The 54,832-nt window shown below is 71.1% G+C and carries 54 protein-coding genes and 1 tRNA gene (1 of these 55 cut by a window edge); 14 read left to right on the forward strand and 41 right to left on the reverse strand.

The annotated features are described in order from the left end of the window. Positions 1–321 precede the first annotated feature (321 nt). The gene (locus FHG10_RS10145) at positions 322–1,020 is read right to left on the reverse strand and encodes a demethylmenaquinone methyltransferase (RefSeq protein WP_152353229.1); all 699 of its coding nucleotides are present in this window, start codon (positions 1,018–1,020) and stop codon (positions 322–324) included. A gap of 181 nt (positions 1,021–1,201) precedes the next feature. Between FHG10_RS10145 and serC the strand changes: the two genes are divergently transcribed. Beyond that, positions 1,202–2,338 (forward strand): phosphoserine transaminase, encoded by a 1,137-nt coding sequence (gene serC / locus FHG10_RS10150; RefSeq protein WP_152353230.1) that lies wholly within the window; start codon positions 1,202–1,204, stop codon positions 2,336–2,338. Positions 2,339–2,446: 108 nt separating this feature from the next. Here serC and FHG10_RS10155 read toward each other — a convergent pair whose 3' ends face one another. From FHG10_RS10155 to FHG10_RS10225, 15 genes are all read right to left on the reverse strand, one after another. Next, complete coding sequence (locus FHG10_RS10155; protein WP_193636262.1) at positions 2,447–2,911, reverse strand: MarR family winged helix-turn-helix transcriptional regulator; 465 nt, start codon at positions 2,909–2,911, stop codon at positions 2,447–2,449. Next, a complete protein-coding gene (locus FHG10_RS10160) occupies positions 2,908–4,401 on the reverse strand; it encodes an NCS2 family permease (protein WP_152353231.1) in 1,494 nt (497 codons plus the stop codon). Before FHG10_RS10160 ends, FHG10_RS10155 begins: the two co-directional genes overlap by 4 nt. A gap of 136 nt (positions 4,402–4,537) precedes the next feature. After that, on the reverse strand, positions 4,538–5,323 hold the full coding sequence (gene nagB / locus FHG10_RS10165; protein ID WP_152353232.1) for a glucosamine-6-phosphate deaminase: 786 nt from the start codon (positions 5,321–5,323) through the stop codon (positions 4,538–4,540). Positions 5,324–5,598: 275 nt separating this feature from the next. Next, positions 5,599–6,969, reverse strand: a complete 1,371-nt coding sequence (locus FHG10_RS10170; protein WP_152353233.1) for an NAD(P)/FAD-dependent oxidoreductase — start codon at positions 6,967–6,969, stop codon at positions 5,599–5,601. A gap of 133 nt (positions 6,970–7,102) precedes the next feature. Then, entirely contained in the window at positions 7,103–8,053 is a 951-nt protein-coding gene (locus FHG10_RS10175; protein WP_152353234.1) for a Ppx/GppA phosphatase family protein, read from the reverse strand. Next, on the reverse strand, positions 8,050–8,640 hold the full coding sequence (locus FHG10_RS10180) for a DUF501 domain-containing protein (protein WP_406565160.1): 591 nt from the start codon (positions 8,638–8,640) through the stop codon (positions 8,050–8,052). The genes FHG10_RS10175 and FHG10_RS10180 overlap by 4 nt, the downstream gene beginning before the upstream one ends. Continuing rightward, positions 8,637–9,344: an FtsB family cell division protein gene (locus tag FHG10_RS10185; RefSeq protein ID WP_152353235.1), complete on the reverse strand. Its 708-nt coding sequence runs from the start codon at positions 9,342–9,344 to the stop codon at positions 8,637–8,639. Before FHG10_RS10185 ends, FHG10_RS10180 begins: the two co-directional genes overlap by 4 nt. A 19-nt stretch (positions 9,345–9,363) precedes the next feature. Further along, a complete protein-coding gene (gene eno, locus FHG10_RS10190; protein WP_152353236.1) occupies positions 9,364–10,644 on the reverse strand; it encodes a phosphopyruvate hydratase in 1,281 nt (426 codons plus the stop codon). A 119-nt stretch (positions 10,645–10,763) separates the two neighbouring features. Further along, the gene (locus FHG10_RS10195) at positions 10,764–11,498 is read right to left on the reverse strand and encodes a MazG nucleotide pyrophosphohydrolase domain-containing protein (RefSeq protein WP_227488177.1); all 735 of its coding nucleotides are present in this window, start codon (positions 11,496–11,498) and stop codon (positions 10,764–10,766) included. Then, positions 11,495–15,082 carry a transcription-repair coupling factor gene (gene mfd / locus FHG10_RS10200; protein ID WP_152353237.1) on the reverse strand — a complete coding sequence of 1,196 codons (3,588 nt, stop codon included), beginning with the start codon at positions 15,080–15,082 and terminating at the stop codon, positions 11,495–11,497. Before mfd ends, FHG10_RS10195 begins: the two co-directional genes overlap by 4 nt. Beyond that, positions 15,079–15,684, reverse strand: a complete 606-nt coding sequence (gene pth / locus FHG10_RS10205; protein ID WP_152353238.1) for an aminoacyl-tRNA hydrolase — start codon at positions 15,682–15,684, stop codon at positions 15,079–15,081. The genes mfd and pth overlap by 4 nt, the downstream gene beginning before the upstream one ends. 120 nt (positions 15,685–15,804) lie before the next feature. Then, the gene (locus FHG10_RS10210; RefSeq protein ID WP_152353239.1) at positions 15,805–16,446 is read right to left on the reverse strand and encodes a 50S ribosomal protein L25/general stress protein Ctc; all 642 of its coding nucleotides are present in this window, start codon (positions 16,444–16,446) and stop codon (positions 15,805–15,807) included. A gap of 219 nt (positions 16,447–16,665) precedes the next feature. After that, positions 16,666–17,646, reverse strand: coding sequence for a ribose-phosphate diphosphokinase (locus tag FHG10_RS10215; protein WP_152353240.1), 981 nt, complete (start codon positions 17,644–17,646; stop codon positions 16,666–16,668). Further along, complete coding sequence (glmU, locus tag FHG10_RS10220; protein ID WP_152353241.1) at positions 17,646–19,127, reverse strand: bifunctional UDP-N-acetylglucosamine diphosphorylase/glucosamine-1-phosphate N-acetyltransferase GlmU; 1,482 nt, start codon at positions 19,125–19,127, stop codon at positions 17,646–17,648. Before glmU ends, FHG10_RS10215 begins: the two co-directional genes overlap by 1 nt. A 76-nt stretch (positions 19,128–19,203) precedes the next feature. Further along, positions 19,204–19,275 (reverse strand) — tRNA-Gln (locus FHG10_RS10225). Positions 19,276–19,358: 83 nt separating this feature from the next. Here FHG10_RS10225 and FHG10_RS10230 point away from each other — a divergent pair. The 3 genes from FHG10_RS10230 (at position 19,359) to FHG10_RS10240 (ending at position 22,651) form a co-directional block, all read left to right on the forward strand. After that, complete coding sequence (locus FHG10_RS10230) at positions 19,359–20,036, forward strand: TetR/AcrR family transcriptional regulator (RefSeq protein WP_406565161.1); 678 nt, start codon at positions 19,359–19,361, stop codon at positions 20,034–20,036. 92 nt (positions 20,037–20,128) lie between these two features. After that, positions 20,129–20,695 carry a MarR family winged helix-turn-helix transcriptional regulator gene (locus FHG10_RS10235; protein ID WP_152353242.1) on the forward strand — a complete coding sequence of 189 codons (567 nt, stop codon included), beginning with the start codon at positions 20,129–20,131 and terminating at the stop codon, positions 20,693–20,695. Between the two features lie 132 nt (positions 20,696–20,827). Then, complete coding sequence (locus FHG10_RS10240) at positions 20,828–22,651, forward strand: ABC-F family ATP-binding cassette domain-containing protein (RefSeq protein WP_152353243.1); 1,824 nt, start codon at positions 20,828–20,830, stop codon at positions 22,649–22,651. A gap of 96 nt (positions 22,652–22,747) precedes the next feature. Here the strand turns inward: FHG10_RS10240 and FHG10_RS10245 are convergent, their stop codons facing one another. From FHG10_RS10245 to FHG10_RS10255, 4 genes are read right to left on the reverse strand one after another with little or no spacing between them, the layout of a single operon-like run. After that, on the reverse strand, positions 22,748–23,503 hold the full coding sequence (locus FHG10_RS10245) for an ABC transporter permease (protein WP_152353244.1): 756 nt from the start codon (positions 23,501–23,503) through the stop codon (positions 22,748–22,750). Beyond that, positions 23,500–24,246: an ABC transporter ATP-binding protein gene (locus FHG10_RS10250; RefSeq protein WP_227488178.1), complete on the reverse strand. Its 747-nt coding sequence runs from the start codon at positions 24,244–24,246 to the stop codon at positions 23,500–23,502. Before FHG10_RS10250 ends, FHG10_RS10245 begins: the two co-directional genes overlap by 4 nt. Then, complete coding sequence (locus tag FHG10_RS18240; RefSeq protein ID WP_227488179.1) at positions 24,243–24,950, reverse strand: hypothetical protein; 708 nt, start codon at positions 24,948–24,950, stop codon at positions 24,243–24,245. The genes FHG10_RS10250 and FHG10_RS18240 overlap by 4 nt, the downstream gene beginning before the upstream one ends. Continuing rightward, positions 24,947–25,408 (reverse strand): hypothetical protein, encoded by a 462-nt coding sequence (locus FHG10_RS10255; protein WP_152353246.1) that lies wholly within the window; start codon positions 25,406–25,408, stop codon positions 24,947–24,949. Before FHG10_RS10255 ends, FHG10_RS18240 begins: the two co-directional genes overlap by 4 nt. A gap of 269 nt (positions 25,409–25,677) precedes the next feature. Between FHG10_RS10255 and FHG10_RS10260 the strand changes: the two genes are divergently transcribed. Next, positions 25,678–26,109 carry a TetR family transcriptional regulator C-terminal domain-containing protein gene (locus FHG10_RS10260; RefSeq protein WP_193636263.1) on the forward strand — a complete coding sequence of 144 codons (432 nt, stop codon included), beginning with the start codon at positions 25,678–25,680 and terminating at the stop codon, positions 26,107–26,109. Between the two features lie 292 nt (positions 26,110–26,401). Here FHG10_RS10260 and FHG10_RS10270 read toward each other — a convergent pair whose 3' ends face one another. The 5 genes from FHG10_RS10270 to FHG10_RS10290 form a co-directional block, all read right to left on the reverse strand. Continuing rightward, complete coding sequence (locus tag FHG10_RS10270; protein WP_152353249.1) at positions 26,402–27,295, reverse strand: PRD domain-containing protein; 894 nt, start codon at positions 27,293–27,295, stop codon at positions 26,402–26,404. A 196-nt stretch (positions 27,296–27,491) separates the two neighbouring features. Continuing rightward, positions 27,492–29,711 carry a glucose PTS transporter subunit IIA gene (locus FHG10_RS10275; protein WP_152353250.1) on the reverse strand — a complete coding sequence of 740 codons (2,220 nt, stop codon included), beginning with the start codon at positions 29,709–29,711 and terminating at the stop codon, positions 27,492–27,494. Between the two features lie 200 nt (positions 29,712–29,911). After that, positions 29,912–31,378 carry an amidophosphoribosyltransferase gene (gene purF, locus FHG10_RS10280; protein ID WP_152353251.1) on the reverse strand — a complete coding sequence of 489 codons (1,467 nt, stop codon included), beginning with the start codon at positions 31,376–31,378 and terminating at the stop codon, positions 29,912–29,914. 98 nt (positions 31,379–31,476) lie between these two features. Further along, complete coding sequence (rsmA, locus tag FHG10_RS10285) at positions 31,477–32,382, reverse strand: 16S rRNA (adenine(1518)-N(6)/adenine(1519)-N(6))-dimethyltransferase RsmA (protein ID WP_152353252.1); 906 nt, start codon at positions 32,380–32,382, stop codon at positions 31,477–31,479. Continuing rightward, a complete protein-coding gene (locus tag FHG10_RS10290; protein WP_152353253.1) occupies positions 32,379–33,359 on the reverse strand; it encodes a TatD family hydrolase in 981 nt (326 codons plus the stop codon). Before FHG10_RS10290 ends, rsmA begins: the two co-directional genes overlap by 4 nt. 245 nt (positions 33,360–33,604) lie before the next feature. On the opposite strand from FHG10_RS10290, the gene rpmF reads away from it, so the two are divergent. Beyond that, a complete protein-coding gene (gene rpmF, locus FHG10_RS10295; RefSeq protein ID WP_152353254.1) occupies positions 33,605–33,775 on the forward strand; it encodes a 50S ribosomal protein L32 in 171 nt (56 codons plus the stop codon). A gap of 108 nt (positions 33,776–33,883) precedes the next feature. Here rpmF and rsmI read toward each other — a convergent pair whose 3' ends face one another. Continuing rightward, the gene (gene rsmI / locus FHG10_RS10300) at positions 33,884–34,726 is read right to left on the reverse strand and encodes a 16S rRNA (cytidine(1402)-2'-O)-methyltransferase (RefSeq protein WP_152353255.1); all 843 of its coding nucleotides are present in this window, start codon (positions 34,724–34,726) and stop codon (positions 33,884–33,886) included. Positions 34,727–34,832: 106 nt separating this feature from the next. On the opposite strand from rsmI, the gene FHG10_RS10305 reads away from it, so the two are divergent. Both FHG10_RS10305 and malQ read left to right on the forward strand, forming a co-directional pair. Continuing rightward, the gene (locus FHG10_RS10305) at positions 34,833–36,518 is read left to right on the forward strand and encodes a dolichyl-phosphate-mannose--protein mannosyltransferase (RefSeq protein WP_227488180.1); all 1,686 of its coding nucleotides are present in this window, start codon (positions 34,833–34,835) and stop codon (positions 36,516–36,518) included. A 57-nt stretch (positions 36,519–36,575) separates the two neighbouring features. Further along, on the forward strand, positions 36,576–38,717 hold the full coding sequence (gene malQ, locus FHG10_RS10310) for a 4-alpha-glucanotransferase (RefSeq protein WP_152353256.1): 2,142 nt from the start codon (positions 36,576–36,578) through the stop codon (positions 38,715–38,717). A gap of 21 nt (positions 38,718–38,738) precedes the next feature. On the opposite strand, the gene FHG10_RS10315 is transcribed toward malQ, so the two are convergent. From FHG10_RS10315 to FHG10_RS10325, 3 genes are read right to left on the reverse strand one after another with little or no spacing between them, the layout of a single operon-like run. After that, positions 38,739–39,209 carry an S-ribosylhomocysteine lyase gene (locus FHG10_RS10315; protein ID WP_227488181.1) on the reverse strand — a complete coding sequence of 157 codons (471 nt, stop codon included), beginning with the start codon at positions 39,207–39,209 and terminating at the stop codon, positions 38,739–38,741. Between the two features lie 36 nt (positions 39,210–39,245). After that, positions 39,246–39,971: a LysR substrate-binding domain-containing protein gene (locus FHG10_RS10320; RefSeq protein WP_152353257.1), complete on the reverse strand. Its 726-nt coding sequence runs from the start codon at positions 39,969–39,971 to the stop codon at positions 39,246–39,248. 28 nt (positions 39,972–39,999) lie between these two features. Next, positions 40,000–40,605, reverse strand: coding sequence for a TetR/AcrR family transcriptional regulator (locus FHG10_RS10325; protein WP_227488182.1), 606 nt, complete (start codon positions 40,603–40,605; stop codon positions 40,000–40,002). Between the two features lie 155 nt (positions 40,606–40,760). On the opposite strand from FHG10_RS10325, the gene FHG10_RS10330 reads away from it, so the two are divergent. Together FHG10_RS10330 and FHG10_RS10335 are read left to right on the forward strand one after the other, a co-directional pair. Continuing rightward, positions 40,761–41,780 carry an aldo/keto reductase gene (locus FHG10_RS10330; protein ID WP_152353259.1) on the forward strand — a complete coding sequence of 340 codons (1,020 nt, stop codon included), beginning with the start codon at positions 40,761–40,763 and terminating at the stop codon, positions 41,778–41,780. 158 nt (positions 41,781–41,938) lie between these two features. Next, on the forward strand, positions 41,939–42,220 hold the full coding sequence (locus tag FHG10_RS10335; RefSeq protein WP_152353260.1) for a metal-sensitive transcriptional regulator: 282 nt from the start codon (positions 41,939–41,941) through the stop codon (positions 42,218–42,220). A 21-nt stretch (positions 42,221–42,241) separates the two neighbouring features. Here the strand turns inward: FHG10_RS10335 and FHG10_RS10340 are convergent, their stop codons facing one another. From FHG10_RS10340 to FHG10_RS10360, 5 genes are all read right to left on the reverse strand, one after another. Further along, positions 42,242–43,687: an LLM class flavin-dependent oxidoreductase gene (locus FHG10_RS10340; protein ID WP_152353261.1), complete on the reverse strand. Its 1,446-nt coding sequence runs from the start codon at positions 43,685–43,687 to the stop codon at positions 42,242–42,244. Next, positions 43,684–44,961 carry an acyl-CoA dehydrogenase family protein gene (locus FHG10_RS10345; protein ID WP_152353262.1) on the reverse strand — a complete coding sequence of 426 codons (1,278 nt, stop codon included), beginning with the start codon at positions 44,959–44,961 and terminating at the stop codon, positions 43,684–43,686. Before FHG10_RS10345 ends, FHG10_RS10340 begins: the two co-directional genes overlap by 4 nt. Before the next feature lie 183 nt (positions 44,962–45,144). Further along, positions 45,145–45,510, reverse strand: a complete 366-nt coding sequence (locus FHG10_RS10350) for a VOC family protein (RefSeq protein WP_152353263.1) — start codon at positions 45,508–45,510, stop codon at positions 45,145–45,147. 65 nt (positions 45,511–45,575) lie between these two features. Further along, positions 45,576–46,295, reverse strand: a complete 720-nt coding sequence (locus tag FHG10_RS10355) for an SOS response-associated peptidase (protein WP_152353264.1) — start codon at positions 46,293–46,295, stop codon at positions 45,576–45,578. A 634-nt stretch (positions 46,296–46,929) separates the two neighbouring features. Beyond that, complete coding sequence (locus FHG10_RS10360) at positions 46,930–47,214, reverse strand: GlsB/YeaQ/YmgE family stress response membrane protein (RefSeq protein WP_152353265.1); 285 nt, start codon at positions 47,212–47,214, stop codon at positions 46,930–46,932. A gap of 965 nt (positions 47,215–48,179) precedes the next feature. On the opposite strand from FHG10_RS10360, the gene FHG10_RS10365 reads away from it, so the two are divergent. Then, a complete protein-coding gene (locus FHG10_RS10365; RefSeq protein WP_152353266.1) occupies positions 48,180–49,277 on the forward strand; it encodes a fatty acid desaturase family protein in 1,098 nt (365 codons plus the stop codon). An 88-nt stretch (positions 49,278–49,365) separates the two neighbouring features. Here FHG10_RS10365 and FHG10_RS10370 read toward each other — a convergent pair whose 3' ends face one another. After that, a complete protein-coding gene (locus FHG10_RS10370) occupies positions 49,366–49,617 on the reverse strand; it encodes a hypothetical protein (protein ID WP_152353267.1) in 252 nt (83 codons plus the stop codon). Positions 49,618–49,667: 50 nt separating this feature from the next. Continuing rightward, positions 49,668–49,868: a hypothetical protein gene (locus FHG10_RS10375; protein ID WP_152353268.1), complete on the reverse strand. Its 201-nt coding sequence runs from the start codon at positions 49,866–49,868 to the stop codon at positions 49,668–49,670. Between the two features lie 67 nt (positions 49,869–49,935). Here FHG10_RS10375 and FHG10_RS10380 point away from each other — a divergent pair, with 67 nt between their 5' ends. Both FHG10_RS10380 and FHG10_RS10385 read left to right on the forward strand, forming a co-directional pair. Beyond that, entirely contained in the window at positions 49,936–50,271 is a 336-nt protein-coding gene (locus tag FHG10_RS10380) for an ArsR/SmtB family transcription factor (protein WP_152353269.1), read from the forward strand. Then, positions 50,268–50,945, forward strand: a complete 678-nt coding sequence (locus FHG10_RS10385; RefSeq protein ID WP_152353270.1) for a cation transporter — start codon at positions 50,268–50,270, stop codon at positions 50,943–50,945. The genes FHG10_RS10380 and FHG10_RS10385 overlap by 4 nt, the downstream gene beginning before the upstream one ends. Position 50,946: 1 nt before the next feature. Here the strand turns inward: FHG10_RS10385 and FHG10_RS17940 are convergent, their stop codons facing one another. Next, positions 50,947–51,111, reverse strand: a complete 165-nt coding sequence (locus FHG10_RS17940; RefSeq protein WP_193636264.1) for a hypothetical protein — start codon at positions 51,109–51,111, stop codon at positions 50,947–50,949. Positions 51,112–51,430: 319 nt separating this feature from the next. On the opposite strand from FHG10_RS17940, the gene FHG10_RS10390 reads away from it, so the two are divergent. Beyond that, positions 51,431–52,666 carry a tyrosine-type recombinase/integrase gene (locus FHG10_RS10390; RefSeq protein WP_193636265.1) on the forward strand — a complete coding sequence of 412 codons (1,236 nt, stop codon included), beginning with the start codon at positions 51,431–51,433 and terminating at the stop codon, positions 52,664–52,666. A 47-nt stretch (positions 52,667–52,713) separates the two neighbouring features. Here the strand turns inward: FHG10_RS10390 and FHG10_RS10395 are convergent, their stop codons facing one another. From FHG10_RS10395 to FHG10_RS10410, 4 genes are all read right to left on the reverse strand, one after another. Continuing rightward, on the reverse strand, positions 52,714–53,454 hold the full coding sequence (locus FHG10_RS10395) for a hypothetical protein (protein ID WP_152353272.1): 741 nt from the start codon (positions 53,452–53,454) through the stop codon (positions 52,714–52,716). Positions 53,455–53,550: 96 nt separating this feature from the next. Beyond that, positions 53,551–53,934 (reverse strand): ImmA/IrrE family metallo-endopeptidase, encoded by a 384-nt coding sequence (locus FHG10_RS10400; protein ID WP_152353273.1) that lies wholly within the window; start codon positions 53,932–53,934, stop codon positions 53,551–53,553. Between the two features lie 30 nt (positions 53,935–53,964). Further along, a complete protein-coding gene (locus tag FHG10_RS10405) occupies positions 53,965–54,477 on the reverse strand; it encodes a hypothetical protein (protein ID WP_152353274.1) in 513 nt (170 codons plus the stop codon). After that, positions 54,474–54,832: the 3' portion of a hypothetical protein gene (locus FHG10_RS10410; protein ID WP_152353275.1), read on the reverse strand. It continues 262 nt past the right edge of the window; only the last 359 of its 621 coding nucleotides appear in the window; its start codon lies beyond the right edge, outside the window; its stop codon occupies positions 54,474–54,476. Before FHG10_RS10410 ends, FHG10_RS10405 begins: the two co-directional genes overlap by 4 nt.

The raw sequence follows: 54,832 nt of genomic DNA on the forward strand, positions 1-54,832 counted from the left end.
CTACCACCGAAACTGACTATTAGATTAACCGGAGCGCCCAACCCCATCCGAGAAACCCGAAACAGTGTTTCCGGTCCCCCGAACCTGTCGGCCGGGCACGAGGTAATAACTTACGCACCCCGAGCCCCCACGTCAACTCCACAGCCCCAGGTCAGAGCGTGTTCTGCACCACGTGCGTCTGGGTGGGCCCCGCTCCTCGACGCGGGAGATTCCCCTCTCACGCGGTCGGAGCCCTCGCGTCGTGCCTGTGTGTGTGTGGGCCACGAGCCTGCGGTGCCTGCCGGCGCATTGCCGTGCGCCCAGCGCTCTGAGGACCGAGTTTCAGGCGGACGGCACCAGGCCGCGGTGCAGGGCCACGATGCCGCCGGTGAGGTTGCGGAACTGGACCTGCTTCAGGCCCTCCTCGAGCATCCAGGTGCGCAGCTCCTCCTGGTCCGGCCAGTCGAGGATCGACTCCGAGAGGTAGTCGTACGCCTCCGGGCTCTGCGTCACCCGATGGGCGACCGCGGGGATCGCGCGCAGCAGGTACCTGCTGTAGACCGTGCGGAACACGGTGGAGGTGGGCGTCGAGAACTCGCAGATGACGACCCGCCCACCGGGCCGGACCACGCGCGCCATCTCGCCGATCGCGGTCCGGGGCCGCTGCACGTTGCGCAGACCGAAGGAGATGACTGCTGCGTCGAAGGAGTCATCGGCGAAGGGCAGCGCCTGTGCATCGGCGGCGACGAACGGGATGTGCGGCTGGCGCCGACGGCCCTCCTCCATCATGCCCAGGGAGAAGTCCGCGGCGACGGCGTCGGCGCCGGCGTCGACCAGCGCGGCCGTCGACGTGCCCGTGCCGGCGGCGATGTCCAGGACCTGCTGGCCGGGGGTGATGTCGAGCGAGTCCACCATCGCCCGGCGCCACGAGCGCACCTGACCCAGGGCGGCGAGGTCGTTCATGAGGTCGTACCTGCGCGCGATGCCGTCGAACATCCCGGCGACGTCGTAGGGGTTCTTGTCGAGATCCGCGCGGTTCATGCCTCCGATACTGCCAGAACTCGGGCCCTCGTCCGTCCCCTACGGGACCGTCCACACAGCGGAGCCGTGTCGCACGGAGTGGGGACCTCGTCGGACAATGGCATGGTCGGCGCCGACGCGGCGCTCTCCGGCGCCGCGGCCGCCGCGCCCTGTCCACCATCCTCACCTCTCAGGAGGCCCAGTGCCCGCGCTCGACCGCATCACCATCCCCGATGAGCTGCTCCCGACGGACGGGCGGTTCGGCTCCGGTCCCTCGCGGATCCGTCCCGAGCAGATGGCCGCTCTCTCGGCCGTCGGCTCGAGCGTCATGGGGACCTCCCACCGACAGGCGCCCGTCAAGGACCTCGTGCGCCGGGTCCGCGAGGGCCTCGCGGAACTCTTCTCCCTCCCCGAGGGGTACGAGGTCGTCCTGGGCAACGGCGGCTCGACCGCGTTCTGGGATGCGGCCGCCTTCGGTCTGATCCGCGAGCGCGCGCAACACCTGGTCCTCGGCGAATTCTCCTCGAAGTTCGCGGCGGAGATCGCTGGCGCGCCCCATCTCGCGGATCCCTCGGTGCTGCGCGCCGAGCCCGGGGCCGGCATCGCCCCCCGGGCGGATGACACGGTGGACGCCTACGCCTGGCCGCAGAACGAGACGTCGACCGGCGTGATGCTCCCCGTGGTCCGCCCCGAGGGAGCCGATGAGGACCAGCTGGTCCTCATCGACGCGACGAGCGCCGCAGGCGGGGTGGCCGTGGACCTCGCCCAGACCGATGCCTACTACTTCGCCCCGCAGAAGTCCTTCGCCTCCGACGGCGGGCTCTGGATCGCAGCCCTCTCCCCCGCCGCGATCGAGCGCGCCGAGCAGCTCGCCGACGGCGACCGCTGGATCCCCGAGTTCCTCTCGCTCACGGCCGCGATCAGCAACTCCCGCAAGAACCAGACGCTGAACACCCCGGCGATCGCGACCCTCGTGCTGCTCGCCGAGCAGATCGAGTGGATCCTCGCCCAGGGGGGCCTCGCCTGGGCCGACGCCCGCACCCGTGCCACCAGCGGCCTGCTGCAGGACTGGGCGGCCTCGCGCGAAGAGGTCACCCCCTTCGTCACGGACCCGTCGCTGCGCTCGCAGGTCGTGACGACGCTCGACCTGGCCGACGACGTCGACGCCGCGGGCATCGCCTCTCTGCTGCGCTCGCGCGGGATCGTGGACATCGAGCCGTACCGGAAGCTCGGCCGCAACCAGCTGCGGATCGCGACCTTCCCCGCGGTGCCGGAGTCCGATGTGCGCGCCCTGATCGCGGTCCTCGACCACGTCCTGGACGCCCTGCGGGAGGACTGAGCAGAAGGCCGGTCACGGGGACGGACCGGACCACCCGGGCCAAGGGCCTGGGCCGGATGGCCCCCGAGCCGTCGGCCCGGGCCCTTCCTTCGCACCGCTCCGGCGCGGCTACTCGCGGACGCTGTCGCGCGGAGCGTCCAGGAGGACGTCGCGCAGCATGCGGGCGGCTGTCTCCAGCTGCCCGAGCTGGGTGTCGTCGAGGCCGTCGACCCGCTCGCGCAGCCAGGCGCTGCGGGCCCGTCGGCCCTCCTCGACGATCGTCGCGCCCGCCTCGGTGAGGGCGAGCAGAACCTGTCTCCGGTCGCTCGGGTGCGGACGCCGGGCGACCCAGCCCGCCTCCTCGAGCCGGCCGATGATGCGGGTCATCACGGGCGGACTCACGCGCTCGAAGTCGGCGACGCGCCCCGGCGTCGCCTCGCCCTCCCGGTGGAGGTAGGCGAGGACGGAGAACTGGGCCACGGAGACCTGGTCGGAGGCGGCGCGCGAGCGCAGGCGCCGCGAGGACACCAGCAGCACGCGGTGGAGATCCGCGACGATGTCGTCGACGTGCGCCTCGCGAGCCGGGTCGCTCACGTCAGCAGGCTCTCGAGGGGGCCGCGCAGGAAGTAGAGCACGAACATGACGGCCACCACGTACATCAGCCAGTGGACCTCGCGGGCCTTGCCGCGCACGATCCGGATCACGACGAACATGAGGAACCCCGCGCCCATGCCCACCGTGATCGAGTACGTGAAGGGCATCAGCATGATGGTGAGGAAGGCGGGGATCGCCTTCTCGACGTCGGTGAAGTCGATCGAGGTCACCTGGGTCATCATGAGGAAGCCGACCATCACCAGCGCCGGGGTGGCCGCCTCGTAGGGCACCATCGCGACGAGCGGTGAGAGCAGGGTGCTGAGCAGGAACGCGAGGCCCGCGACGACTGCGGCCAGACCCGTGCGGGCGCCCTCGGCGACGCCCGATGCCGACTCGGCGTAGCTCGTGGCCGAGGAGACGCCGCCGACGCCGCCGGCGATCGCCGCGAGGGAGTCGACCACCAGGATGCGCTGGGAATGGGGGATGTCGCCGTCGTCGTCGAGCATGTCGCCCTCGGCGGCGACCGCGACCATGGTGCCCATGGTGTCGAAGAAGTCGGCCAGCAGCAGCGAGAACACGATCGTGGTCGCGCCCACGGCGCCGGCCGCGGTGATGCCGCCGATGGGGTCGACGGTGAACAGGGTCGAGAAGTCGGGCATCTGCAGGGGCGAGCCGCCGAGGCTCGGCACGTTCAGGCTCCAGCCGTGCGGGTTCGCGGCACCGCCGTCGGACCCGTCGGAGTATGCGCCCACGCCGACGACCTGCTCGATGACGATCGCGAGCACGGTGGCGGCGACGATCGCGATGAGGATGGCGCCGGGGATCCTGCGCACGTACAGCGCGAACATGAGGACCAGGCCCACGATGAAGACGAGGATCGGCCAGCCCGCCAGGGAGCCGTCCGCGCCCAGCTGGACCGGGGTGCCGTCGGCGGGGGTGATGAAGCGGGCGTTGAACAGGCCCACGAAGGCGATGAACAGGCCCAGGCCCACGCCGATCGCGGTCTTCATGAACGGCGGCACCGCGTTGAAGACGGCCCGGCGGAACCCGGTGAGCACGAGGATCAGCACGACGACGCCCTCGATCACCACGAGGCCCATCGCGCCGCCCCAGGTCATGCCCGGCAGCGGCGCGACCGAGTAGGCGATCACGGCGTTCAGGCCGAGGCCCGCGGCGAGAGCGAGGGGGAACTTCGCCCAGGCGCCCATGAGGATCGTGAGGAGGCCGGCGACGAGCGCCGTGCCGGCGGCGACCGCGGGCAGGTTGGGCTCGGTGCCGCCGCCCAGGTAGTGCCCGGTGGAGTCGGGGACCGTGCCGATGATCAGCGGGTTCAGCACCACGATGTAGCACATCGCGAAGAAGGTGACGATGCCGCCGCGCACCTCGCGGCCGATGCTGGAGCCCCGGGCGCTGATCCCGAAGAAGCGATCGAGGCCGGAGGGGGCGCCGGTGGGGGCGGGCGCGGTCGTGCCGGGGGGCGTCGTGTGCATGTCCAGATGCTATCGGCGCACGCGTGCGGGACGTTCCCCGGGCGGTTGCGCTGGACGCTCCGCGCGAGCCGGATCGGCGCTGAGGACGCCCGGCGGCGCGTGCGCTCGGCGGACAAGCGCCGAGCGCACGCGCTGCTCAGCTGTCCAGACGGTCCTTCTGCGACTGGATGAAGCGGTAGTAGTCGGCGTGCGTGAGATCACGCGCGGCCTCTTCGTCGACGACGACGGTGACCGCGGGGTGCATCTGCAGGATGCTCGCCGGGCAGGCGGCGCTCACGGGCCCCTCGACCATGTCCCGCACGGCCCGGGCCTTCCCCTCGCCGGTCGCGATGAGCACGATCCGGCGGGCCTCGCGGATGGTCTCGAGGCCCTGGGTGAGGACGTGGATCGGGACCTCGTCGGGGCTCGAGAAGAAGCGCGCATTGTCGCGCACGGTCTGCTCGGTGAGGGTCTTCACGCGGGTGCGGGAGCCGAAGGAGCTGCTGGGCTCGTTGAAGCCGATGTGGCCGTTGGCGCCGATGCCGAGGATCTGGATGTCCACACCGCCGGCCTCGCCGATCGAGGCGTCGTAGCGCACGGCCTCCGCACGCGGGTCGGGCGCCTCGCCGTCGGGCGAGAGCACGAGCTCATCGGGGATGTCCACGTGGCCGGTGAAGGTGTCGCGGATGAAGCGGTGGTAGCTCTGCTCGTGGTCGGCGCTGAGGCCGATGTACTCGTCGAGCAGGAAGGCGCGGGCGTGGGCGAAGCTCAGTCCCTGCTCGCGGTGGCGCGCGATCAGCTCGCGATAGGTCAGGACCGGGCTCGAGCCGGTCGCCAGGCCGAGCACGGCGCCGTCCTCGCCGCGCTCGTGCAGGACCTCCTCGAAGCGGTCGGCGACGAGGGCGGCCGCCTGCTCGGCGTCCTTCGCGATGATGATCTCCACGGGTCCTCCTGCAGTCCGCCGTCCGGCTCGGGCAGCACCCGACGGACGGCTCATCGATGATCGAGCATGACCGGTTCGAACGTCCGCCGCTCACGTACGGTCACATCATAGGGCACGCGGGACGGTCCGGAGCGCGCACGGCGGGGCCGCTGCGCGCGACCGATCATCGACCCGATGGTCCGGACAGCAGGACGCCGACGGGCCCCGGGGATGGTTCCCCGGGGCCCGTCGGCGTCCTGGCGCGTCAGCGCCTCGTGCGCATGGCGGTCAGCGCGTCACTTCTTCTTCGGACCGGCCGCGAGCTCGAAGGCGCCGCGGGGGTTGGTCGACTGCGGGATGCCGATGATGTCGCGGCGCGAGATCGCGGTGCTCACCCAGTCGGCGACGACGGCGGCCTTCCGGCCGATCGTCGGCATCGTGTACAGGTGGTAGGCGCGCGCTGCGGCCCAGGCCGGGAGGCCCTTGAGCTCGATGCGCTTGTCGCCGAGCAGCACGTAGCCCATGCCCTTGTACATGCCGAGGGTCGCCATGGTGCCCATGTTCTTGTGGTAGTAGTCCACGAGCGGGCGTCCCTGCACGGAGCGCGTGACGTTGTCCGCGATCCGCTTGCCCTGGCGCACGGCGTGCTGGGCGTTGGGCGGGCAGATCTTGTCCTCGCCGGAGGCCAGGTCCGGGACTGCCGCGCAGTCGCCGCCGGCGAACACGTCGTCCATCGCGCCGTCAGCGCCCTTGACGCGCAGGTCGGGGAGGCACTCGAGCTTGCCCATCTTCGGGCCGCGCTCGGAGAGCACGGGGATGTCGAAGGCCTCGGCCTCGCTCAGCAGCGGGTTCGGCTTCACGCCCGCGTTCCAGACGATCAGGTCGGTCTCGAACTCGTCGTCGTCGCTGGTCTTGATGACGTTGTTCTCGCAGGAGTTCACGAACGTCTCGAGCTTGACCTCGACGCCGCGCTCACGCAGCTGGTTGAGCGCGTAGGCGCGCTGCTCCTCGCTGACCTCGGGGAAGATGAAGGGCGCGGCGTCGATGAGCACGAAGCGCACGTCCGAGGAGTGCAGGTCGGGGTAGTAGCGCAGGGCGTCGCGGACCATGTCCTCGGCCTCCGCCACGGCCTCGCCGCCGGCGAAGCCGCCGCCGATGAAGGTGAAGGTGAGCAGGCGCTTGCGGGTGCGGGGATCCTTGGTCGACGCGGCCTCCGCGAGGTTCGCGAGGATGCGGTCGCGCACGGCCACGGCCTCCTCGACCCACTTGAAGCCGATCGCGTTCTCGGCGAGGCCGGGGATCGGCAGCAGGCGCGGCACGGAGCCCAGGCCCAGCACGAGGTAGTCGTAGGAGATCTCGAGGTCGTCGCCGTCCTCGGTCTCGACCGAGACGACCTTCTCGGAGCTCTTCACGCCGGTGACGGCACCGGTGACGACCTTGGTGCCCGAGAGCGCCTTGCGGAGCGGGGCCAGCGCGTTGCGCGGGTCGATCGAGCCGGAGCCCACCTCGGGGAGGAAGGGGGCGAAGGTCAGGTACGGGCGCGAGTCCACGACCGTGATCGCGATGTCGGAGCCGAGCGACTTGCGCAGCTCGCTGGCCGTGGTGAGCCCGACGGACCCGCCGCCGAGGATGAGGACATGGGGCTTTCCGCCGGTGATGGTGTTCATACCGACAGGATAGGGCCAAGCGGCTGTGCGAGGAAAAAACCTCCGCTCGGCAAGACATCGCCGCTTTCGGGGCGTTTCTGCGTCACTGCCCGCACGTTCGTGCAGGTCGCCGCTTTCCGCGCGGTGGTTCAGATCACAGCAGGGACAGCGCGATGCCGTCGAGGATGTCGTGCTCGGAGGAGCGCACCTCGAGGATCCCGGAGGCGTCCTGCACCCTGGCGAGCACGCGCTCCCAGATCAGCGCGCCGGCGCCGATCACGTCGATCCGTCCGGGATGGATGATCGGGCGGCGGCGGCGCTCGTCCGTGCTCATGGCGAGCACCTCGAGGCAGACCTCGCGCACGCGGGCGATGTCCAGGCGCGCGCCGTGGGTGGCATCGGGCGTGTAGACCTCGAGGCCCTGGGCGAGAGCGGTGAGCGTGGTGACTGTCCCGGCGACGCCGACGAGGGTGCGGGTGGGCGCCAGCGGCACGGTCTCCTCGGCGCGGTCGAGCAGGGAGTCGATGTCCGCGCGCGCGGCCTCGATCTCCGCGGTGCTCGGCGGGTCGGAGCGCAGGTGGCGCTCGGTGAGACGGACGGAGCCCATGTCCAGGCTGATCCGGTGCTCGGGCGCCTCGACGCCGGCGACGAGCTCGGTGGAGCCGCCCCCGATGTCCACGACCAGGCGCTGCCCCGGGACGAGTCCGTCGAGGGTGCTCACGGCTCCGCGGAAGGACAGCTCGGCCTCGGCATCCCCGGGGACGACCTCGGGAACGACCCCGAGGATCTCCCGGACGCCGTCGATGAACTCCTCGCGGTTGGCGGCGTCGCGCGTCGCGGAGGTGGCGACGAAGCGGATCCGCTCGGCGCCGTGCGCGGAGATCGCCGCGGCGTACTCGCGCGTCGCCGCGAGGGTGCGCTCGATCGCGGTGGGGTCGAAACGCCCGGTGCGGTCCACGCCGTAGCCCAGGCGCACGACCTCCATCCTGCGCTCGACGTCCACGAGCCCGCCGTCGGCCGAGCCGCGGACGATCAGAAGGCGGATCGAGTTCGTGCCGCAGTCGATCGCGGCGACGGGGGTCGCGGAGCTCTCGGCGGCGCTCATCGCTCGTCCTCCTCCTCGTCGGCCTGCTCGAAGCTCTCGCAGCGGCAGACGGAGATCTCGGTGTCGGGCGCGATCTCGGCGAGGACGAGGTCGGCCACGGGGTTGATCCCGGGCCCCTCGGCCAGTCCGTGGCCGATGATCGCGTGCAGGCACTTCACGCGGCCGGGCATGCCGCCCGCGCTGATGCCCTCGATCTCCTCGACGCTCCCGAGCTCGGCGCGGCGCTCGAGGTAGCGCTCGTGGGCGCGGCGATAGCCCGCGGCGAGCTCGGGATCCTCGCCGAGCTGCGCGGTGAGCTCGGTGAGGCGCCCCGCGGCCTCGAGGTGCGAGGCGGCCTGCACCATGCTGGGCAGGGTGAGATAGAACGAGGTCGGGAACGGCGTGCCGCCGGGGAGCCGGGGCAGGGTGCGCACCACGGCGGGGCGCCCGCAGGCGCAGCGGCGCGCGACAGAGTGGACGCCGCGCATCTCGCGGCCCACCTGGTCCCGCATCCGGGCGAGGTCGTCCTCGCTCGCGGGGGTCTCGTGCGGCAGCGGCGGAAGCGCGCCGGGGAACGGGGTGGGAACGGGTTGGGGAAGCGTGGTCACTCGTCGTCCTGGTCGCTGGGTGAGTCGGCGCCGCCGCCCGCGTCGGAGGCGCCGGATCCGTTGTTCCTGCCCGTGCCGGGGGCCTGCGGGTCGTCGGCCCTGCCGTCGGCCGGCGAGACCGACGTGGTGCCGGGGTCGGCGCGGCTCGCGCCCTCGACGCTGCTCCACAGGGTCGCGTACCAGGCGCCGGAGGAGGCCTCGGCCTGCTTCTGCTGCGCCTCCGTGAGCGGGACGTCGTTCCCCGAGGAGTCCATGAGCCGGTACTGCGTCTCCCCCGGCATCGCGTAGAGCAGGCGCTCGCGGGCCTGGGCGGCCACGTAGTTCGGGTCGTCCCAGCGGTCGACCTGCGTCTGGAGATCGGCGACCTCGTCCCGCTGGTCGGAGACCTGGTCCTGGAGGGAGGCGAGCTCCTGGCGCTGGGCGATGAAGGTGTTGAGCGTCGGCACGAGAGTGGCGAGGGCCACGACGATCACCGCGATGAGGATGAGCGCCCGACGCGTGATCGTGATGACCGGGCCGTCGGGCTCGTCGGCAGGATCCGTGCCGCGGGGCACGCTGCGCGGGCGGGAGGCGGAGGCGGGGCGCGAGGAGGCGCTGCCCGGTCGCCGATCGCCGGAGGCGCGGGCGCGGTCGCCGCGCCGGCCCCCGGACGCGGCGACCGGGCGTCCCGTGGATCGCGGGGCGCCCGGTCGTCGTGCAGTCATGCGCTCGAGAGTAGCGCGCTCAGGCGGAGAACCGCGGGAACGCCGAGGCGCCGGCGTAGGTCGCGGCCTCGCCCAGCTCCTCCTCGATGCGGATCAGCTGGTTGTACTTGTTCACGCGCTCGCCGCGGGCGGGGGCGCCGGACTTGATCTGGCCGCAGTTCACGGCGACCGCGAGGTCCGCGATCGTGGTGTCCTCGGTCTCGCCCGAGCGGTGCGACATCATGCAGCGGTAGCCGCTGCGGTGCGCGAGGTCGACCGCGTCGAGGGTCTCGGTGAGCGAGCCGATCTGGTTGACCTTGACCAGCAGCGCGTTGGCGGCACCGAGGTCGATGCCCTTGCCGAGCCGCTCAGGGTTGGTGACGAAGAGGTCGTCGCCCACGATCTGGACCTTGTCGCCCAGGGCGTCGGTGATGGCCTTCCAGCCGTCCCAGTCCTCCTCGTCCAGCGGGTCCTCGATGGAGACCAGCGGGTAGGCGTCCACGAGCTCGGTGTAGTAGTCGATGAGCTCCTGGCTGGACTTCTTGCCGCCCTCGAAGGCGTAGGAGCCGTCCTCGAAGAACTCGGAGGCGGCGACGTCGAGCGCGAGCGCCACGTCGGCGCCGGGGGCGTAGCCGGCGTTGCGGACCGCCTCGAGGATGAGATCGAGCGCCGCACGGTTGGACTCGAGGTTCGGCGCGAAGCCGCCCTCGTCGCCGAGGCCCGTGGCCAGTCCGCGCTCCTTGAGGACGGCCTTGAGCGCGTGGTACACCTCGGCGCCCATGCGGACGGCCTCCACGAAGCTGCTCGCACCGATCGGCGCGATCATGAACTCCTGGATGTCGACGTTGGAGTCCGCGTGGGACCCGCCGTTGAGGATGTTCATCATCGGGACGGGGAGCACGTGGGCGTTCGGGCCGCCGACGTACTGGTAGAGCGGGAGGGCCGAGGAGTCGGCGGCGGCGCGGGCGACCGCGAGGGAGACGCCGAGGATCGCGTTCGCGCCCAGGGTGCCCTTGTTGGCGGTGCCGTCGGCCTCGATCATGGCCTGGTCGATGGCGCGCTGCTCCTGCGCGTCCAGTCCCACGACCTCCGGGCCCAGGGAGTCGACGACGGCCTGGACGGCCTTGGTCACGCCCTTGCCGAGGTAGCGGCCCTTGTCGCCGTCGCGCAGCTCGACGGCCTCGAACTGGCCGGTGGAGGCGCCCGAGGGGACCTCGGCGCGGGCGAAGGTGCTGTCGTCCAGCAGCACCTCGACCTCGACGGTGGGGTTGCCCCGAGAATCGAGGATCTCGCGGGAGATGACGGCGTCGATGAGAGCCATGTGGGTTTCCTTCCTTCGGTGAGGTCAGGTCCGGCGCCGCACGGGCGGGCCGGTGTCGGGGCCAGTCTAGTCGTCGCGCAGGGGCGGACCCTGGGCCGCCCACGGCGGGCGCCGGCTCCTCAGCGCGGGAGCTCCCGCGTGCGCGTGAGAAGGGTGCGCAGCGCCGACTCGGGGTCGACGTCACGGGCCTCGGCACCGCGCACGACGGCCAGCAGCGCGAGCGCGATGTCCGCGCCCCACTCCTCGGCGTCGTCGGCCGCGGCGGCGGACTCCGCGGCCGCGGAGAGCTCTTCGAGCCGACCATCGGAGCGGGAGCGGTGGACGCTCTTGGCGGCGGCCTGGAGCGCGGGCAGCGCATGGGGGATGCCGTCGAACCAGGTATCGGGAAGGCGACCGGTCCGCAGAGCTGCGCGGTCCCCGTCCAGCTCCGCCCGCTCCTGCGCCTTCACGGCATGCCACTGGGCGATGATCTGCTCGACGTCGCCGCGGTCCCCGAGCGCGTCCCCGCGGTCCGCGCCGAAGACGTGCGGGTTGCGCCGCTCCATCTTCTCGACGAAGGCGCGGGCCACGTCGTCGACGTCCCAGGCGGGGTCCTCCTCCTGCCCGAGGCGCGCGTGGAAGAGGATCTGGAAGAGCAGGTCGCCGAGCTCGTCGGGCAGATGCCCCTCCCCCTCCTCGATCGCCTCGAGGACCTCGTGGGTCTCCTCGAGGAGGTAGCGGGCGAGCGAATGATGGGTCTGCAGGGCGCTCCAGGCGTCCCCGTCGGGGGCGCGCAGGGCCTCCATGACGGCGACGGCGCGCAGCAGCTCGGCCCCGCGCGGCGCCTGCGGGGTGTCGGGCCGCTCGGGGCTCACGCCGCGTCCTCCGCCTGCGCGGGCCGCAGCACGCCGAGCACCTTCCGGGCCCAGGCGAGCAGCTCATGGTCGCGCAGCTCCGTGCCGCCCACGCGGGAGGTCGTCGGCCGGGGGACGAGCACCTGGCGCACGGCGGGCTTGAGCATGGTGCCCGGGTACAGGCGCTTCATGCGCATGGCCACGGAGTCGGGCAGCTCGAGGTGGGCGAAGCGGATCATCTTGCCCTGCGCCTGCACCTCCTCGATGCCGGCGTCCCGGCACTCGAGGCGGAATCGGGCCACGTCCAGCAGCACCTCGACCGGGGCCGGCGGCGCGCCGTAGCGGTCCGCGAGCTCGGCGCGGACCTCCTCGATGGTCGCCGGATCGCTCGCACCGGAGAGCTTCGAGTAGGCCTCGAGGCGCAGGCGCTCGGAGGCGATGTAGTCGTGGGGCACATGGGCGTCCAGCGGCAGCTCGACCTTGACGTCCTTGGTGGGCGCGGTGGACTCGCCGCGGAAGGCCGCGACGGCCTCCCCCACCATCCGCACGTAGAGGTCGAAGCCGACGCCCGCGATGTGCCCGGACTGCTCGCCGCCCAGCAGGTTGCCGGCGCCGCGGATCTCGAGATCCTTCATGGCCACCTGCATGCCAGCGCCGAGGTCGGTGTTGGTGGCGAGCGTGGTCAGGCGGTCCGATGCGGTCTCGGTGAGCGGCTTCGAGCCGTCGTAGAGGAAGTAGGCGTAGGCGCGCTCGCTCGAGCGGCCCACGCGGCCGCGCAGCTGGTGCAGCTGGGAGAGGCCGAAGCGGTCGGCGTTCTCCACGATCAGCGTGTTGGCGTTGGCGATGTCCAGGCCGGTCTCGACGATCGTGGTGCACACGAGCACGTCGAACTCCTTCTCCCAGAAGTCGACGATCACCCGCTCGAGCTGGTTCTCGTTCATCTTGCCGTGGGCCACCTGGACGCGCGCGTCGGGCACGAGCTCGCGCAGCCGCTGGGCGGTGGCGTCGATGTCCTCGACGCGGTTGTGGATGAAGAAGACCTGGCCCTCCCGCAGCAGCTCGCGGCGGATCGCGGCGGTGATCTGCTTGTCGTCCTCCGCACCCACGTAGGTGAGCACGGGATGGCGCTCCTCGGGCGGGGTCGCGAGCGTGGACATCTCACGGATGCCGGTCACGGCCATCTCGAGGGTGCGCGGGATCGGCGTGGCGGACATGGACAGCACGTCCACGTTCGTGCGCATCGCCTTGAGGGTCTCCTTGTGCTCGACGCCGAAGCGCTGCTCCTCGTCGATGATCAGCAGGCCCAGGTCCTTGAATCGCACCTGTCCCGTGATCAGGCGGTGGGTGCCGATGACCACGTCGACGCTGCCGTCGCGCAGGCCCTCGATGGTGGCCTGCGAGTCGGCGTCGGACTGGAAGCGGGAGAGCCCGCGCACGGTGACGGGGAAGCCCGTGAAGCGCTCGGTGAAGGTGTCCAGGTGCTGCTGGGAGAGCAGGGTCGTGGGGGCGAGCACGGCGACCTGCTTGCCGTCCTGGACGGCCTTGAAGGCGGCGCGCACCGCGATCTCCGTCTTGCCGTAGCCGACGTCGCCGAGGATCAGGCGGTCCATCGGCACGGCCTTCTCCATGTCTCCCTTGACGTCGTCGATCGTGGAGAGCTGATCGGGGGTCTCGACGAACTCGAAGGAGTCCTCGAGCTCGCGCTGCCAGGGGGTGTCGGGGCCGAAGGAGTGGCCGGGGGCGCTCTGGCGCGCGGAGTACAGGCGCACGAGCTCGTCGGCGATCTCGCGGATCGCCTTGCGGGCCCGCGACTTGGTCTTCGCCCAGTCGGCGCCGCCCATGCGGTTGACCGTGGGGTCCTCGCCGCCGACGTACTTGGTGACCTGGTCGAGCTGATCGCTGGGGACGTAGAGCCGGTCCCCCGGCTGCCCCTTCTTCGAGGCCGCGTACTCGATGACGAGGTACTCGCGGGTGGTCGCCTTGGCGCCGGAGCCCACGGTGCGGCTGGTCATCTCGACGAAGCGGCCGACGCCGTGGTGGGCGTGGACGACGTGGTCGCCCGGCCGCAGCTGCAGGGGATCCACGACATTGCGGCGGCGCGAGGGGATGCGCCGCTCGCCCCCGGCGCGGCGCTGGCCCGTCTTGCCGGTGACATCGCGCTCGGAGATCACCATGAGCCGCAGCGACTCGTCGACGAGACCGTCGGCGAAGGGGCCGACCGTGACGATCGGCTCGCCCGGTGCGGGCGGCACGTCGAGCGGATGGACGTACCGCGCGGGCAGGCCCTGCTCCTGGAGCGACTCGGCGGCGTGGCGGGCACCGCCGCTGCCGGTCATGGTGACCACGATGCGCCAGCCCTCGGCGCGACGGGCGGTGAGGTCCTTCGCGATGTCCTCGCCGCGCCCGGAGTAGCCGGGGTGGTTCACGGCGCGCGCGGTGAGGTCGACGTCGGTCTCGAGGCCGAAGGGAGCCAGGGTGTGCCAGCGCTGGCCGCGGGAGCGGGCGTGCTCGCGCACGTCCGGGAGCGGCACGAAGCTCGCCTCGCCGACGTCGATGGGCAGGCCGCCGCCGGCGGCCGCGCTCGACCAGGCCGCGGCGAGGAACTCGTCGGTCGTGGAGACCAGCTCCGCCCCGCGGGCGCGCACGCGCTCGGGATCGATCACGAGGAAGCGGGAGTCCGCGGGGAGCACGTCGACGACCTGCTCCATCTCCCCCACCAGGACCGGGCTGAGGGACTCCATGCCGTCCACGGCGATGCCGGCGGCGATCCGCTCGAGCATGTCGCGCACGCCCGGGAGCTTCTCGGCCATGTCCCGCGCGCGCTCGCGCACGGTCTCGCTGAGCAGGATCTCGCGGCAGGGCGCGGCGTCCAGCCCGTGGGGCACGGACTCCAGGGAGCGCTGGTCGGCGATGGAGAAGTACCGGACCTCATCGACCTCGTCGCCGAAGAGGTCCACGCGCACGGGGTGGGGCTCGGTGGGCGGGAAGACGTCGAGGATCCCGCCGCGCACGGCGAACTCGCCGCGCTTCTCGACCATGTCGGTGCGCACGTAGGCGGCGTCGACGAGGTCCTGCTCGAGGCGCTCGAGCGAGTAGTCGTCACCCACGCGGGCGCGCACGGCGCGCAGGTCGCCGAGGCCCTTCGCGATCGGCTGCAGCAGGCTGCGCACCGGGAGCAGGAGCACGCTGACGCCCTGCTCGGTCTCGGGATGGGCGATGCGCCGCAGGGTCTGCAGGCGCCGGGCGACGGTGTCGGCGCGCGGGGACAGCCGCTCGTGCGGGAGGGTCTCCCAGGCGGGCAGCTCGGCCACGTGCGCGGTGCCGACCATCGCCTCGAGGGCGGCGCGCGCATCCTCGGCCGCACGGGTCGTGGCGGTGAGCACGACGAGGGGCGACTCGGGCGTGGCGCTGCGCGCGAGGTCGGCGACCGCGAAGGGCACCAGGGAGGTCGGGGCGACGGTCGCCGAGTCCTCGACGGGGACGTCGGATGCGGCCGGGTCGGGGGCGACGAGCTCGCGCAGACGCGTGAGGTCCTCACCGCTCGCGACGAGGTCGAGCAGCGGGGCGAGCGGGGCCGACGGAGCCGGCGGGGTCGAGGCGGTCATCGGGCCTCCCGGGAGTGGACGGTCTGCTGGGCGGCGGTGAGGCCCTCGAGGACGAGCAGCTCGAGCGCGTCGCCCGCCTCGTCGATCACGAGGTCGAGCTCCCTGCGCTCGGCGGGGCGGAAGGGCGCGAGCACGTGATCCGCGGTGTCCTGTCGTCCGGGCGGCCGGCCCACCCCGACGCGCACGCGCAGGTACTCCTTGGTGCCCAGCGCCTTGGTGATGTCCCGCAGCCCGTTGTGGCCGCCCTCTCCCCCGCCCCGTTTGAGGCGGAGGGTGCCGAAGGGCAGGTCGACCTCGTCGTGCACGACGATCACGTGCTCGGGATCGACGCCGTAGAAGGAGGCGAGGGCGGAGACGGGGCCGCCGGAGGTGTTCATGAACCCGGTGGACTTCGCGAGGATCGTGCGGGCGCCCGCCCCGGGCGGGCCCATCCGCCCCTCGATGACGACGGCGGGGGCGCGTCGCGCCGACTTGAAGCGACCGCCGGTCTGGGCGGCGACGTGGTCGAGCACCCTCTGGCCGATGTTGTGCCGGGTGGCCGCGTAGGAGGGGCCCGGGTTGCCGAGGCCGACGACGAGGAACGTCTCGTTCGCGGTGGTCATGGGGCATCCTCCAGGGGCGATGTGGGGCGGGGACCTGGGAGACGCTACCGGGGCGCCGCGCAGTGCGCGACGCCCCGGTGACGAGCTGTGAGCAAGCGATCGCAGGGCGACCGCGCGGGCTCACTCCTCCTTCTCGGACTCCTCCGAGGACTCCTCGGCGTCCTCCGAGGACTCCTCGCCCTCGGCGGTCTCCTCGCCCTCGGTCTCCTCCTCGGGCTCCTCCTCGACGCGCGGCAGCTGCACCGCGACGACGAGCAGCTCCGGATCGGTGATGAGCTCGGTGCCCTGGGGAAGGACGACGTCGCCGGCGAACAGCTGGTAGCCGTCCTCCTGCTCCTCGACGGAGATCTCGATGCTCTCGGGCACCGCGAGGGCATCCACGGAGAGCGTGAGCGACTGGGCGTCGACGACCGCGATCGCCGGGGAGACGGGCTCGCCGGTGACGTACACGGGGATGTCGACCTCGACCTTCTCGCCGCGGCGGACGAGGATCAGGTCGAGGTGGGTGATGTTGCGCGACAGCGGGTGGCGCTGGATCTCCTTGATGAGGCCCAGGTGCGACTCCCCGTCGGGGAGGGTGAGGTCCAGCAGCGCGTTGGCGTTGCGGGCCGCCAGTGCGGTCTCGTGGCCGGGCAGCACGAGGTGCACCGGATCGGTGCCGTGGCCGTACAGGACGGCGGGGATCTTGTTCTCGCGGCGGATGCGGCGGGCAGCGCCCTTGCCGAACTCCTCGCGCTTCTCGACGTTCAGCTTCTCAGCCATGGGGATGCTCCTTGCGGTTTCCGGGCGGCGAGCGCACGCCGCGGAACCGGGCGCCCTCGCCGAGGGAGCCGTCCCGCACCGCGTCGATCACGGAGAGCGGATGCTCTCCCTCGCCGAAGTGACCCGGGGAGATTACCACGGGCGGGCCCGACGCAGGACGGCCGGGCGAGGGGCCTCACAGCCCCGCGCCCGGCCGTCCGCCGCTGCGTCCGCCCGGGGTCAGACCTCGCCGTCGAAGAGGCTGGTGACGGAGCCGTCGTCGAAGACCGCACGGATCGCGCGGGCGAGCAGCGGGGCGATCGAGAGCTGGGTGAGCCCGTCGAACCACTTCTCCTCGGGGATCGGGAGGGTGTTTGTGCAGATCACCTCGCGCACGCTGCTGCTGCGCAGGCGCTCGGCGGCGGGGTCGGAGAGGATCGGGTGGGTGGTCGCCACGATGACGCTCGCGGCGCCGTTCGCCTTCAGCGCCTCGACGGCCTGCACGATGGTGCCGGCGGTGTCGATCATGTCGTCCACCAGCACGCAGGTCTTGCCCGCCACGTCGCCGATGACGCGCTTGGCGACGGCCTGGTTGGGCTTCTTGGGGTCGCGCGACTTGTGGATGAAGGCCAGGTTCACGCCGCCCAGGCGCTTAGCCCACTGCTCCGCCACCCGGATGCGGCCGGCGTCGGGCGAGACGACCGTGAGGTCCTCCTCGCCGTACTTCGAGCTCACGTAGTCCGCGAGGATCGGCAGCGCCATGAGGTGGTCGAGCGGGCTGTTGAAGTAGCCCTGGACCTGCGGGGCGTGCAGGTCCACGGAGATCATGCGGTCGATGCCGGCGGTCTCGTAGAGATCGGCCATCAGCCGCGCGGAGATCGGCTCGCGGCCGCGGTGCTTCTTGTCCTGGCGGGCGTAGGGGAAGGAGGGGGCGATCGCGGTGACGCGCTTGGCGGAGGCCCGCTTGAGCGCGTCGATCATGATCAGGTGCTCCATCACCCACTGGTTGATGGGGGCCGGGGTGGACTGGAGCACGAAGGCGTCGGCGCCGCGCACCGACTCGCCGTAGCGCACGTAGATCTCGCCGTTGGCGAAGTCCCAGGCGTCCATCGGGAGCACATCGACCCCGAGCTCCTCGGCGACCTCCTGGGCGAGCACGGGATGAGCCCTCCCGGAGACCAGGACCAGCCGCTTCTCGCCTGTCGCGGTGATACCGCTCATCAGTTCTCCTGTTCCTTCCCGTCCTCGGACGAAGACGCCTCCGTCTCGCCGGCGCCGGCCTGGGCGGCGCGCGCCGCCTCGTCGGCGACGGTGCCGGGCCGACGGCGCGAGGTCCATCCTTCCACGATCTTCATGGTGGTGTCGTTGACGGCCAGCGCCCCGGGCGGGACGTCCTGGAGGATCGTCGTGCCGCCGCCGGTCACCGCGCCGTCTCCGATCTCGACAGGGGCGATGATCACGTTGTCCGCGCCGACCTTCGCATGCCGGCCCACGCGCGAGCGGTGCTTGTCGACCCCGTCGTAGTTCGCGAAGATCGTGGCGGCCCCGATGTTGGTGCCCTCGCCGATCTCGGCGTCCCCCACGTAGCTGAGGTGGGGCACCTTCGCGCCGTCGCCGATCTGGGCGTTCTTCGTCTCGCAGAAGCCGCCGATCTTGCCGTCCGCGCCCAGCACGGTGCCCGGACGCAGATAGGTGAAGGGGCCGACGGACGCCCCGGGGCCGATCTCGGCCAGCAGCGCGTGGGTGCGCACCACGCTCGCGCCGTCGTCGACCTCGGTGTCCTGGAGGGTCGAGTCGGGGCCCAGGCGGACGTCCTCGCCGATCGTGGTCGCGCCCAGCAGCTGCACGCCGGGCTGGATCACGGTGTCCTGACCGATCGAGACCTCGGCGTCGACCCAGGTGGTCGCGGGGTCGACGATCGTGACGCCCGCGCGCATGTGGCGCTCGAGGAGGCGGCGGCGCATCTCGGAGCCGAGCTGGGCGAGCTGGACGCGGTCGTTGACGCCCTCGACGAGCATCGCATCCTCTGTGACCAGGGAGCGCACGGCGCCGCCCTCGGCGCGCGCGATCGCGAGCACGTCGGTGACGTACATCTCGCCCTGGGCGTTGTCGGTTGTGACCCGGCCGAGGGCACGGCGCAGCACGTCGACGTCGAAGGCGTAGATGCCGGAGTTGATCTCGTCGATCGCGCGCTGGTCCTCGTCGGCGTCCTTGTGCTCGACGATCGCGGCGACCTCGCCGGACTGCGGGTCGCGCAGGATGCGGCCGTAGCCGGTGGGATCCGCGACGCGGGCGGTGAGCACGGTGACGGCGCTTCCCGCGCCCTCGTGCGCGGCGACCAGCTCGGTGAGCGTCGCCGCGTCCAGCAGCGGCACGTCCCCATAGGTGACGAGCACGGTGCCGGAGTCCGAGCCGACCTGCTCGAGGCCGCACTGGACGGCGCGGCCCGTGCCGGGGACGGCGTCCTGGTCCGCGATGAGGACGTCCGGTGCGTGCTCGGCGAGATGGCCCGCGACCTTCTCGCGCTCGTGGCGGACCACGGCGATCAGCTGGGCGGGCGAGGTGCCGCGAGCGGCCTCGATCGCGTGCAGCAGCAGGGAGCGGCCGCACAGAGGATGCAGGACTTTGGGGATCCTGGATCTCATGCGGGTGCCGGCTCCTGCGGCGAGCACGATGACGGCGGCAGGTGCGGGGACGTTCACGCGGTTCTCCTCGGTGCGCTGGACGGGGCGCTGGCACGGTTCCGGATCCGGCGCCGACGCGAGCGCCGGCGGACCGTTCCGCCATCAGGACTCGAACCTGAAACTTCAGAACCAAAATCTGAGGTGTTGCCGATTACACCATGGCGGAGCACCCCTGGGCGGGGCCATCGGGATCCTATCGGCCGACGTCCGGCGGGCGAGCGGCGGGGCGAGGCGTGGGAGACTCGCCTCATGGCCACCGCTTCCGAGAAGCCGTCCGCCCGCGCCGGCGGCCCCCGCTCCGTCGGTCCCCGTGCCCGCGCGCCGCGGATGAGCGGGCGCGAGCGCCGGGAGCAGCTCGTGGTGATCGGCCGCTCGGTGTTCGCCGAGAAGGGGTACGACGCCACCAGCGTCGAGGAGATCGCCGCCCGCGCGCAGGTCTCCAAGCCGATCGTCTACGAGCACTTCGGCGGCAAGGAGGGGCTGTACGCGGTGATCGTGGACCGCGAGACCTCGACGCTGCTGGGCGCGCTCGAGGCGGCGCTCGACGATCATCGGGCCCACCCCCGCACGCTCATGGAGCGCGCGGCGCTCGCCTTCCTCACCTACATCGACGGGCGCGAGGACGGCTTCCGGATCCTGGTGCGGGACTCCCCCGCGACCCACCAGGGCGGCTCGTACTCGACGCTGCTCGGGGACGTCGCCGCGAAGGTCGAGTCGATCCTCACCGCGCAGCTGCGGCTGCGCCGCTACACCGCGGCCGACGCGGGGCTGTACGCGCAGATGCTCGTGGGCATGGTCGCGTTCACCGGTCAGTGGTGGCTCGAGACGCGCATCCCTTCGAAGGAGGACGTGGCGGCGCGGATGGTGAACCTCTCCTGGTTCGGCCTCGGCGCTCTGCAGAAGGACCCGCAGCTGCGCGGGAAGTGAGACCGGGAGCGGAGGCGGGGATCGGAGACGGGGATGGAGCGCCGCCCAGGTGCGCATCAGCTCCTCCCCGGCGATTCCGTAGACTCGCCCCCATGCCGCCTGCCGCCCCACGCACCGACGAGGTCGACCGGATCGTCGCCGGCTGGGCCCAGGCCCGGCCCGATCTGGACACCTCGCCCCTCGAGGTCTTCTCCCGCATCTCGCGCCTCGCCCGCCACCTGGAGTCCGCGCGCCGCGCCGCCTTCACCGCGACGGGCCTCGAGGGCTGGGAGTTCGACGTCCTCTCGGCCCTGCGCCGTGCGGGCGACGAGCCGCTGAGCCCCGGTGCTCTCATGCGGCAGACGCTCGTGACCAGCGGCACCATGTCCACCCGCCTCGAGAAGCTCGCCTCGCGCGGGCTCGTGCGGCGCGAGAAGGATCCCCACGACGGCCGCGCAGTGCGCGTGAGCCTCGAGCCCGCCGGCATCGAGAAGGTCGACGCCGCCATGGAGATCCTCCTGGAATCCGAGCGCGAGGTGCTCGGCGGGGGCCGGTCAGATACCGCGGGCGCCGAGTCGCAGCGGGCCCACTTGCAGGATCCCGCGGGCACGGCGGCCGATGGCGAGATGCTCGCCCGGGCGCTGCGCGAGCTGCTGCTGCCCTTCGAGACCGAGAACTGACGCGCCGGTGGACTGACGCACCGGCGGACTGACGCACCACAGAACCGACGCGCCGCCGGCGCATCAGAACCGCCGACGCGGGCCGTCCCACCGGGACGTGCTCGCGAGAAACGATTGGGGAGTCCCGAACGCATGGCCCATCTACTGGGAGCCGAGAAGATCCATGTCGCCCTGCCCGCCCGCGTCCTGCTGGACGCCGTCACCCTGGGCATCGAGGACGGCGACCGCATCGGCGTCGTCGGCCGCAACGGCGACGGCAAGTCCACGCTGCTGCGCGTGCTCGCGGGGGCGCAGACGCCCGACGACGGACGCGTGACCGTGCGCGGAGGCCTGCGCGTGGGTGCGCTGTCCCAGCAGGACGTGGCCGAGATCGGGGAGAGCGTCCGCTCGCGCGTGGTCGGCGACCGCCCTGAGCACGAGTGGGCCTCGGATCCCCGGATCCGCGACGTCCTCTCCGGTCTGCTGGGCGAGCTCGACCTCGACGCCGAGCTCACGAGCCTCTCCGGCGGCCAGCTGCGCCGCGTCCACCTCGCCGAGCTGCTGGTGCGCGACGTGGACGTGATGCTCCTGGACGAGCCCACGAACCATCTGGACGTCGAGGGCATCTCCTGGCTGGCGGGCCACCTGAAGCGGCGCTGGCCCTCGCGCAGCGGGGGCATCGTGGTGGTCACCCACGACCGCTGGTTCCTCGATGAGGTCTGCACGCGCATGTGGGAGGTGCACGACGGCGTGGTCGACCCCTTCGAGGGCGGGTACGCGGCCTACGTCCTGCAGCGCGTAGAGCGCGACCGCCAGGCCGCCGCGATCGAGGCCAAGCGCCAGAACCTCATGCGCAAGGAGCTCGCCTGGCTGCGACGCGGGGCCCCCGCACGCACCTCGAAGCCGAAGTTCCGCATCGACGCCGCGAACGAGCTGATCGCCGGCGAGCCGCCCCTGCGCGACACCGTCGAGCTCACCCAGCTCGCGACCTCGCGCCTGGGCCGCGACGTGATCGATCTGGAGGACGTGAGCGCCGGATACGAGGGGCGGGAGGTCATCCGCGATGTCACGGTGCATGTGGGGCCGGCGGACAGGATCGGCGTGCTGGGCCCGAACGGCGCCGGGAAGTCCACGCTGCTGGCCCTGGTCACAGGGGATCTGGAGCCGATGGCCGGACGCGTGAAGCGTGGGAAGACCGTCACGGTCCAGCAGGTCACCCAGAAGCTCGAGGGCCTCGCCGATCATCTGGACGAGCGGGTCAGCGATGTCGTCGGCCGTTACCGCACCACGTTCCGGGCGGGGAAGGACGAGGTCACCCCGGGCCAGCTGCTCGAGCGCCTCGGGTTCACCACCGCGCATCAGAAGGTGCGCGTGGGATCTCTCTCCGGCGGGCAGCAGCGGCGATTGGATCTGCTGCTGACGCTGCTGGACGAGCCCAACGTGCTGGTGCTCGACGAGCCGACGAACGACATGGACACCGACATGCTCGCGGCCATGGAGGATCTGCTGGACACCTGGCCCGGCCCGCTGATCGTCGTCTCGCACGACCGCTATCTGCTCGAGCGCGTGACGGACATCCAGTACGCGGTGCTCGACGGGCACGTGCGTCACCTGCCGGGCGGCGTGGAGCAGTACCTCGCGCTGCGTGCGGCGGGCGCGGGCGAGAGTGGTGCACGGACGTCGGCGGGGACGTCTGAGGCGTCGGCGCCGGCCCCCGATGCTCAGCCGACGACGGCCTCCCCCGCCACCGCACTCTCGGGCCGCGAGCTGAGGGAGGCGCAGAAGGCGCTGTCCGCTGTCGAGAGGCGGATGGAGAAGCTGACCCGTCGCGCCGAGGAGCTCACCGCGCAGATGACCTCGCACGATCCGGGGGACGTCTCCGGCCTCCAGGAGCTCGGCGCGACGCTCCAGAGTGTCCAGGGCGAGCTCGCCGAGACCGAGGAGCGCTGGCTGGAGCTGTCCGAGCAGGTGGGCTGAGCGCGCGCACCTGAGCGCTCGGCCTGGACCATCAGTCACGGACCCTGAGCTCCGCGGGACGCGGGCCGCGGGCCGCGTGCGCAGGGAGCACCGACGTCACCGCCAGCGGAAAGCCCGGACGGCCACGATGCCGATGCCCGCCGTCCAGGCGACGAGGACGAACACGAGCATCCAGTCGAGTCTCCCGTCGAGCCACGCGCTGGTGATCGCCTGCGACGCCGCCCCGAAGGGACTGAGCGCCGCCAAGGTCTGCGCCCACGGAGGCATCAGCGGGCCCGGGGTCCAGATGCCGCCCGCGAGCAGACACGTGAAGAGCGTCAGCACCCCGATCCCGTTGGCGGCGCGCGAGGTCGAGGCCAGACCTGCGATCACCGATCCGATGGCGAACATCGAACAGACCGCCAGCACGGCGACGACGGCGAGAGCTAGTGGCGAGGCCGGCATGCGCACTCCCAGCACGGCCACGGACAGGAGGAGCGCGAGACCGGCCCCGGCCACGATCGTCGCCGCGTTGACGAGGACCTGCGCCAGGAGCAGTTGGGTCGCCCCGGTCGGTGCGGCCCGCAGGCTCCGCAGGAATCCGGTCTCGCGGTACCCGGCGATGGCGACGGGAAAGCTAATCAGCGCGACGGAGGAGATGGTCACCAGCAGCGAAAGTGGGGAGAGCAGATCGATCCCCCGCAGACCTTCGCCGGTCGCACCGTTTTGCAGCGGCTCGCGCAGGCCTGGGACGACAAATCCCTGGACGAGCAGGAGGACCGAAGGGAGAAGAATTCCTGTGAACAGGGCCGACGGGCTGCGCAACAGCAGCAGTGCCTCGACACGGCTCAGGGCGGCCACCGGCGAGGTCATGACGCCCTGCGCTCGGCGGAACCCGAGACCAGGGCGAGGTACGCATCCTCCAGGTCTGTGGCTTCACCAGTGGGCGCGTCTGCCATGGCGGTGACCAGCGACTGCGGTGGGCCGGTGAAGGCGCCGACGCCTTCAACGATCACGCAGATGCGGTCACACAGTCGTGCGACCTCGTCGATCGCGTGGCTCACCAGGAGGATCCCCGTCCCGTTCTCGCGCATACGGTCGATGATCGTCCAGACCTCCCGACGGCCCACCGGGTCGAGCCCCGTGGTGATCTCGTCCAGCACGACGATCTGAGGCCGTCCGATCAGCGCGAGCGCGATCGCAAGGCGCTGACGCTGACCACCTGAGAGTGTGCCGAACGCTCGGGTTCTCACTTCGCGCAGGCCGACGAGCTCCAGCAGCTCGGTTCCGTCGGCCGGATCCCGGTGTAGAGCGGCGAACATGTCCACTGCCTCGCGCACCCGAAGCGCAGCGGGCAGCGCGGTGGACTGCATCTGGTACCCCAGGATCTCCCGTACCCGCCGAGGCGAGACCGCCGGGTCGAGACCTTGCACGCGCACGCGGCCGCCATCGGGATGCGTCATACCGCAGATGCACTCCAAGGTGGTCGTCTTCCCCGCGCCGTTGGGACCGAGGATGCCGAGGACTTCGCCGGCGTAGAGGTCGAGGTCGAGGCCGTCGACAGCCCGCGCGGACCCGAACGACTTGACCAGACCTCTGACCTCGAGCGCCTTCACCGGGGCTCCTCGGTCCCGGTGGGGCGAGGTCTCGGGACGAGCCCCACCAGGTGACAGACAGCCTGCACGAGAACCATCGAGAACGCCCCGAGGGCGGCCATCAAGACGAGCTCGGCGGACCATCGAGGACCGATCAGGATCATCGATGCGAACCACGTGACGACGAGGACTGCGGTGAGCATGACCGCCCGTGCACCCGCCGTCGCGCGGTCTGCCTTCGGCGGGAACGCGGTGTCCACGACCCCTCCGACCTGCAGGAGGGCGATGCCCACCCCTGTTCCGACGAGGAAGCCCGCCACGGGGATCTCGAGCGCCTGATCGGCGAGCCAGGTGACGAGGACGAGGACGCCGATCGCCAGGGCGAGCGCGTCGATGGCGACCGCCGCACATCCGCGCAGGGCACCGGGGCGTCGGTGGCGGTCCTGACGCCCGCGGGGGATGTAGTCCCAGGACCGGGCCCGGTAGATCCCGGCGATCAGTCGCCCGAGAATCATCATCGCGAGCGGCACGAGTAACGGGCTCACAGGATTGCCGCTGATCGCCCAGAGCACCGAGGCGAGAGCGAAGGCGACGCACAGAGAGGTTGCGCGCTCCAGCCACCACGACGTCAGGAAGAGTCGGCGTGCTGCGGACAGATCAACGGGGTGCAGGAGTCTCTTGACCTCGACGGGCGGCAGATCCACGGATTCACGCATCTCGTTCACGGTCTCCTCCAGGGTGTGGTTTCGATGTGGTGTGAGCCGAGCCCGCCCCGGGCGATCTGGTAGACCTTCTGGCGGGAGACGGCGAGCTCCGCCGCGACGCTGACCGCGCTGAAGTCCTCGAGCAGCGCTTCCACGGCGACCGCACGGATGCCGGCGGCACGGGACACCAGGTGCGACATCAGTGCACCGACCTCCGAGGCCAGCAGCGCGACGGCGTGCGCTCCACCGAAGGGCATGGCCCAGTCAGGGTCCCCTGAGGCCGCCGCCGCGTGGAGTGCGTCGCCGCCGTCCTCGAGATGGACGCGCACCTCGGCAGGCGTGAGGCCGACCGCGACGAAGCGGTGCACCGCCTCGGCGAGGAGTGCGGGGGATTCCGCATCGCGGTGGGCGAGAACCTCACGCCAGCGGTCGATGTCGGTCTCGGGCGACTGCATGTCACCCCTGGGGTTACGTTGCATGCATCGACCATGTCCCCACACACCCTCGGCTGTCAACCCTAGGGCGACAGCCATTCTCTCTCTGCTAGCACACCCGTGCTAGCGTGTGGACGATGGCACGCGTGGACCATGAGGCAAGACGCCGGATGCTAGCCGCGGCGGTATGGCACCTTCTCGCTGAAGGCGGCATCGAGGCGGCCTCCGTGCGCGGCGTGATGGCCGAGACAGGACTGTCCTCGGGGTCGATCCGCTTCTTCTTCTCCACCCAGGCCGAGCTCCACGAGTTCGCGATGTCCTCCCTCGCCGACCGTGTCCGCGAACGCATCCGACGTGTCGGCTCAGAAAGCGGTTCGGGCGCGCGCGCCGTGGCGATGGTGGCAGAGCTGCTTCCTCTGCGCGACGACACGGAACGGGAACTGGGCGTGTGGCTCGCCTTCGTGGGCCGGTCCCGCCACGAACCGGCACTCGCCCGCATCGTCGCCGAGCAGGCAGACGCCGTCCGGCAGTTCCTGGCAGGGATCCTCGAGGATCTCGCGACGCTCGGCCTCCGGGACGAGGTCGAGAACCCACGGGCTGAAGCTGCTCGGATCAACGCCCTCGTCGATGGCCTCACCCTCGAGCTGCTGACCGTCCCGGGCCTCCTCACGAGAGACGAGGCCGGGATCATGCTCCGGGAAGCACTGCTCCCCGGAAGCGCTTCGCGTCCAGGAGGTGACCAATGACAGACCCATCCCGCCACGACCCCTCCCATCGCGATGCTCGCGGGCCGGCGCCGAGCCGCCGATGGGCCCCATGGTGGCTGTACCTCGTGATCCTGCTGGGCGCCAACTACGCGCGAAACGGCCTTGTGTCGACGGACTCGCTTCCTGTGCCCATCGTCGTGGTGATTGCACTCGCACAGGCCGGGTTGCTGTTCCTCCTGATCACCGCAGTCTGGCGGTCTGTGCACCGCGGTCCCTCCTGAGTGCCCGGCCGGCCGAGGGCCACAGGGACCGGCCGGGCCCCATCCCCGTGCTAGATGTAGTTGGTCATGACGTTGTCGACGCTGGCGTGCACGGTCTCCCTTGACACGTCCGCATCGAGCGTCATGCGGGCGACGTGAAGAGCGAGATAGGAGACCTCGTCGGCCGAGAGCGCCTCCCCCAGACGCAGCTGGACGATCGTGGCGAGCTGCTCGGCGGTGCGCGTGGCCTCGGGATAGTTGTCGCGGATGCTGAGTCCGATGGTGGATTCCTGCCCGCCCAGCTGGCGGTGGGACTGGATGCGCACGAACAGGTAGCGCACGTGCGTGATGAAGCGGGCCGCGCTCATCGAGCGGCTGTCCAGGTCGAGGGCGAAGCGCTCGGAGACCACGGCGAGCATCTGCTGGATGACGCCGGTCATGGTGTAGGTGAAGGCGAGGTCACCGGAGGCGAAGCCGGCGTTGACCAGGTGGAGCGCGAGAGCCGTGGCCTCCTCGGCACCGAGAATCGGATCCACGTGCTCGTTGATCGCCGCGAGCAGGCTCTGCGCGCGCTCGTACTCCCGGCCGTACAGGGTCTGGACCTCTGCGCGCAGCGGGTATTCCACGGTCTGTCCGCGCCGCGCGCGCTCCAGCGCACCCGCGACGTGGTCGGCGACGGCGATCGCGAGGGTCGGGCGCGTGGACTCGCGGCCCTCGATGCCGGTGGTGCCCAGGGCGATGACCACCGCCCGGAGCACCTCCTCGTCGATCATCGAGAGGGCCTCGGCGAGATGGTCGGGGTCACGGCCGTCGACCGGGACGAAGACCCGCACGATCGCCTCGGCGTCGACCTCGTCGCCGGGTCGCGCCCGGAAGCCGATGCCGCGACCGGTGAGGATGACCTCCTGGCCCTCGCCGTCGCGCGAGAGGACCACGTTGTTGTTCAGGACGCGGAGCACCTTCACCGCGCTTCCTCCCTTCCTCGCTCGTCCTCGAGCTCCGGCATCGTCGTCGGCCGCCCGGCTCGCGCGCGGTGCGCAGTCATCCGCAGCGATCCGCCCTGCCCCATCCTGCCTGACGGGTTGCGCCGATGCCGACCGGGCCCGACGGCGCGCCCCCGCTGAGAGGAGCACGCCGTCGGCCCCGGAGCTCCGCCGCAGGTCAGCGGCGCACGCGCACCACGGTGTCGCCGGCGGCGACCTCGCCGCCCGCGACCGGCTCGACGCTCCCGAGGGACGCCGTGTTGGTGATCGTCATCAGGGTGACCGTCGGATGCCCGGCGGCGCGCACGGCGTCGAGGTCGACGGTGACCAGCAGGTCACCGCGCGTGACCTTCTGGCCCTGCGCGACCGCGACATCGAAGCCCTCGCCCTGCATCTGGACGGTGTCGATGCCGACATGGATGAGCACCTCCACCCCGTCGGACGTGAGCAGGCCGATCGCGTGGCCGGTCTGCGCGACCGACGCGACGGTGCCGTCGACCGGGGCGAGGATCCGCCCGTCGGCCGGGTCGATGCCCAGGCCCTCGCCGAGGGCGCGCGAGGCGAAGACCGGGTCCCCGGCCTCGTCGAGACCGACGATCATGCCGCCGACGGGGGCTCCGATCTCGCGCAGCGCCCCACCCGGACGGGCGGCGCCGCCAGCAGCAGCACCCGCAGCGGGAGCACCCGCAGCAGTGGCGCCCGCACCGGCGCCGGCCGCAGGGACCGCACCCCTGCCCACCGTACCCTCGGAGGCTCCGATGGCCGCACCGACCGGCACCGCGGCGGACTCCCCTTCCGCGGCGCGCTCCTCGGCGCTCGCCTCGACCGCGTCTCCGCCATCGGCGGCATCTGTGACATCGGCGGCACCGGCCGCGTCGCCGCGGTGGAAGGCCTCGAGCTCGTCGCGACGGGCATTGGCCTCGGCGCGCTCGGCAGGGTTCATGTAGTCCGAGAGGTAGACGAGGACCATGGCGATCACGAAGGCCGCGGCGATCGCGATGACGTAGACGCCCATGGGGTCGAAGACGGGGATGGTCAGCAGCGAAGTGAAGGCGAAGGCGCTGGTGTCGACGCCGCCCAGCAGGCCCACGATGAGGCCACCCGCGAGGCAGCCCACGAGCATGCGCGGGTAGATGCGCTTGAAGCGCAGGTGGATGCCGTAGAGCGAGGGCTCCGAGATGCCGCCGAACAGGCCCGCGAGCAGGGCGCCGGTCGCGGTCTGGCGCATCTCGGTCTCGCGGTGGCGCAGGGACAGCAGCAGCACGCCGGCGGTCGCGCCGAAGCAGGCGAAGTTCCACGTGCCCATGGGGCCCTGGATGAAGTCGTAGCCGAGGGCGTTGATGTTCTGCAGCATGAGCGCGTTCAGGGGCCAGTGCAGCCCCAGCGGGACCAGGAACGGGTAGAGCAGCGGGATGAGGATCGCGAAGACGATCGGCGCGTGGGTGTTGAGCCAGGAGAGGCCGACGCCCAGCCCGTTGCCCGCCCAGATGCCGATCGGGCCCAGGACGAAGGCTGTCACCGGGATCATGATGAGCATGGCGAAGAAGGGCACGAACACGAGCTGCACGTTCTGCGGGAACACCTTCTGCAGGCCCTTGTAGAGCAGGGCGAGCAGGGCGACCATGATCAGCGGCACGAAGACCTGGCCGCCGTAGTCGTTGAGCTGCATGGGCAGGCCGAACACGCTCGCCACGCACTGCTGGGTGCCGAGCGTCGCGTTGGTGGTGCAGGTGACGCCGGGGATCCCGGAGTCCGCGTTGAGCATCCCGGTGAAGTTCGGGGTCATCACGGCCGCCATCACGGCGGCACCGACCCACGGGTCGATCGCGAGCTTCTTCGCCGCGTTGTAGGCGACCATGACCGGCAGGAAGTACAGGACCGAGCGCCACATCGCGTCGACGAACACCCAGGTCGCGGACTTGTCCTCGGCGCGGAAGTCGACGACTCCGAGGGCGTCGAGCACCGAGGCGATGGCGATGATGAGCGAGGCGCCGAGCAGCACGCCCATGAGCGGGCGGAAGGAGTCCGAGAGGTACTCGAAGAAGCTGTCGAGCCACGCGAAGCGGCCGCGGCTCTCCGCACGGATCGCGGCCTTGACCTCGGCGTCCGACTGCGGGCGGGCCGAGCCGCTGCTCATCACCGGCAGGTTCATGATCTCGGAGTAGACGCCGGCGACGGCGCCGCCGATGACGACCTGGAAGCGGTCGCCGGACTGCGGGACCGTGCCCATCACGCCGGGCAGACCGTCCAGAGCGTCCCGGTCGACCTGCTGGCCGTCGCGGAGCTGGAAGCGCAGGCGCGTCGCGCAGTGCGTGAGGCTCTCGATGTTCTCGGGGCCGCCCACGCCGCGGACGATGTCCTCCGCGATCGTGCCGGTCCCGCTGGCGGGTGTGGTCATGGCTGCGTCCTCGCATCCTCGGGGTGCTGCATTCGGGCATGAAAAAAGACCTGGGATGCATCCCGATGGGATGCGTCCCAGGTCTTGCCTCCCCGTTCCCGGGAGCCTCGGGCCTGTGGCCGCGGGCTCCCCGCGGGGAGTCACAATCCTGCGAACGAGATCGTTCGGCGAGGACTATAGCACCCCGATCGGGCGACGGCTCACGACGCCTGCGAGGACTGGACCCAGGCCAGGTGCTCCTCGTCGATGTCACCGGTGACGTAGCGGCCGTCGAAGCAGCACATGTCGAGGTCGGTGAGCTCGGAGCCCTCGACGATCGCCGCGCGCAGGTCCTCGATCTCCTGGTAGACGAGATGGTCGGCGCCCAGCACCTCGGCGATCTCGGGGATCGTGCGGCCGTGGGCCACGAGCTCCTCGCGCGAGGGCATGTTGATCCCGTACACGTGGGGGTGGCGGATCGGCGGCGCGGCGGAGGCGAAGGTGACGGAGGCGGCGCCCGCGCGGCGGGCCATCTCGATGATCTGCTGGCTGGTGGTGCCGCGGACGATCGAGTCGTCGATCAGCAGCACGTGCTTGCCGCGGAACTCGAGGGACATCGCGTTGAGCTTCTGGCGCACGCTGCGTCGACGCACGGCCTGACCGGGCATGATGAAGGTGCGGCCGACGTAGTGGTTCTTGTAGAAGCCCTCGCGGTACTCGATGCCGAGCCTGCGGGCGACCTCCATCGCGGCGGGGCGCGAGGAGTCCGGGATCGGCATCACCACGTCGATCTCCTCGACGGGCACGTGGGCGGCGATGGTGGCGGCGAGCCTCTCCCCCATCCGCAGGCGCGACTCGTAGACGCTCACGCCGTTCATCACGGAGTCGGGGCGGGCGAGGTAGACGTACTCGAAGGCGCAGGGGGCGACGGCCTCCGACTCCGCGCACCGGCGCATGAACAGGGCTCCGTCGTGGCGGATGAAGACGGCCTCGCCAGGCTCCACGTCGCGGACGATCTCGTAGCCGCCGTTCTCCAGGACCAGGGACTCGCTGGCCACGGCCCACTCGTCGTGCCCCTCGCCGGTCGCTCCGGGGCGCCGCCCGAGGATCAGAGGCCGGATGCCGTGGGGGTCGCGGAAGGCGAGCAGCCCGTGGCCGGCGATCACGGAGATCACGGCGTAGGCGCCGCGGATGCGGGCGTGGGTGCGGCCGACGGCCTCGAAGATCGCCTCGGGCTCGAGGAGCTCCGAGGTCGTGGTCTCCTGCAGCTCCCCGGCCAGGACGTTCACGAGCAGCTCGGTGTCGCTCGTGGAGTTCACGTGGCGGCGATCGCGCCGGGCCATCTCCTCGGCGAGCTCACGGGTGTTGGTGAGGTTCCCGTTGTGGATGAGGACGATCCCGTAGGGCGCATTGACGTAGAACGGCTGCGCCTCCTCCTCGCGGGAGGCCTCGCCCTTGGTCGCGTAGCGCACGTGGCCCAGGCCCGTCTCGCCGCGCAGGGCGCGCATGTCCCGCGTGCGGAAGGCCTCGCGGACCATGCCCTGGCCCTTGGCGACGTGCATCATCCCGTCCGCCTCGGCGGTCGCGATCCCGGTCGCGTCCTTCCCGCGGTGCTGCAGCAGCAGGAGGGCGTCGTAGATGTCCTGGTTGACCGGCCCGTTGCCGACCATGCCGACGATTCCGCACATGGGGTCGCGTCCCGCTCCGTCCGAACCTGGCGCCCGCCCCTGCGGCGGACGGCACTCGTGCCACGCTACAGGCGGCGCGATCGGCGCGGGCAGGAGTCTCAGTCGGCGTCGATGCCCGCTCGGCTCCCCGCCCGCGCGATGGCGAGGAAGTCCTCGACCGCGAGCGTCTCCCCGCGGCGGGTGGGATCGATCCCGGCCGACGCGATGATGTCGCCCGCGCGGGCGGAGCTCCCGGCCCAGCCGGAGAGGGCCGCGCGCAGCATCTTGCGGCGCTGGGCGAAGGCCGCGTCGATCACGCGGAAGGTCAGGGCGCGCTCGTCCTCGGTGCCGAGCGGCTCGGTGCGCCGGGTGAGCAGCACGAGCGCGGAGTCGACGTTCGGGACGGGCCAGAACACGCGCCGGGAGATCCGTCCCGCGTGCTCGCGCTCCCCGTACCAGGCGGCCTTCGCGCTCGGTGCGCCGTAGACGCGGGATCCGGGCGCGGCTGCCAGGCGCTCGACGACCTCGGACTGCACCATGACCAGGCATCGCTCGATGCCTGGGAAGCGCTCGAGGACGGTCAGCAGGATCGGGGTCGCGACGTTGTACGGGAGGTTCGCGACCAGCGCCGTCGGCTCCCCCGCTCCCGGCAGCGCGGGAAGCTCGGTGACGGCGAGCGCGTCGGCGTGGACGAGGCGGAAGCGGTCCTCGCCGATGCCGCGCTCCGACAGGGTGCGCGGCAGCAGCTCGGCCAGACCCCGGTCGAGCTCGATCGCGGCGACGTCGGCACCCGCCTCGAGCAGCCCCAGGGTGAGGGAGCCGAGGCCCGGGCCCACCTCGAGGACCGCCTCCCCCGCGCGCACCCCGGCGCGCTCGACGATGAGACGGACCGTGTTGGGGTCCACCACGAAGTTCTGGCCGCGCTGCTTGCTGGGGCTCAGGCCCGCGCCCTCAGCGAGCGCGCGGATGTCGCGCCCGCTGAGCAGGATCGAGCCGCTCTCCTCCGCGCCGGCGCCCTCGCTCATGCCGCCGGCCATCCGTAGACCTCCCGCGTGGTGGCGGCGATCTGCTCGCAGGCGACGGCGAGGTCGGTGTCGGTGACCTCGGCGATCGTCGCCATGGTGTGCGGAATCAGGTACGAGGAGTTCGGGCGCCCGCGGTAGGGCATGGGGGTGAGGAAGGGGGCGTCCGTCTCCACCATCACGCGGCCCAGGCCCACGTCGGCGAGGGCGTCGCGCAGGTTCTGCGCGTTCTTGAAGGTCACGTTGCCGGCGAAGGAGAGGTAGAAGCCGCGCTCGACGCAGGCGCGGGCGAACTCGACGTCGCCGGAGAAGCAGTGCAGGACGGTCCGCTCGGGCGCGCCGTCGGCGTCGAGGATCTCCAGGACGTCGGCGTGGGCGTCGCGGTCGTGGATCTGCATCGGCAGGCCGGTCTCCTTGGCCAGCGCGATGTGGTGGCGGAAGGAGTCGATCTGCGCGGAGCGCGCCTGCTCGTCCTTCTTCGAGGTGCGGAACCAGTCCAGGCCCGTCTCGCCGACGACGACCATCCCGGGACCGCGCACCAAGGAGTCGATCTCCGCGAGCGCGTCGTCCAGGCCGATGAGCTCGCGGCCCTCGTGGTCGTGGCCGCGGGCGTGCAGCGCGGCCTCGTTGGGGTGGACGGCGACGCCGCCGCGCAGGCTGGGCGGGCAGTCCTCGGCGCCCACGAGGCGCGCGGTCCACAGGGCGGCCTCGCGGTCCGAGCCGATGGTGATCTGCGCGGCGATGCCGGCCTCGGCCGCGCGGGCGACGTGCTCGGCGATGCTCAGCCCCTCCTCGCCGTCGGCGAAGTCGAGGTGGCAGTGGTTGTCGATCACCGGCGCGGGCAGCGCCTCCGGGATCGGCGGCCAGGAGCGGTCGCGCGAGGAGCGGCGGGGATCGAGATCCTCCCGGTGGTGCACGGGCGCGGCGGGGTCGGGCGCTGCGGACCCTGCGGCGGTCGGGTCCTCGGGGGCGTTCGGCATGGGAACATCGTAGGCGGGGGCCCACCCGCGTCCGACGGAGCCCGCCGACGTCGGCGGCGAGGCCGGTGGTGCATCTCACCTGCCCTGCCCGGGCCGTGGCCAGGGGAATGTGGCAGAATGATCGACCGTTGCGTGTCCTTCCGCGCGCCCGGCGACCCCGTGTCGCCTCAGTCCTCCGGGACGGGCCAGCCCGCTGGGCGGACACCCTCGTCGACCATCATCCAGGACCGTCAAGGAGCGTTCCCATGGCAGTGCCCAAGTTCAAGATGTCCCGGGCTCGCACCCACTCGCGTCGATCGCAGTGGAAGGCCCAGAACGCCGACCTCGTGCAGGTGACGGTCCGCGGTCGCACCGCGTCCGTGCCGCGTCGCCTGGCGAAGGCCTACCAGCGTGGCCTGATCGAGATCGACGACTGATCTCCCGCAGCCGATACTCCCGAGAGGGCCCCGACCGCACGGTCGGGGCCCTCTCGCATGTCCGGGGCCGACGCCGCACCTCGGAGCGCGCTCGCTCCCCGAGCGCGCTCAGCCGCGCCGCTTCTGCGCGCCGTCGTAGAGCTCGCGAGCCCCCACGCCCGAGGCGCCGCGGGCGACGGCCTTCGCCGCGTCCTTCATCCGCTCTCCCGACTCGATGCGGCGCAGCACCTCAGCCACGAGGTCCTCCGGGTCGTCCTCGACGGTGTCCGCGCCCGCGACGACGATCGCGACCTCGCCGAGCACCTCGTGCTCGGCGGTGTGCGCGGCGAGCTCGGCCAGGGTGCCGCGCAGCACCTCCTCGTGGGTCTTGGTGAGCTCGCGGGCGAGCACGGCGCGGCGTCCGGGCCCGAAGCCGTCGCGCATCGCGGCGAGCGCGGAGGACGTGCGGCGCGGGGACTCGAAGAAGACGAGGGTGCGCCGGGCGTCGGCGAGCTGGGCGAAGAGGTTCTCGCGCTGCCCGGGGCCGCGCGGCACGAAGCCCTCGAAGGAGAAGCGGTCGGGTGCCAGCCCCGAGACGGCGAGCGCGGTGAGCACGGCCGACGGGCCGGGGATGATCTGCACCGGCAGCCCCGCCTCGGCCGCGGCCCGCACCGCCCGGTAGCCGGGGTCGGAGACGACGGGCATGCCGGCGTCGGTCACCAGCAGCACGCGCTGCCCCTCGCGCAGGGCGTCGAGCAGCCAGGGCGTCCGCTCGTCCTCGTTGTGCTCGTGGTAGGAGACGACCCGGCCGGTCGGCTCGACCTCGAGCTCGCGGGTCAGGCGCCGCAGCCGCCGCGTGTCCTCGGCGGCGATCAGATCGGCCTCCCCCAGGGCGCGCACGAGGCGCACCGAGGCGTCCAGCGGGTTGCCGATCGGGGTGGCGGCCAGGACCAGGACTCCGGGGGCGAGCATGCGCCCCATGATAGGGCGGTCGGATCGGGCCGACGCCCACCCCGCCCCATCCCGCCCCGGCCCCGTCGACCGAGGATCCGCAGGTGGCATGGCCTAGCATGACCGCGTGCAGCAGACCACGCCAGCGGACGCGGCCGAGGGGCCGGAGGGCCCCCGGAGCCCCGATCCCGGGACCGACCGCGCGGAGCCGCACAGCCACCTGCGCGATGCCCGGGAGGACGCCGTCGAGGCCGAGAGCGTGGGCACGCTCCTGGCGTCGCTGCGCACGCGCCTGCACTGCATGGATCTCACCGGGCGCACGAAGCCCTGGCTCGGGGCGCTGCTCGTGTGCGCCCTCGCCCTGGTGCTGCGGCTCTATCACCTGGGCTCGATCCACGAGCTGATCTTCGACGAGACCTACTACGTCAAGGACGGCTGGACGATCGCCCACCACGGCGTCGAGATGAGCTGGCCCGACGATCCCGACCCCGCCTTCACCTCGGGCGACGTGAACTCCTCCGAGGACCGTGGCGAGTACGTGGTGCATCCGCCGATCGGCAAATGGGTCATCGGCCTGGGGATGCTCGCCCTCGGCGGGGACTCCGCGTGGGGCTGGCGGATCTCCGTCGCGCTGCTGGGGGCGCTCTCGGTACTCATGCTCGCGCGGATCGGGCGGCGCCTGTTCCGCTCCACGGGCATCGGCCTGATCGCGGGCCTGCTGCTCGCCGTCGACGGCCTGCACCTGGTCATGTCCCGCACCTCGCTGCTGGACCTCGTGCTCATGTTCTTCGCCCTCGCCGCCTTCGGGGCTCTGCTCATCGACCGCGACCGCTTCCGCGAAGGGCTGGCGCGCTCGGTCGCCGCCACCCGCGCCCGCGGCGAGGAGCTGCCGCTGCTGGGCTACCGGGCCGGTTTCCGGCCCTGGCGCCTGAGCGCCGGCGTGCTGCTCGGGCTCGCCTGCTCGGTGAAGTGGTCGGGCATCTACTTCCTCGCGGTCTTCGGCATCATGACCGTGCTGTGGGACTGGTGGGCCCGGCGGCGGGTGGGCGAACGGCGCTGGTGGGAGAACGGCCTGTTCCGCGACGCGGTCCCCGCGTTCGTCGCGATGGTCGGCACCTCGCTCGTGGTCTACGTGGCCTCGTGGGCCGGCTGGTTCGCGTCCTCCAAGGGGTACATGCGCCACTGGGCCGAGGAGAACGGCCACGCGGGCGGCAATCCCGTGATCAACGCACTGCGCTCCCTGTGGCACTACCACGCGCAGGCCTACGACTTCCACATCCACCTGGACTCCCCGCACCCCTACCAGGCGAACCCGCTGGGCTGGCTCCTGCAGATCCGGCCCACGAACTTCTACTACCGCTCCTACGACTACGGGGAGATGGGCTGCGAGGTCGAGAAGTGCGCCTCCCAGGTGCTGTCCGTCGGCAATCCCCTGATCTGGTGGTTCGGCGCGCTCAGCATCCTGATCGTGCTCGTGGTCGCGATCTGGAAGCGGGACGGCCGGGCGTGGGCGGCGCTGACGGGCATCATCGGCGGCTACCTGCCGTGGCTGATGTACATGGACCGCACGATCTTCACCTTCTACTCCGTGGTCTACGAGCCCTGGATGATCCTGTGCTTCGCGTACGTCATAGGTCTGCTCGTCGGTTCCCGGTCGGCCGACGGCGAGCGCCGGCTCGCGGGGACCCTGCTCGCCGGCAGCCTGCTGACGCTGATCGTGCTGGTCTCCGCGTTCTTCTGGCCCATCTGGACCGGCCAGGTGATCGACGTCGATCAGTGGGAGTGGAGGATGTGGCTGCCCAGCTGGACCTGAGCGGAGCCGCGCGGACCTGATCGCGGAGCACGTGGCCGACGCCACTAGCATGAGGTCATGTCCCTGGATCCCGGAGCGCTGCGCTCCCTCGCCCGCGACCTTGGCGTCAGCACGGACTTCTGGGGGTGGGACGGCACCCGCAAGCAGGTGGCCGATACGACCCTGATGCGCGTGCTGGCCGCCCTCGGCCACGAGGTCGCCGACGACGCCGACGTGCGCCGCATCCGCGCCGACCGCGCCCGCGCCGCCTGGGCGGCGACGCTGCCGCCCGTGGTCGTCATGCGCGAGGACCGCGAGGAGTCGCTGGCCGTGCACGTCGTCGACGGCACCGCCGTCGAGGTCGAGGCGATCCTCGAGGACGGCTCCCGTCGGCCGCTGACGCAGATCGAGGACTTCACCGCGCCCTACGATCTCGACGGGACTCGGCGGGGCCAGGCCTCGTTCCGGATCCCGCGGGGCCTGCCCCTGGGGTGGCACACGCTCCGCGCGCACACGAGCGAGGGCGGGCACGAGTGCCCGCTCGTGGTGACCCCGGCGCGCATCACCGTGCAGGACGAGCTCGGCGATCGCCGGGCGATGGGCGTGCAGGCGCAGCTGTACTCGGTGCGCTCGCCCCGCTCCTGGGGCATCGGCGATCTGGCCGACGCCCGTGACCTCGCCGCGGTGCTGGGCGTGCGCCACGGCGCGGACTTCCTGCTCATCAACCCGCTGCACGCCTCCCGGCCCGTGCCGCCGATGCTTCCCTCCCCGTACCTGCCGGTGACGCGCCGGTTCACGAGCGCCCTGTACGTGCGGCCCGAGGACATCCCCGAGTTCCGGGATTTGCCGGAGCACGCCCGTCAGCGGATCGCGATGCTGCGCGGCGAGGTCGCCCCCGCTAACACGCGAGCCGATCGTCTCGAGCGCGACCCCGTGCTCGCGAAGAAGATGGAGGCGCTCGAGGAGATCTTCGCCGCGCCCCGCACCCCCGCACGCCAGGCTCTCTTCGACGCCTATCGGGCGCGCGAGGGCGAGGGCCTCGAGGACTTCGCCCTGTGGTGCGCGCTGGACGAGCACCGCGAGGAGCTCTCCGACCGGACGCGGGAGGAGCTCGCCTCGCCCGATTCACCCGCCGCGCAGCAGGCCCGGACCGAGCTCGCGGACCGCATCACCTTCCACGCCTGGGTGCAGTGGGTGCTCGACGAGCAGCTCGCCGCCGCCCAGGCGGGAGCGCGCGAGGGCGGCATGCGGATCGGACTCATGCACGACCTGGCGGTGGGCGTCACCGAGGTGGGCGCGGACGCCTGGCGGCTCGGGGACGTGCTCGCGCGGGGCGTGGGCGTGGGCGCCCCCGCCGACCAGTACAACCAGCAGGGGCAGAACTGGCATCAGCCGCCCTGGCATCCGGAGGCCCTCGCCGCGGCCGGGTACCGGCCCTGGCGCGACCAGCTGCGCACGCTGCTGCGCCATGCGGGCGCCCTCCGGATCGACCACGTGCTGGGCCTGTTCCGCCTCTGGTGGATCCCCGACGGCTCGCCCGCCTCCGAGGGCACCTACGTCACCTACGACCACGAGGCGATGATCGGCATCCTGGCCCTCGAGGCGCAGCGCGCCGGCGCGATCGTCGTGGGCGAGGACCTGGGGACCTTCGAGCCGTGGGTGCGGGACCACCTCACCGAGCGCGGGATCCTGGGCACCTCGATCCTGTGGTTCGAGAACGACGCCGCAGGGGACCCGCTGCCGCCCGAGGCCTACCGCCGCCTGTGCCTGGCCTCGGTGAACACGCACGACCTGCCGCCGACGGCCGGGTACCTCGCCGGTGACCACGTGCGCCTGCGCCACGAGTTGGGGCTTCTCGAGCGGGACCTCGACGAGGAGATCGCCGTGGACGCCGCCGCCCAGGAGAAGGTGCTGGACGCGGTGCGCGCGCAGGGGCTGCTCGCGCAGGACACCGATCCCCGCGCGAACGTGGAGGCGACCGTCATCGCGCTGCACCGCTATCTCGCGAGGACCCCGTCGCTGCTCGTCGGGGTCTCCCTCGTGGACTGCGTGGGCGAGCGCAGGATCCAGAACCAGCCGGGCACGGACTCGGAGTACCCGAACTGGCGGGTGCCGCTGGCCGATCAGGACGGCGAGGTCGTCACCGTCGACGACATCGCCGCCAGCGCCCGGACGACGCGCCTGCTCACCGCGGTGCGGGAGGCGATGGACGCGTGCTGAGGCGGGAGGGCGACGGGCCGCTCAGGCGCCGACGTCCTCCCACTCGTCGCGGCGGGCGAGGAACGCCTGCGCGGCGTCCTTCGCACCGGTGAGGGTGTGGTGGGCGCCCCAGCCGCACTGGACCTCGTTCGCGGCGGGGACCTCCTCGGCCTGCAGCAGGTCACGGAGGGTCGCCTCGAGCACGGGCGCGAAGTCGGCGACCTCGTGCTCGCCGGACAGCAGCGCATAGAAGCCCGTGCGGCAGCCCATCGGGGAGACGTCGATGACGTCGCCGGTGTGGTTGCGCATGTGCTCGGCCATGAGGTGCTCGAGCGAGTGCACGACCTCGGAGTCGAGGTGGGCGACGTTGGGCTGGGTGAAGCGCACATCGAACTTCGTGAGCACGTCGCCGTGGGGAAGCGTCTTGCGGTCGGCGATGCGGATGTAGGGCGCGCGCACGGCGCGATGGTCGAGATTGAAGCTCTCGACGTTCATGCGGGGCGTCTCGGTCACGGCGATCTCCTCGGGTGGCGTGCGGATGCCTCGACCCTAGCGCGAGGAGCGGGCGGTGCGCCCGCGCACGGTTCCCACGAACTCCTGGCGCGCGGCGTCGTCGGCGGCCCTCGGCCAGGCCAGCGCGATCCGGGTGGCCGTCGCATCCGCGAGCGGCCGGTGCACGACGTCCTTGCGGTGGTGCAGCCGGGCGAGGGACATGGGCAGGCGCACGTGGCCGATGCCCGTGGCAACCACGGCGACGCGGTCCGCGGCGTCGTCCGGGTGATCCGAGCGGATCTCGGGGTCCTCAGCGAGGTCGGCGGCGGTGAGCTCCTCGTGGAGGGAGAGGATGTTCTCCGTGCCGACGACGACCATCGGCCGCTCCTCCCAGAGCTCGACGAGGTGCAGGTCGTCCTCGGTCGCGAGCGGCAGGCGGACGAAGCACATGTCGATCTCGCCGGTCCCGAGCGCCTCGGACTGACGGGAGAGGGGCACGGGGACCAGCTCGAGCCGAGCGGGGCGCCGCCCGCTGCGCCAGCGCCGCGCGAAGCGGTCGGGCTCCACGCCGGGGACGTACCCGACGCGCAGCACGGGAACCTCGGCGGGAGCGTCCGGTGATGCCGGCGCGGCCGACGCCCCGCCGGAAGGAGCCGCGGCCGAGCGCGTGGCGGTCGAGCGGCCGGTGCGGCCCTTCTCCTTCGCCCCCTTCGCTCCGAAGCGGCCCGAGGTCTTGGAGGAGCGGCCGGAGCGCGCGGCGGAGGGGCGGGGCCGACGGTTCATGCGCTCAGACTACGGTCCGCTGCGGCTCTCACCGTGCGGCGATGCCGTCGAGCAGGACATCGATCATGCGCGATGCGTCGGCATCCGTGCCGTCGGCGGGACCCGCGTCGCTGAGCCGCCCGAGCGCGTGGATCATGTCCTCGGCGCGGATGTCGCGACGCATGGTCCCGTCGGCCGCTCCGAGGTCCAGGATCCGCTGGACCTCGGGAGCCAGCACGCCGAGGAACTGCGCGGGCAGGGGCGCGTAGGCGGGATCGCCCGAATGCAGGGCCGTCGCGAAGCCCCGCTTCGTCGCCAGGAACCGCGCCAGGCTGTCCGTCCAGAGCCGCAGCGCCTCGCGCGGAGGATGCTGATCGGCCAGGGTCCTCGCGTCCTGGGCGGTGGCCTCGAGCTCGTGCCGGAACACCGCGATGATGAGGTCCGAGCGCAGCGGATAGCTGCGGTACACCGTGCCGACGCCGACGCCGGCGCGTGCGGCGATCTCGCGCATCGGGGCGTCGATCCCGGACTCCGCGAACACCTGCTTCGCCGCCTCGCGCACGGCCTCGGCATTGCGCACGGCATCCGCACGCCGACGCCGCGGGGTGACGTCGCTCTCCGGGGTCTCGGGGGTCTCCGGCCTCTCTTGGCTCACGCGCACCCTCTCTCGGATCGGACGCGGGCGCACGGTCCCGCGGCAGGACATTGACAACCGGAACCATGTTCCGCATAGTTGTGGACGCAGGTTCCGTTTCTTCGGCCAGCCTACCCGGGTCCACCCGGGCCCGGCCCCGTCCCAGGAGGACTCAGATGAAGCACCGCTCGCTCGGCCGCACAGGGATCCAGGTCTCGCCCTTCGCCCTCGGCGCCATGATGTTCAGCTCGTTCGGCAACGGCGACCAGCAGGAGGTGGACGCGATGGTGGGGCGCGCGCTGGACGCGGGCATCAACCTCGTCGACACCGCCGACGCCTACGGCGAATCCGAGGAGATGCTCGGGCGCGCGCTGCGCGGCCGCCGCGACGAGGTGGTCCTCGCCTCGAAGTTCGGGCTCCCGCTCGACGAGGACCCCAACCACCGCGGCGGGTCCCGCCGCTGGATCATGACGGCGATCGAGAACTCGCTGCGCCGCCTGGGGACGGACCATCTCGACCTGCTGCAGCTGCACCGCCCTGACCCGGCCACCGACATCCAGGAGACCCTCTCCGCGCTCACCGATCTGGTGCGCAGCGGGAAGGTGCGGGCGATCGGGACCTCCGACATGCCGGCCTCCGAGATCGTCGAGGCGCAGTGGGTGGCCCGCGATCGCGGGCTCGAGCGCTTCCGCACCGAGCAGCCGCACTACTCCCTGCTGGACCGCACGGTGGAGCGCGAGGTGCTCCCCGTCGCCGAGCGGTACGGCATGGGCACGATCATCTGGAGCCCGCTGGCCAGCGGGATGCTCACCGGCAGAGTGCGCCGGGGGCAGCAGAGCGACCTGCGCCGCACGCAGATGTTCGCGGCGCTCCGGGACCCGCGGCGCATCGACGCCGTGGAGGATCTGCTCGCCCTCGCGCAGGACTCCGGGCTCACGCTCACGCACATGGCGCTCGCCTTCGTGATCGCCCACCCGGGCGTCAGCGCCGCGATCATCGGCCCCCGCACCATGGCGCACCTCGAGGACTCGCTCGCCGCCGCGGAGGTCGAGCTGACGGACGACGTCCTGGACCGCATCGACGAGATCGTCCCACCCGGGACGGGCGTGGGGCGCATGGACCAGGAGTACAGCACTCCCCCGATCCTGGATCCGACGCTGCGTCGCCGCTCGACCGGGAGCCGCGCCGCGGCCTGAGCCGCTCCGCGCACGCCCCTCCCCGAATCGGCTCGGGCTGGCCTCGGCAGGCTCGACCCGGGCATGCCGGGTCGGCTGTCCGCGCATTGCCGGGTATACCGGGGAGGGGTATCGTGCGAGGCCGGGCCGAAGGACGTGCGGCCGACGGGAGGAGCCCCATGAACGGGTACAGCGAGGACAAGGCGGCTCTCGAGCGCCGCATGAAGCGCATCGAGGGCCAGGTACGCGGCGTCGCCAAGATGATCGAGGACGACCGCTACTGCATCGACGTGCTGACCCAGATCTCCGCCGTCAGCCGAGCGCTCGAGAACGTCGCCCTCGAGCTGCTGGACGATCACCTGGGCCACTGCGTCGCCGACGCCGTCAAGGGCGGCGGGGCGAACGCGGACGAGAAGATCGAGGAGGCCACCGAGGCGATCCGTCGTCTCGTGCGGTCCTGATCCCCTCCCCCGCAGCGTGCGTCAGGCGGTCGCCGGGCCGGGCCCGGACGCCGGGTCGGGCCTGCCCGTCCCCGTGACGTCGTCGATCGTCGAGAGCGGCCCGCCGACCCGGTACTGCGCACCGCGATGGTTCGCGGGCAGGCGGTCCCCCGCCCCGAGCAGCTTGTGGCGCAGCGTCCCCGGCGCGTACTCCTGCGGGTAGACCCCGCGGCGCTGCAGCTCCGGCACCACCAGGTCCACGACGTCCTCGAAGGTCCCCGGCGTGGTCGCATAGGCGAGGTTGAAGCCGTCGACGTCGGTCTCCTCAACGATGTCCTGCAGCGTGTCGGCGATCTCCGAGGGAGAGCCGACGAAGACCTGCCCCAGCCCGCCGATGCCGCCGAGCCGCACGATGTCGCGCACGGTCCAGGTCTCCCCGCGCTCGTTGTCGCCCTGGAAGGCGGCGAGCGCGGACTGGATGGCGTTGGACTGCACGTCGCCCAGCGGCGCGTCCAGGTCGTAGGCGGCGAGGTCCACGCCGAGCCACCCGGAGAAGAACACCTCCGTGCCTTCGACGCTCGCGTAGGAGAGCAGGTCCGCGTGCTTCGCGCGGGCGCCGGCCGCCGTCTCGTCGGTGATGATCCTGCTCAGCAGATAGATCTTCGCGTCGTAGGGGCCGCGGCCCGCGTCTACGAGCGCCTTCCGGATGCGCTGGACGGTGCTGCGCGCGACCTCCTTCGTGGGGCCGCCGATGAAGATCGCCTCCGCGTTCTCCGCGGCGAAGCGGACGCCGCGCGGGGAGGCGCCCGCCTGGAAGACCACCGGGGTGCGCTGGGGCGACGGCTCGGAGAGATGGATGCCGGGGACGTCGAAGAAGGTGCCGTGGTGTCCGATGTGGTGCACCTTCTCCGGGATCGTGAACACACCGGACGCGGCATCGCGGACCACGGCATCGTCCTCCCAGGAGCCCTCGAGGAGCTTGTAGATCACCTCGAGGTACTCGTCGGCGTGGTCGTAGCGCGCGTCGTGCTCGACCAGATCGTGCTGGCCCAGGTTCCTGGCCGCCGAGGGCAGGTAGCCGGTGACGACGTTCCATCCCACCCGGCCCTTGGTGAGGTGGTCGAGGGTCGACAGGCGCCGGGCGAAGGGCACCGGGTGCTCGAAGGCGGTGCCCGCGGTGATCCCGAAGCCCACGTGCTCGGTGACGGCCGCGCCGACCGCGGCGAGCTGCACCGGGTCGTTCACGGGCACCTGCGCGCCCTGGCGGATCGCGGCCAGGTCGTTGCCGTCGAAGACGTCGTAGGTGCCCAGCACGTCGGCGATGAACACGGCGTCGAAGAGTCCGCGCTCGGCGACCCGCGCGATGTCCTGCCAGTACTCGATGTCCTTGTAGCGCCAGGACTGGTCCCCGGAACAGCGCCAGAGTCCCGGCGACTGGTGGGCGACGCAGTTCATGTCGAAGGCGTTGAAGCGGATCTGCTTGGTCATGCGCGGGCGACCGCCTCTCGGGTCTCAGCGGGGCGATGCTCCGGGGCGCGATCGTCCGCGGTCCCCTGCCCGTCCGCTGCGGTAGCCGTGCCGACGCCCCAGAGACGGAGGGGATCCGCGCCGTTGACCAGGTGGTCGCCGATGATGCGCTGCTTGTAGATCACCGGGTTGTGGGAGGAGACCGTGCGGGTGTTGCGCCAGTGGCGATCGAGGCCCAGGTCGGTGCTCGTGCCCGAGGCGCCGAGGGCGTTGAAGAGCCGGGTCACGGCCTCGGGGACGAGCTCGGCGAGCACGACCTGGCCCTCGGCGGTGGCGAGCTCGGCCTCGGCGAGGGCCGCCCGCTGCGCCTCGGAGCCGCGCTCGGGCTCGAGGTCGGAGGCGCGCTGGAGCGCTGCGGCGGCGCGGTCGACGACGGCTTCGGCGGCGAAGGCCGCGGAGCGGACCTGCCCGATCACGGCGAGGATCTGACCGTCGTCCCGTGCCCGGGAGGCGAGGCCATGGCTGTACACGCGGGTGCGGGCGCGGACGGCGTCGGCCGCGTCCTCGGCGGCCCGGCGTGCGATGCCCGCCTGCACCACGAGGAGGACGAGCTGGTAGAGCGCCGTCTGGTAGCTGAAGCGGTCCGTGAGCACGATGACGTTACCGGGATCGACGGGCACGTCGTCGAGCACGATCGTGCCCGTCCCCGTGAGCTGCTGCCCGAAGCCGTTCCAGTCGTCGCTCACGCTCACGCCGGGATCGTCCGTGGGCACGAGGACCGCGACGGTCTCGCCGGAGTCGTCGGCCGCGGTGGCATCGGTCCACTGGGCGAAGATGCTGCCGGTCGTGTAGTACTTCCGGCCGCGCAGACGCGGCCCCTGCGGCGTGGAGACCAGGCGGGTCGAGGGGCTCGCGGTCGTGGAGCCCGAGGCCTCGCTCCAGGAGTTGCCGACGATCTCGCCGTCGAGGAACCGGCGCAGCCAGTCCTCGCGCGAGTCGTCGCTCGTGTGCACGCGGTCCTCCACGATCGCGAACTGGCCGCGGAAGATCTGCGGCAGGCTCGAATCGGCCGCGGCGGCGTCCACCCAGATGCGGGCTGCCTGCGGGATGCTCAGGCCCGCGCCGCCGTCGGCGATCGGGATGCGCAGCGCGCCGAACCCGAGGGCCGCGAGCTCGGCGACCTCCTCGCGCGGCAGTCGATGCTCGCGCTCGCGCTCCACGGCGCCCGGGGCGATCCGTGCGAAGACCTCGCGGAACCTCTGCGCGATCTTCTCTGCTTCTTTCGGTGAGGTCACGGCGGTGGGCACCTTCCGGCTCGGGAGTCGTTCGTCCGATCACGGCCTCGGGGCCGTGACGTCTCCCGAACGTATGCGGCGCCCCGCGCCGCACGGAAGGGCCTCGTCACATGCGGAAATGAGGGTTCGCGCGGGCGCGCGGAATGACCCTCAGCAGAGCCCGCCGGGCAGTCGCGTGACGTGTCACGAGCGCGGCGACGCCGGCTCCCACAGCTCGATGCGGTTCCCCTCGGGATCGCGCACCCATCCGAAGCGTCCTACGCCCTCCATCTCCTGCACCGCGTCCTCCACGTCCGCTCCGGCCCTCCGGAGCCGCACGCGCAGGGCGTCCAGGTCGTCGACGCGCAGGTTGAGCATGGCCGTCTGCCCCGACTCGCCGAAGTAGTCGGTGTCCTGCGGGAAGGCAGCGAAGACCGTCGGCCCCGCCTGCTGGTGCCACAGTCCGTTCTCGTCGATGTCGAGTCCCAGCACCTCCCGATACCAGGTGGTGAGGCCCTGCGGATCCGTGGCGCACAGGAAGAAGCCGCCGATGCCGTGCACATGTCCCATGGCGGCGAGTGTAGGCGGACGCCGCGGACAGGCGGAGCGCGCCCCGGGCCGTCCCGCTCCCGCCCTCAGTCCAGCTCGATGGGCGCGATGAGCGAGGGATCGGTGCGATCGATCTTCCGGACGCTGTTGACCTGGCGGTCCACGGGGTGCGTGACCAGGGTCGTCGCGATCTCGTCGGAGGCCTCGCCGAGCTCGTGCTGCAGCGCGCCCTTCTCCTCGCCCTCCAGCTTCTCGGGTGCGAGCCAGCGCCCGAGCATGTCCTCCGGGAGGTAGGCGGGCATGCGGTCGTGGACGTCGCCCGCGGCGTCCTTCGCCTCGCGGGTGATGATCGTGAAGGAGACCTGCCAGGCCTCGCCGTCCTTCCTAGCGGAGGCGAGACCGGCGGCATGCAGCAGACCGCCGTGCTCGGCGTGCACGTAGAAGGGCTGCTTGGCGCCGTCGGCCTGCTCGACCCACTCGTAGTAGCCGTTCATCGGGACCACCACGCGGGCGCTCGCGAAGGGACCGCGGAACATGCCGTTGGTGGTCACCGTCTCGAAGCGCGCGTTGATGGGGCGGGGCCCCTTGTCCTTCGCCCAGGAGGGGTGCAGGCCCCAGCGCGCGGGTTCGAGGGTGCGGCGCAGTTCGCCGTCCTCGTCATAGTGCTCGCGGACGACGGGCGCGAGGGTCGACGGAGCGATCGAGTAGACCGGCGACCAGTCCGGGCCATCCTGGTCCGCCTTGGTGGCGACGTAGGCGCGCAGCAGCCCCGCCTCGTCGAAGTCGAGCACGAACCGTCCGCACATGAGGGCCTCCTCGTCGGCTGGTGCGATGGTAGCCCCACAGCCGCACAGGACTCTCCACTGCCCACGTCAGGCACCGCCCGTCGAGCGCAGATCCCGGCGCATGCCGCCCGCTGCTCGTCTCACCCGTCTCGACCCGGCCTGGAGGGCCTCCGTCCGTGCGCGGGTGGGCGACGTCCTCCGTTCCACCGCCCTGCTCCTTTGGCGGGTGCATGCACCCGCGAGCACGCAGATCAGGACCGCTCCGGATCCACCGCATCGCAGCGCCCAGGGCATCGCGGAAGCAGTAGAGGACTCACGGCATCAGATGAGGCAACTGGTCGCGGCTCACGGAGGCCGGAGTCTTCGTGCGTATAAGGGAGAGGAGGCACCCAGACGTCATATATGTGGAACAGCACTTTGCCGCAACCGCCCATGAACCGTGTGGTCGAAGCGAGGCTCGAAGCCCCTCCCCGGAAGTGCAGCCTCGGAAGTGCAGCCTCGGAAGTGCAGCCTCGCCGGTACCCCCGGTCGCTGAGCGCGCCTCGGTCGACCGAGACCCCGATCCTCGGGGCATCGCCCACCGCCTCTCGACGACCAATGAAGGCGCCCCCACCTCTTTCGGAGGTGGGGGCGCCTTCGCGACCTCTCGGGTCATTCACCGACGACGACCGGTGGCCAGACCGTAGACGACCATGACGATCAGCGCACCGATGACGGACAGGACGACCGTCCAGATGCTCCACGGGTCGGAGAAGACCCCGCTGACGCCCTTCGATCCGAACAGACCGCCGATGAAGCCGCCGACGAGCGCACCGACGACGCCGAGGACGATGGTCGTCCCGATGCCCATGCCCTGCTTGCCGGGCATGACTGCGCGGGCGATGAGCCCGACGATCGCGCCGATGATCAGCCACGAGATGAGAGCTCCGATGAAGCCCATGATGGACACTCCAATGCATGTTGGGAACGGGAGAGGGACATGGATGACCCTGCATGAAGACGGATCGAGGCACGCGCCCATCACGCCGAGGTGCTGTGGCTCACGCCACGAGGCCGAGAAGAAGTCCGCTCCGTCGCCGACGAGAGAGGAGGAGGTGCAGCGCTCTGGGTCCCGGTCCGATACCCACGATGGGGAATCGGAGGCTGAGAGCCGTTGATCCGGGAGCGGTTCGTCGTGGCCACCGAGTACTCCCGGCAACGACGTCGGGGACACCCGATCATCGCTGTCACCTCGTCGATCGGGGCACCGCCGCGCTCGAGCGAATTCGGCACTGGGTCGCGGACACGGCCAATGCCCGTGTCCGGACCGGGCCTTCCTGCAACGCGCTCCTCACTGCAGTCCGCACCCGGCGAATCGATGCCCGAGACCTTTCACGCCCTCTTCCCGGACGAACCCGTCCACCGACAACGCAGCCGGTCGACCGTGGCAGTGGTGGGGATCCCGGTCCTGGACTGCGCCGACTTGCGGTACACGAAGCGTCTGCGCGAATCACCGGCCCTCCGATTCCCGCCCGAGACCGAGATCGAGATCGGAGCATCCGGCGCTCACCTCAGGACGGCCGCGCCCGCGACGGTGGTGGGACGGAACGAGAGCCAGGGAGCTGCGCAGACGAGACCGACGAGCGACTCACGGGGCCCGTGGTTGCGGAGACCCCGGAGAACACGTCGTACTCCTCGAGCTTCACTCAACGGTCGGTGACGGCCGTCCGTATGGGTCGGCCATACGATCGACCCGCAGCTATTCATGGCCGCTGCGTTGCCGCCTCCTCGTCCCAGGAGCTCAGCCCACTGACGCCCCCACTCCGCACAGATCGGACGCAGGAAGACTCTGTAGCGTCGACCGAGTCGAGGAGTCCCTCGGCGAACTCGGCGTAGGTTCACGCGCCACTGCGAAGGTAGGCCTCCATGGTCACTCGCCCACTCGAGCAGAGCTCGACCCTTTCCACGACGCACCTGGATGCTGAGTCCTTCCCACCGCAGCTGCGAGCGTTCATGGAGGTCTCCAAGGACGTCAAAGCTGCTGGGCTACTCCATCGGGCGCGCTGGTACTACGCGCTGGTCGGCGCGGCCGTCCTCGTCCTGCTCGGGGTGTGCGTCGTCGCCTTCCTGCTCCTCGGAAGCAGCTGGTTCCAGCTCATCGTCGCTGGCGCCCTGGGCGTCGCCTTCACGCAGATCGCGTTCATCGGCCACGAGGCCGGGCACCGCCAGGTCCTGGCAGGAGGCACGGCCAACACGCATCTCGCCAGAGTGCTCGCGGGCATCGTGGGCCTCAGCTACACGTGGTGGGACTCCAAGCACTCGCGCCATCACGCCAACCCGAACAAGGTCGGCAAGGACCCCGACGTCGCCGTCGACACGATCTCGTTCCTTCCCGAAGACGCCGCCAGAGCCCGCGGTCTCCAACGATGGATCACCCGCCGCCAGGGATGGCTGTTCTTCCCTCTCCTCACGCTCGAAGGGCTGAACCTCCACCTCCACAGCTTCAGGCACCTGCTGTTCACCCCGAAGGTGAAGCACCGGCCCTCCGAGCTCGCCCTTCTCACTGCCCGCTTCGTCGCGATCGCAGCACCGGTCTTCCTGCTGCTGCCCCTCGGTATGGCGTTCGCGTTCCTGGGTGTGCAGTTCGCGGTGTTCGGCGTCTACATGGGGGCGTCCTTCGCGCCCAACCACAAGGGCATGCCCGTCATCGCCCGCGGTGCACGGCTGGACTTCTTCTCCAAACAGGTCCGCACCTCCAGGAACATCCAGGGCGGATGGTGGGCAACCGCTCTGCTCGGCGGCTTGAACTACCAGGTCGAGCACCACCTGTTCCCCTCCATGCCGCGCATCCACCTCTCGAAGGCACGCGAGATCGTGCGCGCGAAATGCGCGGCCCTGAACGTCCCCTACACCGAGGTACCACTGCATCGTTCGTACATGATCGTCGTGCGGTATCTCAACGACGTCGGCCTGGCAGCCCGCGATCCCTTCGAATGCCCGGTCCTCGCCCAGTACCGGACATGAGACCCCGCGACACGCGCGGCCCGTGCAGTGCAACGCCCCACCCTCGACCGAGAGGGTGGGGCGTTCGCGTACTGCGGGAGGGGCGTGCTCATGGGCCGCTCGTCGTCACGCCGAAGTCGCCGCGACGAATCATCTCCACGATCTCCATGACCACCGCATCGTTGGGAACGACCGCGGTCCCTCGCCCGAGCATGAGCCTCGATCTGACACGGCGCTCAAGGAACGGATCCTCAGGATCCATCCGGCTCAGATCGCGATGTAGCACATCAGCGCTCGTCGGGAACGACACCCGGAGCTCATGGAGGAGCGTGACGGCCGCGTGTGTCATCTTGGCGTTCATTCACCGAGCCTAGGCCCGCGTGATGCACGCGCCCTGACTTTCGGTTCGTATCACCCCGGGTTCGCCTGCAGCAACACCTGCACCCACCGCAGACCCGGGCGACGGCCGCAGTCCATCTCCATTCCCTCAAGGCGGATCCGCCCGAGCATAGTCTCGACCGGGGCCCCGATCGTGAGCCGGTACCCGATGAGGATCGACGAGACGATCTGCCCGCTGCGCTCCGACGCCCCGTACTGAGCCGTGTCCTCCATTCGACGCATTCTGCGCCTCGGGACCCGCACTTCCATTCAGTACACGGCACCCTGTATCGTCCGGCGGATGCAGGAGACCACCGCCATCGACCACACCGAAGCGTTAGCCCGCCTCGGACACGCGCTCTCCGACACCACGCGGGCCAGGATCCTGCTCGCGCTACGTGAAGCACCAGCATTCCCCTCTGACCTCGCAGAGTCTCTCGGCGTCAGCCGCCAGGTCATGTCCAACCAGCTCGCCTGCCTCCGGGGCTGCGGCCTTGTCGAAGGAATTCGCGACGGCCGTAACACCTGGTACCGCCTCACCAACGAACACCTCAGTCACGCTCTCGGCGATCTTCTGCAGCTCATGCTGTTCGTCGACCCTGACTGCTGCAGCGGAGAAGGGTGCACATGCAAATGACCACCCCAGCTACAGCCACCAACCTGACCCCCTCCCGTCGGGCCGTTCTGCAACGCCGCATCCGCTGGATCGTCGCCGCAACCATCAGCTACAACGTCGTCGAGGCGATCGTGGCGCTGGCTGCGGGCAACGTCGCATCCTCCGCTGCACTGGTGGGCTTCGGCCTCGACTCGATCGTCGAAGTGCTCTCGGCCGCTGCCGTCGCGTGGCAGTTCGCGGGCAGGGACCAGCACCGGCGCGAGCCAGTTGCACTACGCATCATCGCGGTCTCCTTCTTTGCCCTTGCCGCGTTTGTCACCGTGGATGCGCTCCGCACTCTCATCGGGTTCGCCGAACCCGAACACTCTCTGGTGGGGATCGTGCTCGCTGCCCTCAGCGTCGCGATCATGCCCGCGTTCTCCCTGTTCGAACGCCGCACCGGTCTCGAGCTCGGATCAGCCTCCGCTGTCTCAGACTCCAAACAGACCCTCATCTGCTCGTACCTGTCGGGCGCCGTCCTGATCGGCCTCCTCCTCAACAGTCTTCTCGGCTGGGGTTGGGCGGACTCGATCGCCGCACTCGTCATCGCCGCCTTCGCGATCCGCGAAGGAATCGAAGCCTGGCGAGGCGACGCCTGCAAGCAGCCCGTCTCTGCGCTGGTGACCGAGAACGACGACACCGACGACTGCTGCTGAACTAGGCCGCCTCCCAGTCGCCCGGATCCTGCGACTCCTCGCCACGTCGCGCCCACTCGTCGTCAGCCGCCGCGGCGGACGGCTCGAGCAGCGGGTACACCCGCTGCTCGATTCGCATCCGTACCTCGTGCGCCCACTCCGCGTCCCGCTCTCGCATGCTCCTCATGCGAGCAGTGTGCGCCCAGGGTGGGACAGAGGGGCTGTATCGGTGAGGACAGTGCGGGGAGGGGTGGGGGCGTCATCGTTGAGCATGAACACCCAATGAACACAATCGCCCCGCTTCCGATGATCCGGAAGCGGGGCGATGTTCTGTCTGACCTGCGTGGAGCTTAGGGGAATCGAACCCCTGACCTTTTCATTGCGAACGAAGAGGATTGCTACACTGAGAGACACGGAATCGGCCTTCTGCCTGCACAGTTAGTCGCCAGTCGTATGCTGGGCGTAGGCCAGACATGTGTATTTGAATGTGTACCCCGGGAGGACAGATGGCGCAGCGTCGACGACGGCAGTACGGGACCGGATCCGTCACACAGAGGAAAGACGGCAAGTGGGTCGGCCGGATTGACGCCGGCTTCACCTCGGAGGGCAAGCGCCGAGTGCGCTCCGTTGTCCGCTCGAGCGAGTCTGAGGCCAAGAACGCGCTCAAGCTCCTCGTCCGCGAGGTCCAGGACAATGGGGGCGAGACCGGAGACGCCCGCACCTCCGTCAAGCACTGGTGCACGCAGTGGCTCTCGATGCGCCACGACAAGGTGCGCCCCGCGACGTTCGCCTCCGACAAGTCCGCCGTGAACCACTGGATCATCCCCACGATCGGGAAGCGCCGCCTCGCCGACCTCTCCCCCGCCGACCTCCGCAAGATCGACAAGGCCGTCCGCGACGCCAACAGGTCGACCGCGACGTCGAAACGGGCCCGCGACGTCCTCACCCTCGCTCTCAAGGCGGCGATCCTCGAGGGCCACACGGTGCCGCAGCGCGTGCTGATGGTGGAGTCTCCTGCCGCGCACCGCTCCGACCGCACGTCGATCCCCGTCGAGGATGCGATCGCGCTCCTCAAGGCCTCCGAGGGCACCCCGGACCGGTCCCGCTGGGTCGCCGCTCTCCTGCAGGGCATGCGGCAGGGCGAGTGCCAGGGCCTCACGTGGGACCGCGTCGACCTCGAGGCGGGCGTCGTCGACATCGGCTGGCAGGCGCAAGAGCTCGTCGCCGAGCACGGCTGCGAGGGCACCTGCGGCCGCAGGCGCGGCGGTTCGTGCCCTGAGAGGCGGTTCCACATCCCCGATGGCTACGAGGCCGTCCAGATCCACGGGCGCTGGCACTGGACCCGGCCGAAGACCGAAGCGGGCGAGAGGCCTATCCCTCTGCTGCCGTGGATGGTGGTCGCCCTGCGCCAGTGGAAGGACGAAGCGCCGGCATCACCGCACGGGCTCGTCTGGCCTTCCGCCGACGGTGGCGTGCGTGAGGACGCCGAAGACCGTGACGCCTTCAAGGCCCTGCAGGAGACTGCCGGCGTGCAACACCCGAATGGGCGCGCCTACCACGTCCACGAGGCCCGCCACGCGACGGCGACCATGCTCCTCGCCCTCGGCGTCGACACGCAGATCATCATCGCCATCATGGGGCACAGCAGCGTCCTCAGCACCAGGCGGTACCAGCACGCCGACCTCAAGATGATGCGCACCGCCCTCGAAGGCGTCGCCCAGCGGCTCGAGCTCACCGCATGACAACGCCCCCGACACCATGGCGGTGCCGGGGGCGCTCCGTCGTGAGGTCAGGAGACCTTGGGGAAGACGGGGATCGCCCCGCCGCCGGTCTCGCCGCCCTGCATCTCCATGAAGGTGAACGTGCCGGAGAGGTCCGTCCCGTCATCGACGACGAGGTACTGGGTGTCCTTCGCGGTGGGCGCGATCTCACCGTAGGCGTCCTCGTGGGCCTCCCAGATCGCGTCGTAGGCGGGGTCGCCCAGCCCTGACCCCATCGCCTCGGAGACGTCGTAGAGGTACCCGCCGAGCGACTGCCACTCGTGCTGCTCCCCACCCTCGGTGACGGACGTTGCACCGTAGAGGGTCTCGCTCCCCGTGCCCTGAGTGTTGTCGATCTCGACCGGGATCACCTTGACCCCATCGGTGTCTCCCCCGGCCCCATTGACGATCTCGGCAAGGTCGGCCGGGAGATCCGTGGGCGTCCCGAGCGTGTACGTTGCACCGCCCTCTGAGAACCCGAACGCCCCTTCAATCTTCAAGGGATCGGCGACGCTCGGGTCCATGCACTGCCCCTCGATCTCGTCCCAGAGCTCCGGATCGCAGTCCTCTTCGCTGACCCCTGCCTGAACCGAGGGCTCTTCGTCGGTCACCCCATTCGTGTCCGCCAGATCATCGCCGCCATCGCTCACTCCCCCCGCGTCGCTCTGCTGGGTCTGGGCGGGCTTGGCAGCATCCTCTGTGCCCCCGCAGCCGGCGAGCATGAGGGCAGCGAGGACGGGGACCGCGAGGGTGAGCAGGGTGCGCTTCATGGGGTTCTCCTGGGGAGTAGGGCGGGATGAACTGAGAGTAGGCAGACGCGCCGACATTCCGGACGGTTCGTGATGGAACCGTGACTGTGACCTGCCCTATGAGGCCCAGTGGGCGTCGCGGAGCCGCTTGGTGAGGGCGGCGCGCTCGTGGTCGGTGAGGGCGTGGAGGCGGTCGACGACGGTCTCCGGCATGACGTCGAGTTCCTGCGCGATGACGATCGGGTGCGGGGACCATGCGGCTGCTTCGCCGAGCTCATCGACATGGATGAGACCGCAGGCGACTTCGCGGTCGATGCCGTGCTCGACGACGGCGAGGCAGTGGCCGGTGTGGCCGCGGGCGTAGTGGGTGAGCTCGTGCTCAAGGACGACGCGGCGGTCGACGGCGGTCAGGCGCTCATCGAGCCAGATCGTGGAGGTGCCGTCGGTGTAACCGAGCAGGCCCTCGGGCAACGGTGCGTCGAGGATCCGAGGTTCAAGCATGCCCGGACGGTAACCGGCCATGGCGACATCTCAGGACTCGGCGTCAGCGTCCTCGAACTCAATGGGTTCATCGGAATCCGCGGAGTCGAAGCGCAAACCATCCGACTGCCGCAGGATGGGGAGCGTGAAGCTGTCCAGCTCGAACCTGGAGGCCAGAGACGAGAAGCCCTCGCGGATGTAGGGGTACGCAGCGAACATCGAGACGCGCGCGCCGTACTCGTCCACCGCAGCCTTGGTCGGCCTGAGATTCGTCGGAATCTCGACCTTGACGACGACGTCGACGATGAGTTGGTACCCCTCGTATGCGACAGATGCTACGAACCGATGCTCGAACTGCCCTCGGCTCGCGCGGAAGTTGACCGACAGATCCAAGCTGTCCGTGTCGGTGACCGTGTCGGTGACTCGTATCGGCGGCAGCCCCTCGCCGTCCCACGGAACCCCCGCGATGGCGTAGAAGTACGGTGTCATGCCGTCCGCGGCAGCAACGAGAGCGTGGATGTCGGCGACCACGTCGCCGTCGGGCAGGTTCAGATCGTCGCTCACGCGACAGCCCAACCCTTCGCAGACTCACCGGACGCGCTCTCAGCGTAGGTGGGGCCCGACCATCCTCCACGGATGGACGCTGATGCCAGACGAACCGGCTCTTTGTGCAGTGTGCGGGTCTTGGTCCAGCCACCGTCGACCTTGATCTCGTCCCACACGCGATGCATGAAGGACTCCGTCTCCATGCGCGACGGATACGACGCGGCATCGTCCACGACTGTTCCGCGGGCACGGAGCCACTCGAGCACCTCTGACCACAGCCAGATCGGGTCGGGCGCGATGAAGTACGACGAGGGGAACTCGGCCCCCCGGTCGCCGCACACGTAGTTGCCCACGGCCTGCGTTGTCAGATTCG

Origin of the sequence: Brachybacterium subflavum (genome assembly GCF_009299795.1) — a bacterium.
In the GTDB taxonomy this organism is placed as follows: domain Bacteria; phylum Actinomycetota; class Actinomycetes; order Actinomycetales; family Dermabacteraceae; genus Brachybacterium; species Brachybacterium subflavum.

Coding starts and splice junctions, on each gene's coding strand:
- FHG10_RS10145 (WP_152353229.1), bottom strand. CDS start 1,020: ATGAACCGCGCGGATCTCGACAAGAACCCCTACGACGTCGCCGGGATG.
- FHG10_RS10160 (WP_152353231.1), bottom strand. CDS start 4,401: ATGCACACGACGCCCCCCGGCACGACCGCGCCCGCCCCCACCGGCGCC.
- FHG10_RS10170 (WP_152353233.1), bottom strand. CDS start 6,969: ATGAACACCATCACCGGCGGAAAGCCCCATGTCCTCATCCTCGGCGGC.
- FHG10_RS10175 (WP_152353234.1), bottom strand. CDS start 8,053: ATGAGCGCCGCCGAGAGCTCCGCGACCCCCGTCGCCGCGATCGACTGC.
- FHG10_RS10185 (WP_152353235.1), bottom strand. CDS start 9,344: ATGACTGCACGACGACCGGGCGCCCCGCGATCCACGGGACGCCCGGTC.
- eno (WP_152353236.1), bottom strand. CDS start 10,644: ATGGCTCTCATCGACGCCGTCATCTCCCGCGAGATCCTCGATTCTCGG.
- mfd (WP_152353237.1), bottom strand. CDS start 15,082: ATGACCGCCTCGACCCCGCCGGCTCCGTCGGCCCCGCTCGCCCCGCTG.
- pth (WP_152353238.1), bottom strand. CDS start 15,684: ATGACCACCGCGAACGAGACGTTCCTCGTCGTCGGCCTCGGCAACCCG.
- FHG10_RS10210 (WP_152353239.1), bottom strand. CDS start 16,446: ATGGCTGAGAAGCTGAACGTCGAGAAGCGCGAGGAGTTCGGCAAGGGC.
- FHG10_RS10215 (WP_152353240.1), bottom strand. CDS start 17,646: ATGAGCGGTATCACCGCGACAGGCGAGAAGCGGCTGGTCCTGGTCTCC.
- FHG10_RS10230 (WP_406565161.1), top strand. CDS start 19,359: ATGGCCACCGCTTCCGAGAAGCCGTCCGCCCGCGCCGGCGGCCCCCGC.
- FHG10_RS10235 (WP_152353242.1), top strand. CDS start 20,129: ATGCCGCCTGCCGCCCCACGCACCGACGAGGTCGACCGGATCGTCGCC.
- FHG10_RS10240 (WP_152353243.1), top strand. CDS start 20,828: ATGGCCCATCTACTGGGAGCCGAGAAGATCCATGTCGCCCTGCCCGCC.
- FHG10_RS10245 (WP_152353244.1), bottom strand. CDS start 23,503: ATGACCTCGCCGGTGGCCGCCCTGAGCCGTGTCGAGGCACTGCTGCTG.
- FHG10_RS10255 (WP_152353246.1), bottom strand. CDS start 25,408: ATGCAACGTAACCCCAGGGGTGACATGCAGTCGCCCGAGACCGACATC.
- FHG10_RS10260 (WP_193636263.1), top strand. CDS start 25,678: ATGTCCTCCCTCGCCGACCGTGTCCGCGAACGCATCCGACGTGTCGGC.
- FHG10_RS10275 (WP_152353250.1), bottom strand. CDS start 29,711: ATGACCACACCCGCCAGCGGGACCGGCACGATCGCGGAGGACATCGTC.
- purF (WP_152353251.1), bottom strand. CDS start 31,378: ATGTGCGGAATCGTCGGCATGGTCGGCAACGGGCCGGTCAACCAGGAC.
- rsmA (WP_152353252.1), bottom strand. CDS start 32,382: ATGAGCGAGGGCGCCGGCGCGGAGGAGAGCGGCTCGATCCTGCTCAGC.
- FHG10_RS10290 (WP_152353253.1), bottom strand. CDS start 33,359: ATGCCGAACGCCCCCGAGGACCCGACCGCCGCAGGGTCCGCAGCGCCC.
- rpmF (WP_152353254.1), top strand. CDS start 33,605: ATGGCAGTGCCCAAGTTCAAGATGTCCCGGGCTCGCACCCACTCGCGT.
- rsmI (WP_152353255.1), bottom strand. CDS start 34,726: ATGCTCGCCCCCGGAGTCCTGGTCCTGGCCGCCACCCCGATCGGCAAC.
- malQ (WP_152353256.1), top strand. CDS start 36,576: ATGTCCCTGGATCCCGGAGCGCTGCGCTCCCTCGCCCGCGACCTTGGC.
- FHG10_RS10320 (WP_152353257.1), bottom strand. CDS start 39,971: ATGAACCGTCGGCCCCGCCCCTCCGCCGCGCGCTCCGGCCGCTCCTCC.
- FHG10_RS10330 (WP_152353259.1), top strand. CDS start 40,761: ATGAAGCACCGCTCGCTCGGCCGCACAGGGATCCAGGTCTCGCCCTTC.
- FHG10_RS10335 (WP_152353260.1), top strand. CDS start 41,939: ATGAACGGGTACAGCGAGGACAAGGCGGCTCTCGAGCGCCGCATGAAG.
- FHG10_RS10340 (WP_152353261.1), bottom strand. CDS start 43,687: ATGACCAAGCAGATCCGCTTCAACGCCTTCGACATGAACTGCGTCGCC.
- FHG10_RS10350 (WP_152353263.1), bottom strand. CDS start 45,510: ATGGGACATGTGCACGGCATCGGCGGCTTCTTCCTGTGCGCCACGGAT.
- FHG10_RS10355 (WP_152353264.1), bottom strand. CDS start 46,295: ATGTGCGGACGGTTCGTGCTCGACTTCGACGAGGCGGGGCTGCTGCGC.
- FHG10_RS10360 (WP_152353265.1), bottom strand. CDS start 47,214: ATGGGCTTCATCGGAGCTCTCATCTCGTGGCTGATCATCGGCGCGATC.
- FHG10_RS10365 (WP_152353266.1), top strand. CDS start 48,180: ATGGTCACTCGCCCACTCGAGCAGAGCTCGACCCTTTCCACGACGCAC.
- FHG10_RS10370 (WP_152353267.1), bottom strand. CDS start 49,617: ATGAACGCCAAGATGACACACGCGGCCGTCACGCTCCTCCATGAGCTC.
- FHG10_RS10375 (WP_152353268.1), bottom strand. CDS start 49,868: ATGGAGGACACGGCTCAGTACGGGGCGTCGGAGCGCAGCGGGCAGATC.
- FHG10_RS10380 (WP_152353269.1), top strand. CDS start 49,936: ATGCAGGAGACCACCGCCATCGACCACACCGAAGCGTTAGCCCGCCTC.
- FHG10_RS10385 (WP_152353270.1), top strand. CDS start 50,268: ATGACCACCCCAGCTACAGCCACCAACCTGACCCCCTCCCGTCGGGCC.
- FHG10_RS17940 (WP_193636264.1), bottom strand. CDS start 51,111: ATGAGGAGCATGCGAGAGCGGGACGCGGAGTGGGCGCACGAGGTACGG.
- FHG10_RS10390 (WP_193636265.1), top strand. CDS start 51,431: ATGGCGCAGCGTCGACGACGGCAGTACGGGACCGGATCCGTCACACAG.
- FHG10_RS10395 (WP_152353272.1), bottom strand. CDS start 53,454: ATGAAGCGCACCCTGCTCACCCTCGCGGTCCCCGTCCTCGCTGCCCTC.
- FHG10_RS10400 (WP_152353273.1), bottom strand. CDS start 53,934: ATGCTTGAACCTCGGATCCTCGACGCACCGTTGCCCGAGGGCCTGCTC.